This window comes from Actinokineospora spheciospongiae (assembly GCF_000564855.1).
Taxonomy (GTDB): Bacteria; Actinomycetota; Actinomycetes; order Mycobacteriales; family Pseudonocardiaceae; genus Actinokineospora; species Actinokineospora spheciospongiae.
Genome location: NZ_AYXG01000206.1, coordinates 57,672 through 115,342, shown reverse-complemented (window position 1 = coordinate 115,342; position 57,671 = coordinate 57,672). Strand labels below are relative to the sequence as shown.

The 57,671-nt window shown below is 72.9% G+C and carries 32 protein-coding genes and 1 riboswitch (2 of these 33 cut by a window edge); of the genes, 18 read left to right on the top strand and 14 right to left on the bottom strand.

Annotation, left to right across the window (positions count from 1 at the left end):
- The 4 genes in view from UO65_RS26220 to UO65_RS26205 are tightly spaced (at most 19 nt apart) and all read right to left on the bottom strand, a layout consistent with a single transcriptional unit that may run on beyond the window.
- Window positions 1-414 carry the 5' portion of an anchored repeat-type ABC transporter permease subunit gene (locus UO65_RS26220; protein WP_035287566.1) on the bottom strand. Its footprint begins 456 nt before the window's first position, so 414 of the gene's 870 nt are visible here — the first part of the coding sequence; it begins with the start codon at window positions 412-414; the stop codon falls past the left edge of the window.
- Window positions 414-1,133 carry an anchored repeat-type ABC transporter ATP-binding subunit gene (locus UO65_RS26215; RefSeq protein ID WP_035287565.1) on the bottom strand — a complete coding sequence of 240 codons (720 nt, stop codon included), beginning with the start codon at window positions 1,131-1,133 and terminating at the stop codon, window positions 414-416. The genes UO65_RS26220 and UO65_RS26215 overlap by 1 nt, the downstream gene beginning before the upstream one ends.
- Complete coding sequence (locus UO65_RS26210) at window positions 1,130-2,029, bottom strand: choice-of-anchor M domain-containing protein (RefSeq protein ID WP_035287563.1); 900 nt, start codon at window positions 2,027-2,029, stop codon at window positions 1,130-1,132. Before UO65_RS26210 ends, UO65_RS26215 begins: the two co-directional genes overlap by 4 nt.
- A gap of 19 nt (window positions 2,030-2,048) precedes the next feature.
- Complete coding sequence (locus UO65_RS26205; protein ID WP_035287562.1) at window positions 2,049-3,608, bottom strand: anchored repeat ABC transporter, substrate-binding protein; 1,560 nt, start codon at window positions 3,606-3,608, stop codon at window positions 2,049-2,051.
- 1,236 nt (window positions 3,609-4,844) lie between these two features.
- On the opposite strand from UO65_RS26205, the gene UO65_RS26200 reads away from it, so the two are divergent.
- Both UO65_RS26200 and UO65_RS26195 read left to right on the top strand, forming a co-directional pair.
- Entirely contained in the window at window positions 4,845-12,095 is a 7,251-nt protein-coding gene (locus UO65_RS26200) for a type I polyketide synthase (RefSeq protein WP_152552281.1), read from the top strand.
- On the top strand, window positions 12,092-13,690 hold the full coding sequence (locus UO65_RS26195; RefSeq protein ID WP_035287560.1) for an aldehyde dehydrogenase family protein: 1,599 nt from the start codon (window positions 12,092-12,094) through the stop codon (window positions 13,688-13,690). The genes UO65_RS26200 and UO65_RS26195 overlap by 4 nt, the downstream gene beginning before the upstream one ends.
- Window positions 13,691-13,693: 3 nt before the next feature.
- On the opposite strand, the gene UO65_RS26190 is transcribed toward UO65_RS26195, so the two are convergent.
- Window positions 13,694-14,362 carry a hypothetical protein gene (locus UO65_RS26190; protein ID WP_152552280.1) on the bottom strand — a complete coding sequence of 223 codons (669 nt, stop codon included), beginning with the start codon at window positions 14,360-14,362 and terminating at the stop codon, window positions 13,694-13,696.
- A 117-nt stretch (window positions 14,363-14,479) separates the two neighbouring features.
- The gene (locus tag UO65_RS26185; protein ID WP_035287558.1) at window positions 14,480-15,172 is read right to left on the bottom strand and encodes a TetR/AcrR family transcriptional regulator; all 693 of its coding nucleotides are present in this window, start codon (window positions 15,170-15,172) and stop codon (window positions 14,480-14,482) included.
- Between the two features lie 102 nt (window positions 15,173-15,274).
- Here UO65_RS26185 and UO65_RS26180 point away from each other — a divergent pair, with 102 nt between their 5' ends.
- From UO65_RS26180 to UO65_RS33705, 9 genes are all read left to right on the top strand, one after another.
- Window positions 15,275-16,465 carry a lipid-transfer protein gene (locus tag UO65_RS26180; protein ID WP_035287557.1) on the top strand — a complete coding sequence of 397 codons (1,191 nt, stop codon included), beginning with the start codon at window positions 15,275-15,277 and terminating at the stop codon, window positions 16,463-16,465.
- 35 nt (window positions 16,466-16,500) lie between these two features.
- Window positions 16,501-16,932 (top strand): type II toxin-antitoxin system Rv0910 family toxin, encoded by a 432-nt coding sequence (locus UO65_RS26175; protein ID WP_035287556.1) that lies wholly within the window; start codon window positions 16,501-16,503, stop codon window positions 16,930-16,932.
- A 2-nt stretch (window positions 16,933-16,934) separates the two neighbouring features.
- Entirely contained in the window at window positions 16,935-17,780 is an 846-nt protein-coding gene (locus UO65_RS26170) for a MaoC/PaaZ C-terminal domain-containing protein (protein ID WP_035287555.1), read from the top strand.
- A 34-nt stretch (window positions 17,781-17,814) separates the two neighbouring features.
- On the top strand, window positions 17,815-18,693 hold the full coding sequence (locus UO65_RS26165; RefSeq protein WP_035287554.1) for an SDR family oxidoreductase: 879 nt from the start codon (window positions 17,815-17,817) through the stop codon (window positions 18,691-18,693).
- Window positions 18,694-18,703: 10 nt separating this feature from the next.
- The gene (locus tag UO65_RS26160; RefSeq protein ID WP_035287553.1) at window positions 18,704-20,905 is read left to right on the top strand and encodes an acyl-CoA dehydrogenase; all 2,202 of its coding nucleotides are present in this window, start codon (window positions 18,704-18,706) and stop codon (window positions 20,903-20,905) included.
- A 111-nt stretch (window positions 20,906-21,016) separates the two neighbouring features.
- Window positions 21,017-21,138, top strand: a riboswitch (cobalamin riboswitch).
- A 67-nt stretch (window positions 21,139-21,205) separates the two neighbouring features.
- Window positions 21,206-22,231, top strand: coding sequence for a FecCD family ABC transporter permease (locus tag UO65_RS26155; RefSeq protein WP_200873470.1), 1,026 nt, complete (start codon window positions 21,206-21,208; stop codon window positions 22,229-22,231).
- Entirely contained in the window at window positions 22,228-22,998 is a 771-nt protein-coding gene (locus UO65_RS26150) for an ABC transporter ATP-binding protein (RefSeq protein WP_035287552.1), read from the top strand. The genes UO65_RS26155 and UO65_RS26150 overlap by 4 nt, the downstream gene beginning before the upstream one ends.
- Complete coding sequence (locus UO65_RS26145; RefSeq protein WP_035287551.1) at window positions 22,995-24,026, top strand: ABC transporter substrate-binding protein; 1,032 nt, start codon at window positions 22,995-22,997, stop codon at window positions 24,024-24,026. The genes UO65_RS26150 and UO65_RS26145 overlap by 4 nt, the downstream gene beginning before the upstream one ends.
- A gap of 114 nt (window positions 24,027-24,140) precedes the next feature.
- Window positions 24,141-27,956, top strand: coding sequence for an HD domain-containing protein (locus tag UO65_RS33705; protein WP_052021794.1), 3,816 nt, complete (start codon window positions 24,141-24,143; stop codon window positions 27,954-27,956).
- A gap of 145 nt (window positions 27,957-28,101) precedes the next feature.
- Here the strand turns inward: UO65_RS33705 and UO65_RS26135 are convergent, their stop codons facing one another.
- Complete coding sequence (locus UO65_RS26135) at window positions 28,102-28,641, bottom strand: hypothetical protein (RefSeq protein WP_233427845.1); 540 nt, start codon at window positions 28,639-28,641, stop codon at window positions 28,102-28,104.
- A 234-nt stretch (window positions 28,642-28,875) separates the two neighbouring features.
- Here UO65_RS26135 and UO65_RS26130 point away from each other — a divergent pair, with 234 nt between their 5' ends.
- The 4 genes from UO65_RS26130 to UO65_RS26115 all read left to right on the top strand — a co-directional run bounded on the left by UO65_RS26130 (window position 28,876) and on the right by UO65_RS26115 (window position 43,414).
- On the top strand, window positions 28,876-39,921 hold the full coding sequence (locus tag UO65_RS26130) for a non-ribosomal peptide synthetase (RefSeq protein WP_052021793.1): 11,046 nt from the start codon (window positions 28,876-28,878) through the stop codon (window positions 39,919-39,921).
- Window positions 39,918-41,657 carry a class I adenylate-forming enzyme family protein gene (locus UO65_RS26125; protein WP_035287549.1) on the top strand — a complete coding sequence of 580 codons (1,740 nt, stop codon included), beginning with the start codon at window positions 39,918-39,920 and terminating at the stop codon, window positions 41,655-41,657. The genes UO65_RS26130 and UO65_RS26125 overlap by 4 nt, the downstream gene beginning before the upstream one ends.
- Window positions 41,658-41,667: 10 nt before the next feature.
- Window positions 41,668-42,381, top strand: coding sequence for a hypothetical protein (locus UO65_RS26120; protein ID WP_200873469.1), 714 nt, complete (start codon window positions 41,668-41,670; stop codon window positions 42,379-42,381).
- Window positions 42,382-42,472: 91 nt separating this feature from the next.
- Window positions 42,473-43,414 (top strand): Leg1-related protein, encoded by a 942-nt coding sequence (locus UO65_RS26115; protein ID WP_035287548.1) that lies wholly within the window; start codon window positions 42,473-42,475, stop codon window positions 43,412-43,414.
- Window positions 43,415-43,463: 49 nt separating this feature from the next.
- Here the strand turns inward: UO65_RS26115 and UO65_RS26110 are convergent, their stop codons facing one another.
- Window positions 43,464-43,940, bottom strand: a complete 477-nt coding sequence (locus tag UO65_RS26110) for a hypothetical protein (RefSeq protein WP_035287546.1) — start codon at window positions 43,938-43,940, stop codon at window positions 43,464-43,466.
- A 142-nt stretch (window positions 43,941-44,082) separates the two neighbouring features.
- Between UO65_RS26110 and UO65_RS26105 the strand changes: the two genes are divergently transcribed.
- On the top strand, window positions 44,083-46,839 hold the full coding sequence (locus tag UO65_RS26105) for a M48 family metalloprotease (protein ID WP_152552279.1): 2,757 nt from the start codon (window positions 44,083-44,085) through the stop codon (window positions 46,837-46,839).
- A 153-nt stretch (window positions 46,840-46,992) separates the two neighbouring features.
- On the opposite strand, the gene UO65_RS26100 is transcribed toward UO65_RS26105, so the two are convergent.
- Window positions 46,993-47,682 (bottom strand): type 1 glutamine amidotransferase domain-containing protein, encoded by a 690-nt coding sequence (locus tag UO65_RS26100; protein ID WP_035287542.1) that lies wholly within the window; start codon window positions 47,680-47,682, stop codon window positions 46,993-46,995.
- A gap of 58 nt (window positions 47,683-47,740) precedes the next feature.
- Between UO65_RS26100 and UO65_RS26095 the strand changes: the two genes are divergently transcribed.
- The gene (locus UO65_RS26095) at window positions 47,741-48,157 is read left to right on the top strand and encodes a TetR family transcriptional regulator C-terminal domain-containing protein (RefSeq protein WP_052021792.1); all 417 of its coding nucleotides are present in this window, start codon (window positions 47,741-47,743) and stop codon (window positions 48,155-48,157) included.
- Window positions 48,158-48,501: 344 nt separating this feature from the next.
- Here UO65_RS26095 and UO65_RS26090 read toward each other — a convergent pair whose 3' ends face one another.
- From UO65_RS26090 to UO65_RS26070, 5 genes are all read right to left on the bottom strand, one after another.
- On the bottom strand, window positions 48,502-49,464 hold the full coding sequence (locus tag UO65_RS26090; RefSeq protein WP_152552278.1) for a trypsin-like serine peptidase: 963 nt from the start codon (window positions 49,462-49,464) through the stop codon (window positions 48,502-48,504).
- A gap of 274 nt (window positions 49,465-49,738) precedes the next feature.
- A complete protein-coding gene (locus tag UO65_RS26085) occupies window positions 49,739-50,920 on the bottom strand; it encodes a cytochrome P450 (RefSeq protein ID WP_035287537.1) in 1,182 nt (393 codons plus the stop codon).
- Window positions 50,921-50,949: 29 nt separating this feature from the next.
- Window positions 50,950-52,125, bottom strand: a complete 1,176-nt coding sequence (locus UO65_RS26080; protein ID WP_152552277.1) for a cytochrome P450 — start codon at window positions 52,123-52,125, stop codon at window positions 50,950-50,952.
- Between the two features lie 86 nt (window positions 52,126-52,211).
- Window positions 52,212-54,089, bottom strand: a complete 1,878-nt coding sequence (locus UO65_RS26075; protein ID WP_035287535.1) for an ABC transporter ATP-binding protein — start codon at window positions 54,087-54,089, stop codon at window positions 52,212-52,214.
- On the bottom strand, window positions 54,086-55,822 hold the full coding sequence (locus UO65_RS26070) for an ABC transporter ATP-binding protein (protein WP_035287533.1): 1,737 nt from the start codon (window positions 55,820-55,822) through the stop codon (window positions 54,086-54,088). Before UO65_RS26070 ends, UO65_RS26075 begins: the two co-directional genes overlap by 4 nt.
- A 224-nt stretch (window positions 55,823-56,046) precedes the next feature.
- Between UO65_RS26070 and UO65_RS26065 the strand changes: the two genes are divergently transcribed.
- Window positions 56,047-57,671 carry the 5' end (the start) of a type I polyketide synthase gene (locus UO65_RS26065; RefSeq protein WP_035287531.1) on the top strand. 26,281 nt of this gene lie beyond the right edge of the window, so only the first 1,625 of its 27,906 coding nucleotides appear in the window; it begins with the start codon at window positions 56,047-56,049; its stop codon lies off the right edge, out of view.

Sequence of the window (57,671 nt, the reverse complement as noted above, 5' to 3'; positions counted from 1 at the left end):
CTCGTCCGGGATGCCGGTGATGGAACCGAACAGGAACTGCTGCAACGACCCGGCGTAGCCCGGTGTCCGGGAGATGACCACGATGCCGAGGGCGAACGCGGCCACGAAGAACACCCCGATCACCGAGTCCTCCCGCAGCCGCCTGTTCTGCGAGAACACCGCGACGAGCACCGCGGTCAGCACCCCGGCCAGCGTGCCGCCGAGGATCAGGTTGCCCGACACCGCGAACGCCACGGCCAGGCCGGGGAACACCGCGTGCGCGACCGCGTCGCCGATGAACGCCATGCCGCGCAGGACCACGTAGCAGCCCACCACCCCGCACACGATCGAGGACATGACCGCGACCAGCAGCGCCTTCGGCAGGAACGCCAGGTCGGGGTTGAGCAGGTCGTGCAGGAAGTCCGGGGGTGACATCAGCCCGCCTTCAGGATCTTGAGCAGCGGGCTGCCCGCGCCGACGCCGAAGGTGTCCACCCACGGCCGCTCGTCGCGCAGCTCGTCCGGCGTGCCCGCGGCGACGACCGTCCGGTTGAGCAGGACGAGCCGGTCGCAGGTGTGCAGCGCGCCGGGCAGGTCGTGGGTCGTCGTCAGCACCGCGTGCTCCCCGGCCAGCGACAGCAGCAGGTCTGACAGCAGTTCCTGGGTGGGCATGTCCAGCCCGGTGAACGGCTCGTCGAGCAGCAGCACCGACGGTCGCAGGGCCAGTGCGCGGGCGAGCAGCACGCGCTGGCGCTGCCCACCGGACAGCTCACCGACCGGGCGGGTGCGCAGGTCGGTCATCCGCACCCGCTCCAGCGCCTCGGAAACCGCCCGCCAGTCGCCCGCCCCGGGGCGGCGGAGCAGCCCGAGCCTGCCGGTGCGACCGGTCATCACCACGTTCTCCACCGATATCGGGAAGTCCCAGGCGAACTCGTGCCGCTGCGGCACGTACCCCGGCTGCCCGCCCTCGACGACCACCACGCCCGCCCGCGGCCGCACCAGGCCCATCAACCCGCGCAGCAGCGTGGTCTTGCCCGCCCCGTTCGGTCCGATCAGCCCGACCAGCTCGCCCCGGTCCACGGTGAGGTCCACGTCGGTCAGGACCCGCCGCCCGCCGAGGTCCACCGCCAGGCCGGAGACCCGCAGCGCGCTCACCCCGCGCTCCCGCGGCGCTTCGCGGCACGGCCCCGGACGACGACGACCACCACACCGGCCGCCAAGGCCAGTGCGACCGCGGCGACCCCGAGCGCGACCGCCGGTCCCGAACCGCTCTCCGGCTCCGCGGCGGTGCCTGCAACGGGCTCCCGGCTCGCCGGGGGCGCCTGCGGTGTCGCGGCGAAGGCGGCCTCGGCGTCGGTGGCGTCGCCGACGGCGAACCGCAGCGTCGCCGGGTCGCCGACCCGGCTGCCGTCGACCAGGTCGGCGTGCACCTCGACCCGGACCAGGTAGACGCCAGGGGCGGTGAACACCCAGTTGGCGTGAGTGTGGGTGTTGGTGTCGACCCAGATGTCCTGCCGCTCGGCCTTGGTGGAGTCCCACAGCACATCGGCCCCGGCGAAGTTGCCCGCCTGGAGGTAGACGAACACCTCGCCGGGCCCCTCGACACCGGTCAGCGTCAGGGTGACACCGCGGTCGACGCTGTCGATGACCCGCGGGTCCTGGGTGTTCCACCCGATCCACGGCACGTCCGGGTCCTGCGTCTGCGGCAGCACGTGCACCGGCCTGCCCGGCTCGCCCAGGAACGAGTACGCCGGGTCGTCCGGCACCGGCAGCACCGCCTGGTCGGGCACCCGCAGCACCGTCCGGTCCAGCGCCCGCCACACGGCAGGGGCAGCCGAGTCGTCGTGCACCATCAACCGCCACGCACCGTCGTCGTGGCGGGGCCCGAGGTCGACGTGCCCCCGCGCGAGCACGGCCCGCTCGGGTGCCACCGGCTGGTCGGGGGCGATCGTCTGCTCCAGGTCGTCGGGCGGCGGCTGCGCCGCGGCAGCCGGTGTCAGCAGCACCGCCGCCAGCACGGCCGCGCCCGGCAGCGCGAGGACGGATCTCATTTCGGTTTCCTCTTCTCCCTCAGCGCAGGCAGTCGCGCAACGAGTCGGCGTTGAACCGCATCATCTGGACGTAGGTGGTGACCGCCCCGGTGAAGGTGTCGCCGTGGATCGGACAGACCCGCACGCCAAGCTGCGCGGCGACCTCGGTCAGCGTCGAGGACCGACCGGCCAGGTTCGGCTCCAGGAACACCGCGGGCACCGCCAGGTTGCGGATCGTGTCGGTCAACTTCCGGCGGTCGGCGAGCGAGGGCTCGGCGGCGGGGTTGGGCGTGACGAACCCGGCCACCGACATCCCGTAGGCCCGCGCGAGGTAGCCGAACGCGTCGTGCGTCGTCACCAGGTGCCTGCGCGCCTCGGGGATCTCGGAGACCCGCTGCCGCACGTACCGGTCGAGCGCGTCGAGTTCGTCGAGGTACACCTCGGCGTTGCGCCGGTAGTCCACCGCCCCCGCCGGGTCCTCGGCGGTCAGGGTGTCGCGGATGACGTGCACGTAGGCCATGGCGTTGCGCACGTCCTGCCACAGGTGCGGGTCGATCTCACCGTGCACGTGCTTGCCCAGCACCGCCTGGGCCAACTGGAAGACCCGATCACCGGGGCGGCCGAGGAACCCGAACCCCGACCCGGCGGGCACCTCGGCCAACGCCTTGTTCGGCACCACGATGACGGCCTCGTCCGCCGGGACGACCCGCTGCGCCGCCTCCCCGCCCCCCTGGGGGTCGTACAGCGCGTAGACCTCCCCCCGGTCCAGGTCGACGGTGAGGTCGGCGTGCCCGCGGTCCAGCACCACCGCCCCCGAGGGCGCGGGCACCCCGACCGCGACGGTGAACGTCGACCCACCCATCGGCACCGGCCGCGACCGCCGGTCCACGCGCAGGCTCGCCGACAGGGTCAACTCGTACACCCCGGGCTCGGTGAACGCCCACGACATGTGCGTGTGCGCGTCGGCGGGCAGCGTCGCGGTGTCCTCGCCGTACCCGTCACCCGCGTCGAACCCGTCACTGGAGTCGAAGTGGACGTCGGTGTCGCCGAAGGACCCGGTGAGGTACCCGAAGACGTTCCCGGGACCGCGCGCGCCGGTCATGCTCAGCAGCACCTCCGAGGACCGATCGGCACCGTGGCCCGCCCCGTCGCCCGCGGCCCGCAGCCCGAGCCAGACCGCGTCCAGCGAGACGTCTTCGACCAGCGGGATCACCTCGGCGGCGTACTTGACCGCCGCCTCGGCCAGGGAGACGTTCGCCGCACCCCGGCGCAGGTTGGCGTCCAGCGCCTTGATGACGTTGTGCTCCTCCAGCATCACGTAGTTGCTGAACGCCACGTCCGCGTAGACCACGTTCCGCACGTCCCGCAGGCTCGGCTCGTAGGAGTGCGGGTCACCGCCGTCGCGCACCAGCGAGGTGGCGTTCACCCGCGCACCGCCCACGTTCCGCACCAGGTCGCGCAGCAGTCCCGTCGTGGTCACCACCTGCACCCGACCGTCCCGGTCGCTCAACGCGGGCGGCGCGGCGCACCCGGCCGCCACGACCGAGGCGGCCAGGACGGCGAACAGGGACCGCCATCGACCAGGGGGGAGGAGAGGCACAGCGGCCCTGCCAATCTGCGGGGACAATTTACCTGACAATGATTATCATGACCGACAAGTTCGGCGAAAGGTGCGGGTGGCGGAGCCCTCACCCGGCCAACCGCGCACGAGGCCGTCGACGTCACGGCTCGGACGGTTGACCCGGTGGTGGATCGTGGAGATGGTCGGCCGGGTTGGTCCCGCGCATGCGGGAGGCGGCTGCGGCTCATCGGCTGGGCGTGCTCGTGGCCCTCGTGGAGGGAGGAGGGCGCCCGAGGGGGATCGGTGAAAGGCTCCGAGAGCGGGTTCGGCTGTTCGTCGCCCCCGACCTGGCCACCGGATGACCTGCTTGCCGAACGGCTCCCGGTACCGCAGCGGTTGACAGGCACACCTACCGCGAGCGGTCCCGACGGATGGGGGCTCCCGTGCTTGTGCTCGAACCGGCTTCAAGCAACAACCCCGCTCATGCGGGGAGAACCCGCAGTCGGTCCCCTACGGCGCGACCACCTCGGGAACAGCCCCGCTCGCGCGGGGAGAACGGTGCTGTTGGAGACGCCGGGCAAAGGGGTTCTTGGGAACGGCCCCACTCGCGCAGGGAGGACGGCCTCGGGCGTGGAGTCGGCGGGGAAGGCCAGGGAACAGCCCCGCTCGCGCGGGGAGGAGGCCGACATCGAGGAACGGGGCACCCTGTGGCAGGGAACAGCCCCGCTCGCGCGGGGAAGACGCGTGCCGCGGCGGACCTCTCAACCTGCACTGGGGAACAGCCCCGCTCGCGCGGGGAGGACGACCGGCGCCCCGGGGCCGGACTGGTACCGCAGGGAACAGCCCCACTCGCGCGGGGAGGACACCACCCAGTCCCACGCGGCCTTCGCGGCGGTCGGAACAGCCCCACTCGCGCGGGGAGGACACTTGTTGACCTGGGCGTTTAGGTGACTGAAGCAGGTTTTAGCATCACTTCCTGCCCAGGTTCGAACTTGTGTAGTGGCATAGCCACTCTCCGTGTATAGCACGTTTCTTGTGGTCTCGGCGGTGCCCGCCGACTACTGAGGAACACGCCACGCGAGTGCGCTCACTTGGCCCCATCGCGTGAAGCGGGCACGACCTGCCCCCGGCTCACATCGGCGTCGGAGGCATCCAACGACCTTGCCCGATCCCGCATGGCTCCGGCGGGAAGTGTCACTCGATCGGTTGGTCATCCGGGTGAGCCGTTGTGGCGGCGTGGATGGGGGCGTCGGGTTCCGGAACTATCGGCGTGTGGTGGACAAGATTGCGGTCGTGGGTGTGTCGTGTCGTTTTCCCGGTGGGGTTGATGGGCTGGAGGGGTTGTGGTCGCTGCTGTCCGAGGGGCGGGAGGCGGTGGGGGCGCCGCCGTCGGGGCGGTTCGACGTGGGGCAGTACTGGGATTCGAACCAGGTGCGGCCGGGGAAGTCCTACACGTTCGCGGGTGGTTACCTCGACGACATCGCCGGGTTCGACGCGGACTTCTTCGGGATCAGTCCGCGTGAGGCGGTGTGCATCGATCCGCAGCAGCGGCTGTTGCTCGAACTGGCCGTGGAGGCGCTCGACGACGCCGGGATCGACCCGCGGGCGTTGTCGGGTACGGATGCCGCCGTGTTCGTCGGGGTGTCCGCCCTGGACTACGGCGCGCAGCAGATGGTGTTGCGGACCTCGATCGGGCCGTACACGAACTCCGGTTCCGCGCTGTCCAACACCGCGAACCGGTTGTCCTACCACCTGGACGTGCACGGGCCGAGCTTGAAGGTGGACACCGCCTGTGCCTCCTCCCTGAACGCGGTCCACCTTGCCTGCGAGCACCTGCGCCACGGTGGTGGGCGGGTGGCGTTCGCGGCGGGGGTGAACCTGTTGCTCAACCCCATGACCTACGTCGGGTTCGCCAAGGCCGGTTTCCTCTCGCCCACGGGGCACTGCCGCCCGTTCTCCGCTGACGCGGACGGGTACGTGCGCGCCGAGGGCGGGGGCGTTCTCGTGCTCAAGCGGTTGGCGGACGCGGTCGCGGACGGGGATCGGGTGCACGCGGTGGTCGCCGGGTCGGGGACGAACAGCGACGGGCGCACCAGTGGGTTGGTGTTGCCGAGCGGTGACGCGCAGGAGGCGTTGCTGCGCCAGGTCTACGACGGTTTCGGGTTGGACCCGGACGACCTCGCTTACCTGGAGGCGCACGGGACCGGCACCCCGGTGGGCGATCCGGTGGAGTGCCGGGCGATCGGGCGGGCGCTCGGGGTCCGCCGCCGCGGTGGGCCGTTGCCGATCGGGTCCGTCAAGGGCAACCTGGGGCATCTCGAACCGGCGTCGGGCATGGCGGGGTTGTGCAAGGCGATCCTGGTGCTGCGGCACGACGTCGTCCCGGCCACCCCGTACGCCGAGCCGCGCAGCACCGGGATCGACTTCGACGGCCTCGCCCTGACCCCGGTGGAGCAGTCGAGGCCCGCGACCGGTCGCCTGGTGGGGGTCAACTCGTTCGGGTTCGGCGGCGCGAACGTGCACGTGGTCTTGGAAAAGCCCCCCGCACCCCCGCAGCCCACGCCGAACCCCGGTTCCGCGGTGCCGGTCGTCGTCTCCGCGCACACCGAAGCGGCCCTGGCCGAGGCGTTGTCCCGCATGGACGAGCGGCTGGCGGACTGTTCCGACTTCACCGACGTCGCCTACACCTCCCACCAGCGGCGCGGGCAGCACACCCACCGCCGCGTGGTGCTCGCCGCCAGCGCGGGGGAGGCGCGGCAGCGGCTGGCCCAGCAGGTCAGGCCGCAGCGGGGCACCGAGCGGGGGCGGGTGGCCTTCGCCTTCTCCGGGCACGGCGCCCAGTGGCCGGGCATGGCCGTCGACCTCCTGGACAGCGATCCGGTGTTCGCCAGGGTCGTCGCCGAGGTCGACGCCGCCCTGGCTCCCCGCGTCGGTTGGGCGGTCGCCGACGAGTTGCGCTCGGCCGAGCCGAGGCTGCACGACACCGCCGTGATCCAGCCGCTGCTGTTCGCCGTCCAGGTGGGGATCGCGGCGGTGCTGGCCGAGGCCGGTCTGCACCCGGAGGCGGTGTACGGGCACAGCGTCGGCGAGGTCGCCGCCGCGTTCGCCGCCGGGGTCTTCGACCTGGACCAGGCCGTGGAGCTGGTGGTGGCGCGCAGCGCCGCCCAGGCGGGCACCGCGGGCTCGGGCGGCATGGCGGCCGTCAACCTCGCACCGGAGGACGCGGAGGGGGTCCTCGCGCGCTACGGCGGGCGGGTCGAGGTCGCCGGGATCAACAGCGCCGGTGACGTCACGGTGGCCGGACCCAAGCCGGACCTGCTTGACCTCGCGGACCGGTTGGCCGAGGACGAGGTCTTCTGCCGCGTGCTGGACCTCGACTACCCGTTCCACAGTTCGGCCATGGACCCGCTGCGCGCGTCGCTGTCGGCGGCGCTGGCGGACCTCGCGCCCAAACCGGCCACGGTCGAGTTCGTCTCCACCGTCACCGGTGAGCCGCTGGCGGGTGAAGAACTCGACGCGGAGTACTGGTGGCGCAACGTCCGCGAGCCGGTGCTGTTCGCCGCCGCGACCGACCACCTCGTGGCGGCGGGCTTCGACACGGTCATCGAGATCGGGCCGAAGCCGGTGCTCCAGACCTACCTCAAGCGGGCCGCGAAGGACGGCGTGCTCGCCGTGCTGCCCACCTTGACCAGGTCCGAACCCGGGTCGGCCGCCCTGCGGGCGACGGTGGAGTCCGCGCTGGCCGCCGGGGTGCGCATCGACGGTTACTTCCCTCAGCCCGGCGCGGTCGTGCCGCTGCCCGCGTACCCGTGGCAGCGCGAGCGGTTCTGGATGGGCAGCCAGTACACCTGGAGCGACACCGGGGCACCGCCGGACCACGTGCTGCTCGGTGGCCGGGCCCCGGTCGCCGACCCCACGTGGCAGTCCACGGTGGACCCGGCGAGGCTGCCGTGGCTCGCCGGGCACCGCGCGGACGGGATGCCGATCATGCCCGCGGCCGGGTACCTGGAAATGGGCTGGGCGGCCGGGCAGTTGGTTTTCGACGGGCCAGCGGAGGTGTGCGAACTGCACATCACCAAGCCGATGATCGCCCCCGACGACGAGTCCGCGCTGCCGCGCACGCAGGTCTCGCTGTCCGAAGAGGACGGTGTCTTCCGGGTGGCGACCCGCTCGGTCGACGGTCAACCGTGGCTCACCCACGCGCGGGGCCGGGTGCGGCGCAGGGTGGCCGCGCCCCCGCCGCCGCTGGACCTCGCGGCGCTGCGGGACCGGTTCACCGGGCGCGGTGAGCACGTCGACCGCGACGCGCTCTACGCGGACGGCGAACGCCTCGGGCTGGGCTACGGCGCGGACTTCCTCGTCCTGTCGGGGCTGTGGGTGGACGGCATGGAGGTCCTGGGGGACTACGACTGCACCCACCTCGACACCACCGGGTTCCACGCGCACCCGGCGTGGACCGACGTGGCGCTGCAGGTCGGCATCGAACTGGGCCGAATCCGCCACGGCCACGTCACCGATGAGGACTCCTACATGCCGGTGGCCATCGGCGCCGCGCGCCTGTGGGGATCACCGACCGGGACGGGCGCGGTGCACTTGCGTTGCCGCACGGTCTCGGAGAGCTGGGCGTCGGCCGACATCGTGCTCACCGACGAGGCCGGGGCGGTGCTGCTGGAGCTGGTCGACTGCCGGTTCCTCCGCGTCAAGCTGCCCAGCCGCCGCCCGGTCCTGCGCCAGCACACCGAACTCCGCGCCGCACCGCGCGAACTACCACCCGCCGCGGAGGTGGTGTGGGAGCCGCCTGCGGTCGACGCGCCCCCGGCCACCGGCCACGCGGAGTTCCGGCGGCGGCGGCTCGCGACCACGGCCGCCTACGCGGTGCGGGCCTTCACCACCCTGCTCGACGGCGCGGAGGTGTTCTTCACCGAGGACCTGTCGGCCGCAGGGGTGCGGCCGGAGTTCTCCCGCCTGCTCGACCTGCTCGCCGGGCTGGCCGCCGACCACGGGCACCTGGACTGGCTCGGCGAGTTCCAGGGCCGGACCCGCTGGCGGTCGCGCGCAGCGGACGCCGACCCCGGGTTCGCCGAGCTGGTCGCCGACTTCCCCGAGCACACACCGGAACTGACCCTGCTCGGCCGCTGCGGGATGCACCTGGTCGAGTTGCTGCGCGGTGACCGGGACGCGCTCGACATCCTCTCGCCCGCACACGGCAGCGACACGCTCGCCCACTACCACGACCTGTCACCGGGGCTGCTCGCGGCCAACCAGGCAGCCGCCGAGGTGCTGCGGTCCCTGGTCGAGGCGTGGCCCGCCGACCGCCCGCTGCGGGTCCTCGAGGTCGGCGGCGGCACCGGCGCCCTGACCGCGGCGCTGCTGCCTGTTCTCCCACCGGACCGCACCCGCTACGTGTTCACCGACGTCTCGGAGGTCTTCCTCGCCCCGGCCGAGGCGCGGTTCGCCCGCCACGACTTCGTCGAGTACCGGACCCTGGACCTCGACGCCCCCGAGGTGGAGCCCGGTGCCTTCGACGTCGTGGTCGCCGGGCACGCCCTGCGCGAGGCCACGGACCTGCGTTCGGCGCTGCGCGCGGTGTCGGGGGTGCTGGCCGACCACGGTCGGCTGGTGTTCACCGAGGTGCACGACCCGCTGCTGCTCGCGCTGCCGTTCGGGCTGGTGCCGGGGTTCTGGTCGATGTCCGACTTCGACCTGCGCCCCACCTCGCCCGTGCTGCCCGCGCGGCAGTGGCGGGAACTGTTGCGGGAGGGCGGTTTCCGCGATGTGCGGACCGTCGTGGAAGGCGACCTGTGCTCGGTGACGGTGGCGAGCGCGGCACCGCGCGGCGCGGCGCTGCCGGAGAGCCCGGGCGTCGAAGCCACCACGCGCGTCGTGGTCGTCACCGAGGACGGCGCGAAGGCGGACCTGGCCGCCGCGCTCGCCGCGAGCCTGGCGGGACTGGGCGCGAGCGCGATGACGACGACGACCGGGGCGGACCCGGTCACCTGGTTCGCCCCACCTCGGACCGACGTCGTGTTCGTGCTCGACGAGTCCGACCCGAACCCCGCGGCTGCCGTCGAAGCCGCCGCCAGGCGGTTCGGGTTCGTGCGCGGGCTGCTGCTCGCCGCGGCCGAGCTGCCCGCGGGCGCGGAGATCCGGCTGTGGCTGGTCAGCGGTTCCCCGGGGGTGAACCCCGCGCCGGAACGGGCGGACGACCCGGCCGCCGCCGCCCTCTGGGGCGCCACCCGCGCGGTCGCCGCCGAGGACAGCCTGGTGCAGGTCCGGCGCGTCTCGGTCGGACGGGACGTGGCGGTCGACCGCGTCGCCCGGGAACTGCTCGACCCCACCGACGAGGACGAGGTGGTGCTCACCGGGGCCGGTCGGTTCGTGCCCCGCCTGCGCGACCTGCCCCCGCCCCCGGCCGGGGACGGCTCGGCGCCCTACCGGCTCATCGCCCGCGACGCGGGACCGTCCTACGAGCTGGCGTGGGTGGCGATGGACATGCCGGAACCCGCCGCGGGCGAAGTGCTGATCGAGGTGCGCGCGGCGGGCATCAACTACCGCGACGCGCTGCTCGCGGTCGGGATGCTGCCCGGCTGGGTGGTCGAGGCGGGGATGACCGGCATGCGGCTGGGCGGCGAGTGCGCGGGTGTGGTCACCGCGGTCGGCCCCGGCGTGGCCCGGGTCCGCCCGGGTGACGAGGTCTTCGGGTCGGCCCCGGGTGCGTTCGCCTCGCACGTGCTGACCCACGAAACCCTGGTCACCCGGGTGCCGCCCACGATCGGCATGGCCGCCGCCGCGACGATGCCGGTGGCGCTGCTGAGCGCGAGCCACGGCCTGCTGGGCCTGGCCGGGCTCGGCGAGGGGGAGACGGTGCTCGTGCACGGCGCCGCCGGGGGAGTGGGCCTGGCCGCGCTCCAGTGCGCCCGGCACGCGGGTGCGACGGTGATCGCCACCGCCGGCACCGAGGAGAAGCGGGACTTCCTGCGGCTGCTCGGCGTCGAGCACGTCTTCGACTCGCGCAGCCTCAGCTTCGTCACCGACGTGCTCGCCGCCACCGGCGGGCAGGGCGTCGACGTCGTGCTCAACTCCCTCGGCGGGGAGTTCATCGGCCGCAGCATGGAGTTGCTGCGGGTCGGCGGGCGGTTCGTCGAACTGGGCAAGCGCGACCTCTACAGCGACCGCAACGTCTCCCTGTTCCCGCTGCGCAACAACATCAGCTACTTCGCCGTCGACGTCGACCAGCTCAGCGGCCTGCGCCGCCGGGACATGGCCGAGTGGCACGACAAGGACGCCGAACACCTCGCGGCGGGGGCGGTGCGCCCCATCCCGTACCGGGCGTTCCCGGCGACCAGGGTGGCGGAGGCGTTCCGGTCGTTGCAGCACTCCCGCCACATCGGCAAGCTGGTCCTCACCTTCGACCGACGGCCCCCGGTCGAGCAGGTCGCGCCGGAGAGCGGGTTCGCACCCGACCCGGCGGGCACCTACCTCATCACCGGCGGTGCGAGTGGGCTCGGCGCGGAGGTGGCGCGCTGGCTGGCCGACCACGGCGCCCGGCACCTGGCCCTGGTCAACCGGCGGGGTATGGCCGCGCCGGAGGCGCACGACCTCGTCGCCGAGCTGACCGCGCGGGGTGTGCGGGTGTCGGTCCACGCCGCCGACGTCACGGACGAGGCCGCGCTGCGCGGGATCGTCGAGTCCACCGACGCGCCGCTGCGCGGGGTCGTGCACGCGGCGATGGTGCTCGACGACGTGATGACCGCAGACCTGACCGCCGACCGGTTCCGCGCCGTGCTCGCGCCGAAGCTGGCCGGGGCGATGGTCCTCGACCGCGTCACCGACGGCCACGACCTCGACCTGTTCCTGGTGTTCTCCTCGGCGGCGGCCGTGGTGGGCAACGCCGGGCAGGCGGCCTACTGCGCGGGGAACCTGTTCCTGGAGGCCCTGGCCCGGGCCCGGCGGCAGCGGGGGCTGGTCGGGCAGGCGATCGCCTGGGGTGCCCTCGGCGAGGTCGGCTACGTGGCCCGCAACGAGGCCACCGCCCGGACCGTCACCCGCGCGGGCCTGGGCCTGCTGTCGCTGCGCCACGTGCGGCGGGCGCTGGACGACCTGGTCGGCGGGCCGGAGGTCGCGGTGGTGTGGCGGCACGACGGGGAGTTCCTGGGCAGGCTGTACCCGCACCTGAGCACGCCGCGCCTGGGGCAGCTCAGCGCGGGTGGGCACGCGGCCACCGCCGAGGACGACGACCTGCGCGAGCGGGTCCGGGAGGCGTCCGTGGAGGAGGCGGCCGCCCTGGTCGCCGACAACATCGTGAAGACGCTCGCCGAGGTCCTGGGCGTCGCGCCGGAGCGCATCGACCGCAACCGCCCGCTCGACCAGTTGGGCGTGGACTCGCTGATGGCCGCGGAGCTGGTCACCAAGATGCGGCGCCGGTTCGGCAGCGAGATCTCGATCATGCGCTTCGCCGCCAGCAGCGGGATCGACGACCTGTCCCGCTCGCTCGTCACCCACTTCAAGGCCGAGGACGACAAGTGACCCGGGCAGCGGTCCGGCACTTCCCGCTCTACATCGGCGGCGAACGGGTCGACACCGACGAACGCGCGTACGGCATGAGCGTCCGCACCGTCCTGGACCCGGGCGGGAGCGACGCGGCGACGCTGTTCCGGCTGCTGCGCGAGGGCACCGAGGAGGAACTGCACGCCCACCCGCACGTCCTCTGCTCCGTGGCGCTGTCCACCCCCGAACAGGGGCGGGCCGCGCTGCGGGCGGCGGCCGACGCCGCGCCACGGGTGCGCGCGGTGCCCCTGGCCGACTGGATCACCTGCGTCGGTGACCTGTTCGCGGCCTTCCAGGAGCACCGCGAGGAACTGTCCCGGGTCCTGCGCATGGAGGGGTGCCCGCGCGCGCTGGCCGAGGCGCAGCTCAACGTGGTGCTCGACCTGGTCCGGCCGGAGAGCCTGGAGCTGGCGCGGTCCCTGCTGCGGCAGGAGATCACCACGCCCCACCACCGGATCGTGCTCCAGCGCAGGCCCGACGGGGTGGTCTGCATCGACCCGCCCGCCAACGCGCCGCTGTTCGGGTTGATCGCCTCGCTCGTGCTGCTGGCGGGCAACAGCGTGGTGATCCGCGTTCCCCGTAGCTGCGCCAGTTCGCTGAGCTACGCCCTGCACACCATCGTCATCCCCGTGCTCGAAGCCCACGGGGCACCCGCCGGGACGTTCAACGTGGTGTGCGCCGACTACGAGGTCACCATGCGGCAGTGGCTGGACAGCCCGCTGGTCGACACCGTCTACTACTTCGGCTCCAGCGAGAACGGGCTGGACCTGGAACGCCGGTGCGTGGAGCGGGGCAAGCGGGCCATCCTGGAACTGTCCGGCAAGGACGGGGTGCTCGTGTGGTCCGACGCCGACCTCCCGCACGCCACCGCCGCGCTGCTGGAGGCGTTCTACGCGTCGGGCCAGACCTGCTTCAGCCCCAAGTACGCCATCGTCCACCCGGCCGTCGCCGAGCAACTGCTGACGCGGCTGCGCGCGGCGGCGTCCGCCCTGCGGCCGGGCGACCCGGAGGACACCGACACGGTGCTCAGCCCCGTCCTGCGCGCCACCGCCTTCCGGCGCACCCTCGACAGCGCACTGCGCGCGGGCGCCACGAAGGTCTGCGGCGGCACGCAGATCGACCTGCGCGGCGAACCGGACCCCCACGGCGTGTTCCTCGAACCGACCGTGCTGCGCGTCGACGGGTTCGAGCTGGCCGAGACCATCGCCGCCGTGCGCGAGGAGTCCTTCTTCCCGCTGCTGACGGTCGTCGTGCCCGAGGACGGCCCGGACCTGCTCGACCGCTGCGTGGCCTTCCTCAACGGCAACCGGTTCGGCCTGCGCAACTCCCTGTGGGCGGAGGACCCGCAGGTCATCGAGCGGTTCACCGGCGCGGTGACCAACGGGGGAGTGCTCAAGGTCAACGACTCGCACATGGCGCACGCCCCGCACCTGCCCGGCCTCGGCGGCACGGGCCACAGCGGCGGCACCCACGGCGAGGCCGCCTACCCCTTCCTGCGGGCCAGCCGCCTGCAGTCCGTGGCCATCGCCACGACCAGGAGGCACCCCGGGGAGGCGGTCCTCGGCGCGGGCTGAGGGTCAGACGGGCAGGTTCGGCAACGGCCACGCCCGGCCGGTGCCCGACGCCGTGAACACCCGGTCCGTCACGGCGAACAGCGCGACCCCGAAGGCCTCGGTGAAGGCGTCCACGCCCTCCTGGGTCGGGGTGATCGGGATGCCGCTGCCCTTGAGCGTAGTCGGCTGGCCCGGCGCCCCCGGCTGCACGGACAACCGCACCGCGCTGGGGTCGGCGGCGTACAGCGGCTGCTCACCGATCCACTCGTCGTCCACCTTCAGGAAGGCGGAGATCCGACCCTCCGGCATCGAACCCCGGATGCTGGTGATCTCCATCCGCGCCTTCGAGTTCTGCAACGCCACCCCGCCCGACACCCGCGCGGAGCCCTTCGCGGGCTGACCGAGCGGGTTGACGGTCCCGGTGGCGTACTCGGGCGGCAGCGTCACGCCCACGACGGTCGTCCCGTCGGCTCCCAGCAGCGCGGTGGCCGGGGCGACCGCCTGGACCTCGATCTCCTCCGCCGCCAACCGGCTCAGCGCCAACTCGGTCAACCGGATCTCGCCCAACCCGTCGAGCAGGCTGAACGTCGTGTCGAGGGGGGCGCTCGCGGTCGCGGGCGCCGCGCCACCGAGCTGCGCGAGGAACGGTGCCGCCATGGCACCGCTGACAAAAACACGTCGGGTGACCGTCATGGGCCCAGTCTCGCGTACCCCGCTGAGGACCCGACGGCAATTAACTCGAAGGAGGGAAAGTCGCAAGGGGACACCGGGTCGGGCGCCACCGGTTCACCGCCGCACTGCTTCCCCGGTTCAGGCGTCGAGCAGTTCGGCCACCGTCTGGTCCGGGTCGATCGCCACGCCCAGTGCGGCCAGGTTGCCGCTCATCAGCGACCAGATGGAGACCGTCAGGAACTCGGCCAGCCGGGCGCTGCTCAGCGGGCGGCGCTTGTCGGCGAGCCAGCGGTTGACCGTGGCGTCGACGAAGCCGACCACGCCGACCGCGAGTGAGGGGGCGAGGTCGGGGTCCTTGCCGAACCGGGTCAGGACGGCGGCGAACAGCTTGCCCGCCTCGACCGCGATCGCCGTCTTGGTGCTGGCCACGACCCGGGAGCCGCCGGTCGCCTCGCGGGTGTGCGCGCCGAGGAAGGCGTGCAGGCGGGGGTGCCGGTCGATCCAGCCGAGGTAGGTGTCGACGGCCCGGCGGATGGCCTCGGTGACCGTGCCGCCCGGGCGCAGGGTGGGTGCCAGCTCGGCCATGAGCGATCCGATGACGTGCGCCCGGATCTGTTCGTCGAGGTCGGCGCGGTCCTGGAAGTGCCGGTAGATGACCGGGCGCGGCACGCCGACGCGGTCGGCGATCTGCTTGACGCCGATGTCGGGGCCGTGCTGCTCGATCACCGCGAGGGCCGCGTCGAGCACCTGGAGGCGGCGCTGGGCCTTGTGCGCGTCCCAGCGGGTCGAGCGCCCGTCGACTTCGGGGGCGGGCTCGTTCGCGGTGGGCATGGCGGGAGTCTACTTCTCGGAAAAGTACCTGATACATCTTGTCACGCGTATCTGTCTGATACACACTGTCTCAGGCAGATGGCGGACGACCGAGGAGGCCCGGTGGGCAGCAAGGCGTATGTGATCGGCGTCGGCATGACGAAGTTCGAGAAGCCCGGCAGCAGGGACTGGGACTACCCCGACATGGCGCGCGAGGCGGGCCGCAACGCGCTCGCCGACGCCGGGATCGAGTACCCGCTGGTCGAGCAGGCCTACGTGGGCTACGTCTACGGCGAATCGACCTCCGGCCAGCGGGCGGTCTACGAGTTGGGCCTCACCGGCATCCCGGTGATCAACGTGAACAACAACTGCTCGACCGGGTCGACGGCGCTGTTCCTGGCCGCGCAGGCCGTGCGCGGCGGGATCGCGGACTGCGCGCTGGCGCTGGGCTTCGAGAAGATGCAGCCGGGCTCGCTCGGCTCCACCTTCGACGACCGCGAGCAGCCGATGATGAAGCACCTGCTCGCCCTGGCGGAGTTGCAGGACTTCGCGATGCCGCCCGCGCCGTACATGTTCGGCGCCGCGGGCCGCGAGCACATGCAGCGCTACGGCACGACCGCCGAGCAGTTCGCCAAGATCGGCGTGAAGAACCACCGGCACTCGGTGAACAACCCATACGCGCAGTTCCGCGACGAGTACACCCTCGACGAGGTCCTGGCCGCCAAGACCGTCTACGACCCGCTGACCAAGTTGCAGTGCTCGCCGACCTCGGACGGCTCCGGCGCGGTGGTCATCGCCAGTGAGGCGTTCGTGGACCGCCACGGGCTGTCCGGGCAGGCGGTCGAGATCGTCGGCCAGGCGATGGTCACCGACCTGGAGAGCACCTTCGCAGACAAGAGCGCGATCAGCCTGGTCGGGGCGGACATGACCCGCACCGCGGCGCGCGCGGTCTACGCGCAGGCCGGGATCGAGCCGTCCGACGTGGACGTGATCGAGCTGCACGACTGCTTCTCCACCAACGAGCTGATCACCTACGAGGCGCTGGGCCTGTGCGCCGAGGGCGAGGGCGGCAAGCTCGTCGACGCGGGGGACACCACCTACGGGGGCCGCTGGGTGGTCAACCCCTCCGGCGGGCTGATCTCCAAGGGGCACCCGCTCGGCGCGACCGGGCTCGCCCAGTGCTCCGAACTGACCTGGCAGCTACGCGGCACGGCCGACAAGCGCCAGGTCGACGGCGCGCGGATCGCCCTGCAGCACAACATCGGGCTCGGCGGCGCGGTCGTGGTGACCGCCTACCGGCCCGCCGAACGCTGAACACCCCTCCACAACGACAACCGAGGAGAACAACCATGACCAAGGTCAACGTCACCGTCGCCCTGCCGAGCACGCCCGAGAAGACCTGGGCCACCATCTCGGACCTGAGCCGGTTCGAGGAGTGGCTGACCATCCACCAGAAGTGGAGCGGCGAGCTGCCCTCGGAGATCGGGGTGGGCTCGAAGGTCACCGAGGTCCTCGCGGTGATGGGGATGGCCAACAAGATCGAGTGGACGGTCGACGAGTACGACGCGCCGCGCTCGCTCAAGATCAGCGGCACCGGCATGGCCGGGGTCAAGGTCTCCTTCACCCTGTCGGTGAAGCCGGAGGGCGCGGGCAGCCGGGCCGACATCGACGCCGAGTTCACCGGTCAGATGATCGTCGGCCCGATCGGCATGGCCGTGGGCAAGAACACCAAGGGCGAGCTGGAGAAGTCCGTCGCCAAGCTCGCCGAACTGGTGGGCTGAGCGTGACCGCGCCCGCCTTCGACGAGGCCGGGATCGGGCAGTGGACCGAGCCGGACACCTTCGAGGTGACCGCCGAGCGGATCGCGCGGTACGCCGAGGCCACCAACGACCCGATCGCCCGGCACCGCGCGGGCGAGGTCGCGCCGCCGGTGTTCGCGGTCGTGCCGGTGTTCAACTCCCTGGTCCCGGCCGCGTTGTCGGTCGCACCGGTGGAACTGCTGTCGAAGCTCGTGCACGGTGAGCAGGACTTCCGGTTCCACCGGCCGATCCGCCCCGGTGACGTGCTGACCTCGCGCGCCCGCCCCACCGGGTTCACCGGCAAGCCGAACGGCACCGCCGTGGTGGTGCGGACCGAGACGGTCGACGCCGGGGGTGCGCTGGTCAACGAGCAGTGGATGACCGCGTTCTTCCGCAGGGCCGACGCAGGCCGCAGCGTCGGCGAACCGGCGCCCCCGCACACCTTCGACGAAACCCTGCGCGCGGGCGACCCGGTGGCACGGGTCGTCGCGCGCGTCGACGAGGACCAGACCTTCCGGTACGCGCCCGCCTCCGGTGACCCGATGCCGATCCACCTCGACGACGAGCTGGCCAGGCTGTCCGGGCTGCCGGGGATCATCGCGCACGGCCTGTGCACGATGGCGTTCACCTCCTGGGCGCTGCTCACCGAGGTGGGCGGGTCGCGGGTGGAGTACCTGCGCCGCCTCGCCGTCCGGTTCGCCAAACCGGTGCTGCCCGGCCAGGAGCTGACCACCCGCGTCTGGCCCGCCGCGCCCGGGACCTACGCCTACGAGACCACGGTCGGTGACGAGCCGGTCATCAGGGACGGTCTGGCCGAGTTCACCCGCTGATCGAACGACCAACCGGCAAGGAGATCCACACACCATGGGAACACTCGACGGGCGGGTTGCCGTCATCACCGGCGCGGGCCGGGGGATCGGCCGCGAGCACGCGCTGCTGTTCGCGGCGGAGGGCGCGTCGGTCGTCGTCAACGACCTCGGCGGGGCGAACGACGGCGCGGGCGCGGACACCGGCCCCGCGCAGGAGGTCGTCGACGAGATCGTCGCGGCGGGCGGCAGGGCCGTGGCCAACACCGACGACGTCGCCGACTGGGCCGGGGCCAAGGCGCTGGTCGAGCAGGCCGTGTCGGAGTTCGGCGGGCTGGACGTCCTGGTGAACAACGCGGGCATCCTGCGCGACGCGTTCATCGCCGGGATGGACGAGGCGCAGTGGGACTCCGTCATCGCCGTGCACCTCAAGGGGCACTTCGCCCCGCTGCGGCACGCGGCGGAGTACTGGAAGGCACGGACCAAGGCGGGGGAGACCGTGCGCGCGTCGGTGATCAACACCGCGTCCGCCTCGGGCACCTTCATGCCCAACGCGGGGCAGTCGAACTACGGCGCCGCGAAAGCGGGCATCGCCGCGCTGACCCTGGTCGCGGCCGACGAACTCGACCGCTACGGGGTCCGGGTCAACGCCATCGCCCCGATCGCCCGCACCCGGCTCACGCTGGCGACCCCGGGCATGGGCGCGCTGTTCGCCCAGGAGGTCGAGGAAGGCGAGTTCGACGCCTTCGACCCGGCCAACATCGCCCCGATGGTGGCCTACCTCGCGACCGAGAAGTGCCCGTTCACCGGCAAGGTGTTCTCGGTCCAGGGCGGCGCGATCTCCGAGCTGCGCGGCTGGCGGGGCGAGCGGACCGTCGAGACCGACGGCCCGTGGACGGTGGCGGGGATCGACGAACAACTGGCCGACTGGGCCTGAGGGGAACACCATGACCACCGCCCACGAGCTGGGCCTCGGCCTGACCGGGGAACACACCGCGCTCGCCGACTCCGTGCGCGGCTTCGCCGCCCGACACCTCGGCGCGGACGTCCTGCGCGCCGCCGTCGACGCCGACCGCGAGAGCCTGCCGCCGTTCTGGGGTGCGCTGGGCGCCCAGGGCCTGCTCGGCCTGCACGTGCCCGAGGAGCACGGCGGCGCGGGCGCCGGGCTGCTGGAACTGGCGGTCGTCCTCGAAGCGCTCGGCCGGGCCGCGCAGCCCGGCCCCCTGCTGCCGACCACGCTCGCCTCCGCGCTGCTGGTCGCCTCCACCGCGAAGGTGCGGGGCGACCTGCTCCCCGGCTTGGCGGACGGCTCGACCACCGCCGCGGTCGGCCTGGCCGAACCGCTGACGGCGACCGCAGGCCCGGACGGTGTGACCGTCACCGGCTCCACCACCGGCGTGCTCGGGGGAGCGGTGGCCGACGTCCTCGTGCTGCCCGCGCGGATCGACGACGGGCTCCGGTGGGTCGTCCTCGACCGGGCGGACCTCGACGTCCGCGAGCGTGACAGCCTCGACGTCATCCGCCGCTCCGCCCTGGTCGCCACGCGGGAACCGGTGCCGGTGCCCGAGGACCGGGTGCTGCGCGACCTGAGCGCCGAGCGGGTCCGCTCCATCGCGGCCGTCGTGCTCGGTGCCGAAGCGGTCGGCGTGGCGTCCTGGTGCACCACGACCGCCGCCGAGTACGCGAAGGTGCGGGTCCAGTTCGGACGCCCGATCGGCCAGTTCCAGGGCGTCAAGCACAAGTGCGCCGCCATGGGCGTCGAACTCGAACGGGCCCGCGCGAGCGTCTGGGACGCCGCCCGGGCGCTGGACGCGGGCGACGACACCGCGGACTTCGCCGCCGCCGTGGCCGCGGTGGTCGCCCCCGACGCGGCCGTGCGCTGCGGGGCCGACTGCGTCCAGGTCCTCGGCGGCATCGGGTTCACCTGGGAACACGACGCCCACCTGTACTACCGGCGCGCGCTGACGCTGCGCGGCCTGCTCGGCGGCAGCGCGCAGTGGTCCGCGGAAGTGGCCCGGCACGCCCTGCGCGGCGACGCCCGCCGGGTCCGCATCGACCTGCCCGACGGCGCCGAGGCGATCCGCGAGGCGGTGCGCGGGGAACTGGCCGCGATCGCCGCACTCGGCCCCGACGAGCAGTTGGTGGCGCTCGGCGACGGCGGCTGGGTCCAACCGCACCTGCCCCGCCCGCACGGCCGCGGCGCGGACCCGCTGGAGCAGGTCGTCATCAGCGAGGAACTGAAGCACGCGGGCATCCCGCTGCCGGAGCTGCTGATGGGCGGCTGGGCGGTCCCGCCGATCGTCGCCTTCGGCACCGAGGAGCAGAAGCAGCGCGTGGTGGTGCCGACCCTGCGCGGTGAAGTCGTGTGGTGCCAGTTGTTCTCCGAGCCCGGCGCCGGTTCCGACCTCGCCTCCCTCACCACCAGGGCCACGCGGGTGGAGGGCGGGTGGAAGGTCAACGGCCAGAAGATCTGGACCACGGTCGCCCAGTTCTCCGACTGGGCCATGCTCATCGCCCGCACCGACCCGGACGCGCCCAAGCACGAGGGCATCACCTACTTCATCCTCGACATGTCCACCCCCGGCATCACCGTGCGGCCGCTGCGCGAGGCGACCGGTTCCCAGCTTTTCAACGAGGTCTTCCTCGACGACGTGTTCATTCCCGACAACTGCGTCGTCGGGGAACCCGGTCAGGGGTGGACGGTCGCCCGCGCGACCCTGTCCAGCGAACGCGTCGCCCTGGGCCGTGGCAACGCCTCCTATCCCACGCTGGCGGACCTGCTCGAGTTCGTCGACGGCCGCGACCTCGACGCGACCGCGCTGCACCGGGTCGGCGAGTTCGCCTGCGAGAACCACGTCCTCGATCTGCTCGGTGCCCGTACGGTGCTCAAGCAGCTCTCCGGGGTGGACGTGAGCACGACGTCGAGCGTCGGCAAGCTGCTCAGCATGCGCTTCGGGCAGCAGATCGCGGAGTTCTGCGTGGCGCAGCTCGGGGTCGCCGGGGTGGTGGCGGTCGCCGGGGAACCCAGCGACCGGTGGATGGACCAGGTCGTGGCCTGCCGCGCCATGACGATCTACGGCGGCACCACCGAGGTCCAGCTCAACGTCATCGGCGAACGCATGCTCGGCCTGCCCCGCGACGCCGCCTGACCGCGGCCCGCACCGGGAACGGGCGGCGTCGAGGGCCGCTCGGGTTCGCGCGTCCTGCCGATGGCGGTGCGCGGCGAACCCGGGCCGGTTCCGGGGGGCACCGGTGGGGGTGCCTAGGCTGTCGGCGACGGGTGCGGGAATCCGGTGGGAATCCGGAGCGGTCGCGCCACTGTGACCGGTCGTCCTCACCGACGACCGGCAGCCAGACCCCTCCCCGTCGCTGGTGTTCCCAGGCCGCGCAAGCCACGAGGAGGTCGCGATGACGGACGACGAGGGGAACCGCACCCGGTCCGGGCGCTGGTGAGGCTCCGCGTCGGCACCACCGCCTCCGTGCTCGTGGTGGTGCTCGGGCTCAGCCTCGTCCTGTCCACGGCGTTCGGCGCCGAGCCGCTGGGGCTGTCCGAGGTGGGTCGCGCGCTGTGGGGGCGGCTGCACGGCGGGATCGCGGTGGACCTCGCCGCCGACACGATCGTCTGGCAGTTCCGGGTGCCCCGGGTGCTGCTCGCCGCCCTGGTGGGTGCCGGGTTGGCCGTGGCGGGCGTCGGGATGCAGACCCTGGTGCGCAACCCGCTGGCCGACCCCTACCTGCTCGGGGTGTCCTCCGGGGCGGGGGTGGGCGCCACGGCGGTGATCACGACGGGGCTGTTCGCCTCGGCCGGGATCTTCGCCCTGACCGCCGGTGCCCTGGTGGGTGCGCTGGCGGCGGCGCTGATCGTGTTCGGGGTCGCCACCGCGCAGGGCGGGTTGACCCCGCTGCGGCTGGTGCTGACCGGGACCGTCCTCGGGTCGATGTTCTCCGCGCTGGCCAGCTACCTGGTCTTCCGCAGCCCGGACCCCGCCGCCGCCCAGTCGGTCCTGTTCTGGCTGTTGGGGAGCCTGGCAGGCGCCACCTGGCAGCAGTTGCTGCTGCCCGCCGCGGTGGTGCCCGCAATGGTGGTGCTGTTGCTGCTGGGCAGCCGGTGGTTGGACGCGCTGCTCGTCGGACCGGACACCGCGGCGGCGGTCGGGGTGCCGGTGCGCCGGGTCCGGGTCGGGCTGTTCGTGGCGCTGGGCGTCCTGGTGGGTGTCCTGGTCGCGGTCTCGGGCGGCATCGGGTTCGCCGGGCTCGTCGTCCCGCACGCCGCGCGGCTGCTGGTGGGTCCGAGGCACCGGGCGGTGCTGCCGGTCGCGGCGCTGTGCGGGGCGCTGTTCCTGGTGTGGGTCGACGTGGTCACCCGGGTCGCCGTGCGGCCCACCGAGATCCCGCTGAGCGTCGTGTCTGGCCTCATCGGTGCCCCGGCGTTCCTGGCCCTGCTGGGCAGGCGCCGCTACCGGTTCGGCGCATGAGCGCGCTGAGCGCGGTGGGCCTGACCTGCGCGGTGGGCCGCCGGGCGGTGCTGGTCGACGTGGCGTTCGACATCGCGCCCGGGCAGGTCGTCGGCGTGGTCGGGGCCAACGGCAGCGGCAAGTCGACCCTGCTGCGGGCGCTGGCGGGGATCACCCGACCGCCCCGGGGGCGGGTGCTCGTCGACGGGGAGGACCTGCACCGGCTGCCCGCGCGGGCCCGGGCCCGGCGGGTCGCGTTCGTCGGCCAGGACGAAGACCTCCCCTCGGGGTTGCTGGTGCGCGAAGCGGTCGCCCTCGGCCGCGTGCCCCACGCCGCGCCGTGGGACACCGACGACGCCGACCGGCCGATCGTGCTGGCGGCCCTGGCCGAGGTCGGCCTCGCCGACCTGGCGCGGCGACCGGTCGAGGACCTGTCCGGCGGTGAGCGGCGCCGGGTGTCCCTGGCGCGCGGACTGGCCCAGCGGGCCCCGGTGCTGGTGCTGGACGAACCGACCAACCACCTCGACGTCGGCCACCAACTGCGCCTGGTCGAACTGCTGCGCGGCCTGGACCGCACCGTCGTCGTCGCCATGCACGACCTGTCGCTGGCCGCGGCCACCTGCGACCGCCTGATCGTCGTCCACGGTGGACGGACCGCGCCCGCGCTCCCGCCCGCGGAGGCGCTTGCCTCCGAGGTGGTCCGCACGGCCTTCGGTGTCCGCGCCACCCCGGTGATCGACCCGCACACCGGACGCACCCACCTGCTGATGTCCCTGGAGGATTCGTGAACCGCACTCCCGTCCTGCTCGCCTGCGCGCTCGCGCTCACCGCGTGCGGCAGCGCGCCCGAACAACCGCGGGGCGGCGGCACCGCCACGGTGACCAACTGCGGCACGGCGGGGGAGTTCCCCGCGCCCGCGCAACGCCTTTTCGTCAACGACGGCAACATGATCGCCATGGTGCTGGCCGTCGGTGCCCAGGACCAGGTCGCCGCCGTGTCCAGCCTCCAGCGCGACGCCGCCACCCTGCGCGCGCACTACGGCCCGGCCGTGGACGCGCTCAAGCAGGTCGCCCCGCAGTACCCGTCGAAGGAAACCATCGTCGCCCAACGCCCCGACGTGGTGGTGGCGGGGTGGAACTACGGCTACAGCGAGGAGAAGGGCCTGACCCCCGACTCGCTGCGCGCCCAGGGCATCGCCCCGTACATCCTCACCGAGAGTTGCAGGCAGCAGGACGGCCAACGCGCCCGGGGGATCGTCGACCCGTGGCAGGCACTGCGCGAGGACCTGACCAACCTCGGCACCATCACCGGCCGCGCTCCCCGGGCCGCAGACGTGCTCACCGACCTCGACACCCGCCTGGCCGCACTCCGCGCGGCACCGCAACCGCCCACCCCGCCGACGGTGTTCCTCTTCGACAGCGCAAGCGACACGGTGTTCTCCAGCGGCCGCTTCGGCGCCCCGCAGGCCATCCTCGACGCCGCGGGCGCCCGCAACGCCCTCGCCGACCTCGACGACACCTGGACCGCGGTCTCCTGGGAGCGCGCCGCCGCCGCCGACCCCGCCGCCTTCCTGTTCGTCGACTACCCGCCGCAGACCTTCCAGCAGAAGATCGACCTGCTCACCGCCCGCCCCGGCATCGCCGACCTCCCCGCGGTGAAGCAACGCCGCTTCCTCAACCTCCCCTATGCGCTCTGGACCAGCAGCCCGCTCAACATCGACGCCGCCGAGCAGGTCCGGTCCGCGCTGGAGGAGTGGGGCCTCGCCCCTGCCTCGGGCCTCAAGCCCCGCGCCGACGACGAGGTCGCCGCGGGCTGAGGCGGCCGTGGACAGCGGTGTCGAGGGCACTGCTGAGGCCTGAGACCGGTCCGGAATCGTATTTCCGAGAAAGCGAGCGTGCGTAGACTTCCGGACCAACCAGGGTGCGGAAGGATGAGCGTGGCAGACATCAGCCGGGTCCACGGCAACGGCAACAAGGTGGTGCAGCTCCGTGACCTGCACGGCAACATCATCTTCACCTCCCCACCCACCCCACCTCCGCTGAGTGGCTGGTCCGAAGCCGCGCACAACGCCCCGCCGTGGAACCACGTCCGGGCGGACGCCACCGACCTGCGGAACAAGGTCGCGGTGGCCGCGGGTGTCCTGTCGGATCACCGCGACGCGGCAGCGGCGGCCCTACCCGGTGACCCGTGGTACGAACCGGACTTCCCTCTGCGCGTCCTGGACAACACCGCCTGGTTGCTCGGGGACGCAGGAGAGGTGGAACTCCACCCGGTTGAGGCGGCCTTGTTCACCCTGGTCCCCCTCATCCACCACGTGCACCACCTGCGCGTCGCAGCCGCACTGGTGGGGGTCGAACCCTGGAACCCGCGTTCGACAGCCGGAGTCCGCGCGTCGTTCCAGGAGTCCGCCGACCACCACCCGGCCCTTGTCGACCGCGCCCGCCGCAGTCCGGCGGAGGGCGCGGCCATCGGCTGGTGGCTGTTCCACCGCTGGATCGTCCGCCGCAACCTGACCGGGGGCGCCGCATCCCCAGCCGACTCGGTCACTGTGCCCACGGTTGCGGATCTGTGCGACCCACTGGGCTTGCCATCGGTGGCCGACCCTCGGCGGATCGCCCGAGTGCTGCCCGGCCTGCGCCGGGGCCCCGGCGTGTGCGGCGACGAGTTCCTGTCCGGGCTGCGCGTCCAGGACCAGGTGCGCGGCATGTCCGGGCAGCGGGTCCGCGAACACCTGCTGACCTTGGTGCTCGCCCTCGCCCACGGCATGTCGGTGGAGGCGTTCACGCTCCCCGACGTGGTGGCCGAGCACCTCGCCATCCCCGACCCGGTCGACCTCGATGCCCTCCGCGCCACCCTGCACGAGGCGAGTTGGGGTGGTGCGCCCGCTGTGCCCGTCCTGCGCGCCGCCTGCCCACACGCCGCCGTCATCGAGGCGGTCCGCGACCACGTCGCCCGAACCGATGAACTCCTGCACGCCGTTCACCGCACGGTCGGTGAGCGCGTGCCCTACCGGTTCCCGGTACTACCCGCCCGACTGTCAGCCCACGAGGTGCTCCCCGCTGACGAGGGCCTGGCGGGCTGGGCGGGGTTCCGCCTGGACAGCAACCGGGTCCGGGATCTGCTGGTGGGAGACACGCTCTACAAGGACAGCGAACTGGCCATCCGCGAGCTCTACCAGAACGCCCTCGACGCGTGCCGCTACCGCCGAGCCCGCACCGAATACCTGGAGCGGACCCGGCAGAACACCCACGCCTACGAAGGGCTGATCGAGTTCGAAGAGTCCGAGGACGAAGACGGCCGTGCGTACGTCGAGTGCCGGGACAACGGCATCGGCATGGGGGACGTGGAGCTGCGGGGCGTGTTCTGCAAGGCGGGAAGCAGGTTCGCCGAGCAGCCGGAGTTCCTGGCTGAGCTGGCTGAGTGGTCGCACCTCGACCCGCCTGTCGAACTGCACCCCAACAGCCGCTTCGGTGTGGGCGTTCTGAGCTACTTCATGCTCGCCGAGAGAATTGTGGTCACCACGTGCCGGGTGGGCAGGGACGGTGGGGGCGGTGCCGTGCTGTGGGCGACGATCTTCGGCCCTGGCCACCTGTTCCGAATCCAACACCTGCCCGCGGGCAGTCGGGCGCCCGGCACGACGGTCCGCCTCTACCTGAAGCAGGGAATCCGCTCGCGGTCGGTGGTTCACATCCTGAGACAACTCCTGGGCATGGCAGAGTTCCGCACCACGGCCGTCGACCACAATGAGTCGGAGGTTTGGGAACCGAAGTCCCTGGTGCCCGTGGACGCCAGTGTCATCCGCAGGAACGAGCGGCGCCGGTTCGACGCTCGAATGGTGCAGGTCGCCAACACGCCGCCGGGTATCGACTTCGCGTGGTGTGAGACCGCAGGTGGGGTGCTGGTTGACGGGGTGGTCGTGCGGACCCCGAGCAGTTGGCGACATCAGGATCTTGCCCTAAACCTGCCGTTCGTCGTGAACCTGTCGGGCCGACACGCACCAGAGCGGTTGTCTCTCGATCGAACGCAAATCATGGACGATGAGAAGTATGGGTTCGAGGTGCTGGCCGAATTCACGGGTGACACCATCGACCTGCTGCTGGACTGCGGTCTTTTCGCTTATGAGTGGCTCCTCGCTGTTTTCTCGGCGAGTCCTTTCCTGGCCCACTCGATTGTCGATGCCGCGATGCGGAGGCGGGTGGAACTCCCCAGCCGCTTCGGGGTCGTGGATCTCGTGGAGGTCGGTTTTCACCCGTGCGATGCTGAATGGGGTGTCGGTTTCGCATCCAGCTTCCCCGAAGTCTGGGAGCATCGCATACGCGATAATGATCTGATAAATGCGACGTACCTGTGGCGTGTATTCGCTCACGAGGAGGAGTCGGCATTTGTTGAATTCTTGGAATACCGGGGATACTCGCGAAACCCAGCAACCTTGACCGCCATGCCGATGCATGTCCCGGTGCTTGAATTCTGGAGCGGGAATGGCTTCCGGGAAAAGGTGTCAATATCACGATTGGTTGACTCGATCCGTTCAACGCTGTGTCCGACCGTGTCTGACTTGATTGCGTTGATGGCACTCTTCGGTTTCGAATGCATCCGGATTCCGGAAATTGACGATCAGCCGCTCACGGTCGGCAACTTCGTCCTCTTGCACTCGTCTGGCGGCCGCCCCTTGTGTGCGGGAGATCAAATCAGGGCGGGCGACATACGTTCGGCAGGCCGAAGGACGCATATGTCGACTGACGAAATCGTCTCTTCTTGGCGCGCGGCTGGTGTGGAGATCTCCGATGAGACAGTAGTCAGCGCGTCGTATGTTGGCCAAACGTTGAGTGCTGGAGATCGTAGAAAATTCGGGCTGGTCCGAGGGAAAAGGCTTGGCCGTGTCAGGCGAGTGGTGGCGGAACTGAGGCGAGGTACTTCTGCAAAAAAATTGTGCGAGATGCTGCTCGGACTTGATTTTCAGCCCATCGAGGAAATGTTTCCAGATGACCTCAATCCTTTGGCCGCGCTCTTGTTCGCCATGGAGGACGAGTCCATCGGCTTGTGGCGAAGACGACCTTTGTTGGCTGTGGATGTCCTGGATGCGGCGCTGCGCTTGAATTTCGATTGTGAAGAAATTGCTCTTGCGTTGCGTTTTCTGGGCTTCGAAACACCGGAAGTGCCTCGGGAAACGGATGTGCGCGATCGTCGTATCCTGCAATGGGCAACCCTGTGGAGCGCTGAGGTCGGACTGGGTCTCGACATGCCGAAGCCGCGCAACATTGCAGAGGTTCGGCGTTGGATCGAGCGTATCGGAGAACTGGGCATCCGCAGCCGCGTCCATCTGCCCGAAACTGCGGACAGGATGGATGAAAAGTTGTTCCTGGCAGTCGACGGGTACTTTCGTCTTTCGTGGATTTCAGACGTTCTTCCATTGTTGCTCGTCGCGCCCCAGGCGGGCGTGCTGGATCTCACGGTGGAAGATGTGGTCGCTCGCATCGAGGGGTACGGGTTGGCGGTGTCGGATAGGATTCTGCCGCAAGGGATGACATTCGGTGATGCGACCGAATTGAGCAGGCTGGTGTATCGCGAGACCTCTATCGGTTTTGCCGAGCCTCGGATCGACTTGCGTTCGCTGGATGAGATGGTGCATTCGGTTGGTCGGCCATTGCCGGTCGTCCTGAGTTGGCTGCGAGCAACCGGGGTTCACGTCCCGGATGTCGAGAAGATGATCGACGACGCCCTCAAGCACGTTCCTTTCCTGGGCTGACAGACGTCGACCATCGGTCGCCAGCAGGCTGATCCCCCTCGACGCGCAATGGGTCCTGCCACACGTCGACGTCGAAGGCGTGCAGGCAGCCGTTGTCGGGGGTACGCCTCGCTTGTCGGGTGTGAGTGGTGCGAAACGCGGTGCGCTACGCCGCCGCGCAGGGCGAAGGGGTCGAGGCGGCCAGCGCGACGGCCGTGGTGGTCGGTGCGGGCGCGGTCGTGGTGGTGGTCGGCGGTTCCTCGGTGATCGGCGGCCCCTGCGACGCCAGGCGCGTGCCGGAGCATAGGCCGGTTTCGATGACCCGGTCGCTCGCGTCGCCGGAGGCGAAGACCAGGTACGTTTCCCAGACGTTGAGGGAGATCCCGCACGTGGAGCCCGCCACCGACGTGTCGACGTTCACCAGGATCGGTGGCTGTCCCTTGTGGGTCTGCAACCGCAGGACCCGGTAGCGGAACACGTCGTCCTGCGGGCTGTCGGGGTCGGTGCCCGTCAGGGTTTCCTTGCTCAGGACCAAGCCGGTGAAGACGTGGTCCGCCCGGACGTAGCGCGAGCCCTCGCCGCCGGGGAAGCACGAGCAGGCGCCGGCCGAGGTCACGAACACCCCGACGAGCATCGCCAGGGCCGCCAGGACCACCGCGAGCACACGCCCGAACCGCCGCCTGCGCGTCGTGCGAAAAGGGGACACGTCGTTCCTCCATACCCCGCGCCGCATTCCTGCGGCCAGCCTAGGGAGCCGCCGCACGGCGTAGAACCGCCAATCGCAGCAGCGATCGGGAGCCCCGCTCCGGGGTCGTGCGCGGGGTGGGCATGACGCAGATCACTTTACCAGTGCATTACTTTGCTTTGTGAGAACTTTGTGTAACGTCGAGGTCGCACGGAGTCATGACCAGTCCGCCCGAGTCGAGGGGAACTGATCACCTTGGAGGACCTGCCCGTTCTCGCCGCCCAGGCCAGGGTGTGGTTCGCCGAGCAGGCCGCTCCGGGCTCCTACCTCTGGGGTGAGTACGCCGACATCCGCGGTGACCTCGACGCCGACGTGCTGGGCCGGGCGGTGTCGCACGCCGCCGGGGAGGCCGAGGCGCTCGGGGTGGTCTTCTTCGAGCGCGACGGCGAACTGCGCCAGCGCCGCACCGGCCTGCCGGTGGTCGTCGAGCACGTCGACGTGGACGGCGAAGCCGCTGCCCTGCGGTGGATGCGGGGCCGGTTGGCGCGGCCGGTCGACCTCGAGACCGGGCCCGTGTACGGCGCGGCCATCCTGCGGCTGGGTCCGCGGCGGCACTGGCTCTTCCAGTGGGTGCACCACATCGCGCTGGACGGGGTGGGGATGACCCTGCTCTCGGCCAGGATCGCCCGGGTCCACTCCGACCTCACCCGCGGCGCCGTGCCGCCCCCGGTGGACCACCGGCTGGCGCCGCTGCTGGCCGAGGAGGCCGCCTACGAGTCCGGGCCCGACCGGGCGTGGTGGCTGGGGGTGATGGCCGACCGGCCCGACTTCCTCAGCCTCGCCGAGCGGCCCGCCGCCGCCCAGGGCCGCTCGACCCGGCGCACCAGCACCCTCGACCGCGCCGCGTTCGCCGACCTCACCGCCGCCGCGGACCGGCTGGGGCAGCGGTGGAACCGGCTGGTCATCGCCGCCGCCGCGGTGCACCTGCACGCGGTGACCGGCAACCGCGACGTCGTGCTCAGCCTCCCGGTCACCGGGCGCACCGACGCGGCGGGGCGCGGGGTGCCCGCGATGGCCGCCAACGTGCTGCCGCTGCGGGTGGCGGTCGACCCGGGCGCCACCGTGGCCGACCTGGTCGCCGGTGTCGACGCCGCGATCCGCGGGGTGCGGGAGCACCAGCGCTACCGGGGTGAGCGCCTGCGCCGCGACCTGGGGTACGCCGACGACGGGCGCAAGTTCTTCGGCCCGGTGGTCAACATCCAGCGCTTCGACTACGACCTGCGCTTCGGCGCGGCCACCGCGTCGGTGCACAACGTCGTCGCGCCGCCGTCGGAAGACCTCTCGATCGTCGCCTACGACTTCGGCGACGGGACGCTGCGCCTGGACTTCGACGGCAACCCCGCCAACCACCCCGACGCACTGCTCGACGAGGTGCGCGACCGCTTCGGCCACGTCCTGCGCTCCCTCGCCGGGGCCGAGCCGGGCACGCGGGTCGCCGCGCTGCACCTCACCACCCCCACCGAGCGCGAAACCCTGGCGCGGCTGGGGATCGGCCACCCCTCGCGGCCCGGCGGGACGGTCGTCACCGCGTTCGCCGCCCAGCGCGACCGCACCCCCGACGCCGTCGCGGTCCGGTGCGCGGCCACCGGGGGCACCCTGACCTACCGCGTCCTCGACGAGCGCGCCGCCGCCGTGGCCCACCGCCTGCTCCAGGCGGGCACCACCGCCGAGACGCTCGTCGGTGTGCTCCTCGACCGCTCCCCGGACCTCGTGGTGGCGCTGCTGGGCATCCTCAAGGCGGGTGCGGCCTACCTGCCGCTGCACCGGGCGGACCCGGTGCGCCGCCTGCGGGCGTTCACCGCGGGCGTCGATCACCTCGTCGTCGACGCCACCACCCGGGCCGACCCCGTGGCGACCGGGGTGCGCCACCACATCACCGTCGAACCCGGCCCCACCGCGCCCGACGCGGCGACCGCGCCCGACCAGCTCGCCTGCGTCATGGTCACCTCCGGCTCGACCGGCGTCCCCAAGGGCGTGGCGGTCCCGCACGACGCCGTCGCCCGCCTCGCCACCGACCGCGCCTGGGCCGAGGGCGCCGCCGAGCGGTTCCTCCTGCACTCCCCGCACGCCTTCGACGCGGTCACCCTGGAGGTGTGGGTGCCGCTGCTCACCGGCGGCGAGGTCGTCGTCGCCGCGCCCGGCCGCCTCGACGTCGACGCGCTCGCCGAGGTCGTGACCCGCCACCGCGTCACCGGCCTGTGGCTCACCGCGGGCCTGTTCGCCGCGGTGGCCGAGGAGCGGCCGGAGGTGTTCGAGGGGCTGCGCCAGGTCTGGACCGGTGGCGACGTCGTCTCGCCCGCCGCGGTCCGCCGGGTGCGCGGGGCCGAGGTGGTCAACGGCTACGGCCCCACCGAGACCACCGTCTTCGCCACCCGCCACCGCGTCGCGCCGGGGGCGTCGGCCGTGCCCATCGGCCGCCCGATCGACGGCAGGCGCCTGTCGCTGCTCGACGGCGCGCTGCGCCCGGTGCCGCCCGGGGTGGTGGGGGAGTTGTACGTCGGCGGGGCGGGCCTGGCCCGCGGCTACCGGGACGCGCCGGGGCAGACCGCCACCCGGTTCGTCGCCGACCCGACCGGGCCGCCCGGTGCGCGCATGTACCGCACGGGCGACCTGGCGCGCTGGAACCCCGACGGCACCCTGGACTTCGTCGGCCGGGCCGACGGGCAGGTGAAGCTGCGCGGCTTCCGGGTGGAGACCGGTGAGGTCGACGCCGCCTTGGCCGGGCTCCCCGGGGTCGGGCGGGTGGCGACCGTGGTGCGCGAGGACGCCCCGGGGCGGCGGCGGATCGTCTCCTACGTCGTCCTCGCCGACGGCGCCACCCCGCCCGACCGCGCGGCCCTCACCGACCTGCTGCCCGCGTTCATGGTGCCGGAAGAGGTCGTCGTGCTCGACGCGCTCCCGTTGACCCGCAACGGGAAGCTCGACCGCGCAGCCCTCCCCGCCCCCGGCGCCACGACCGCCCCCGCGCCCGCCGCGCAGCCCGGCACCGCCGCGGAGCAGGAGTTGGCGTCCTTGTTCGCCGAGGTGCTGCGGGTGCCCACCGTCGGCGTCGAGCAGGACTTCTTCCGGCTCGGCGGCGACAGCATCACCGCCATTCAGCTCACCGGCCGCGCCCGCCGCGCCGGGTTCACCTTCGGCGTGCCGGACCTGTTCCGCACGCCGACCGTCCGCGCGCTGGCCGCCACCCGCACCGCGGCGCCCCCGCGCGAGGACTCCCCGGAACCCGACTCCCCGGACACCGACGACCTGCCCCTGACCCCGATCATGCACTGGCTGCGCGGGCTCGGCGGCGCGGTCGCGGGCTTCACCCAGTCCGTAGAGGTCTCCCTCCCGCCCGAGGCCCGGGCAGCCCTGCCCGCCGCGCTGCGCGCGCTCGTCGCCCACCACGCGATGCTCCGCGCCCGGCTCGCGGTGACCGACGGCCTGTGGGACTGGCACCTCACCGCCGAACCGGAGTTCCGCCTCGACCACCACGGCGAGGGGGCCGACGCGGCCGGGCTGACCGAGCGGGCGCGCGCCGCACTCGACCCCACCACCGGGCCCGTCCTGCACGCGCTGTGGTTCGACCCCGGCACCCTCGTCCTCGTCGTGCACCACCTCGCCGTCGACGGCGTGAGCTGGCGAATCTTGCTGGAGGACCTGCACACCGCCCTCGACGGCGACCCGCTGCCCCCGGTCGGCACCTCCTTCGCCCGCTGGTCGCGGCTGCTGACCCGGCACAGCGCCCGGGCCCAGTTCCGACACTGGAAGGCGCTCCCGCGCCCGGCCGGGCGATTTCCCGCCCCGGACCCGGCCCTGGACACCGAGACCACCCGCCGGTGGCACCCGAGCACGGTCCCCGACCAGGTGACCGCCGCCCTGGACCGGGCCGCCGAGGTCTTCTCGTGCCCGCTGCACCACCTGCTGCTGACCGCGTTCGCCCTCGCGGTGGGGGAGGGCGGTGACGATCCGGCGGTGTTGCTCGACCTGGAGGGGCACGGCCGCGAGGACATCGCCGGGGGCGTCGACACCACCCGCACCGTCGGCTGGTTCACCACCCTGTTCCCCCTGGTCCTCGACCCCGGCACCACCCTGGCCGACGTCGAGGCCGACCCCGCCCGCCTCGACGACGCGGTGCGCCGGGTGCGGGCCGCGGTCGAGGCGGTGCCCGAGAAGGGGCTGGGGTACGGGCTGCTGCGCCACCTCGACCCGCAGACCGCACCCGTGCTGGCCGCGCGGTCGGACCCGGCGGTGGCGTTCAACCACCTCGGCCGCGTCAGCGGGCTCGGCGACGGCGCGATCGGTTCCTCCATGCCGCCCGACCTGGCCCTGGGGCACGCCCTCGAACTCAACACCGTGATCACCGACGGCCCCCGCCTCACCGCGAACTGGACCTGGGCCGGGCGGCTGCTGCCCGAGGACACCGTCGAGGCGCTCGCCGCGCGGTGGGTCGACGCGCTGCGCCTGCTGGTGGCCCGCGCCGAGGCCCGCGCCACCTACCCGCTCACGCCGCTGGCCCAGGGCATCCTCTTCCACTCCCTGCACGACCACGACGGCGTGGACCCGTACCTGGTTCAGTTCACCTTCGACCTCGCGGGCGACCTCGACCGCACCCGGTTGCGCGGCGCGCTGGACGCGCTGCTGCGCCGCCACCCGCACCTGGCCTCCGGGGTGGAGAACGACGAGACCGGCAGGCCGGTGCACCGGGTGCCGGACAACCCGGTCGTCGAGTGGACCGAGAGCGCCGCACCGGTCGGGCGGTTCCTCGCCGAGGACCGCCGCCGCCGGTTCGACCCGGGCAGGCCGCCGCTGGTGCGCGGCGCGCTGCTGCGCCGCGGCCCCGACCGGCACACCCTCGTGCTCACCACCCACCACCTGCTGGTGGACGGCTGGTCGATGCCGGTGCTGGTCTCCGAGCTGTTCACCCTGTACGCGGGCGGCCAACCACCGCCGCCCACCCCGTACCGCACCTTCCTCGACTGGCTGTCCACACGCGACACCGAGGCGGGCGACCGGGTGTGGCGCGGACTGCTGGCGGGCATTGACGAACCCACCCTCCTCGCGGGCGGCGGGCGCGGCGGTGGGCCGCGCGGGGAGGCGCACCTCGACCTGGGGGCCGCGGCCACCGAGCGGATCGGGCGGCTGGCCCGGGAGCGCGGGATCACCACGAGCACCGTGCTGCGCCTGGCCTTCGCCACCGTGCTCGGCGCGCTGACCGGCCGCGACGACGTGGTGTTCGGCGCCACCGTGTCCGGCAGGCCGCCGGAGCTGCCCGGGGTGGAGCGCGTGCTCGGCCTGATGATCAACACCCTGCCGGTGCGCTGCCGCCTGGACCCGGGGGCGAGCGCGGCGGGGGTGCTGGCCGCCCTGCACGCCCAGCACCTGTCCGTGCTGGAGCACCAGCACGCCGACCTGGCCCGGTTGCCGGGGCTGGCCGGGCACCAGGAGCTGTTCGACGCGGTGCTGGTGTTCGAGAACTACCCGGTCGACGGCACCGCCCTCGGCGCACCCGGCCTGGAGGTCACCGACGCCAGGGGCCTCGACGGCACGCACTACCCGGTGACGCTCATCGTCGTCCCCGGCGACTCGCTGCGGCTGCGCCTCGACCACCGCCGCGACGTGCTCGACCCCACTGCGGCCCGGACGTTCCTCGACCGCGTCGCCGCCGTGCTCGACCGCGTGGCGACCGACCCGGACCGCCCGCTGGCGGAGCTGGACCTGCTCCTGCCCGGCGAGCCCCGCCCCGCGCCCCCCGCCGAGCCCGCCCCGGTCAGGGAGTCCCTTGTGGACCTGTTCGCCGCCCAGGTCCGCGCGCACCCGCACGCCCGGGCGCTGACCTGCGGCGACGACCACCTCACCTACGCGGAGCTGGACCGCCGCGCCAATGGGCTCGCCTCCCGCCTCATCGCCGACGGGGCGGGACCGGGAACCCTGGTCGGCGTCTCGCTGACCCCGTCGTTCGAGCTGGTCGTCGCACTCCTCGCGGTCCTCAAGACCGGCGCCGCCTACCTGCCGCTCGACCCCGCCCACCCGGCGGAACGCCTGCGCCGCATCACCGAGGACGCCGGACCCGTCCTCACCGTCACCCCGGAGACCTTCACCGCCGCCCCCGAGGCCGGGCCCGACCCGGGGGTGCGCGTCGACCCGGGTGCTCCGGCGTACGTGATCCACACCTCCGGGTCCACCGGCACCCCCAAGGGCGTCGTGGTCACCCACCGGAACGTGGTGCGGCTGCTGGCGGTCACCGACCGCCACTTCCGCCACGGTCCCGACGACGTGCACACCCTGTTCCACTCCTTCGCCTTCGACGTGTCGGTGTGGGAGCTGTGGTCGGCGCTGGGGCGGGGTGGGCGGCTGGTGCTGGTGCCGCGCGAGCTGGTCCGCTCCCCGCGCGAATTCCTCGACCTGCTGCGCCGCGAGCGGGTCACCTCGCTGAGCCAGACCCCGTCCGCGTTCGACCAGTTGCTGCGCGCGGAGGCCGAAGACCCCGAGGAGCCCACCGCGTTGTCCGTGCGGCACGTGGTGCTCGCCGGTGAAGCCCTCGACCCGACCCGGGTCCGCCGGTGGCACGGCCCCGGCCGCCCGCTGCTGGTGAACATGTACGGCATCACCGAAACCACCGTGCACACCACCTTCCACGCCCTGCGCGACCCGGACGAGACCCGCGGCGTGGTCGGCGAAGCACTCGACGATCTGCGCGTGCACCTGCTCGACCACGCGCTGCGACCGGTGCCGCCGGGCTGCCCGGGGGAGGTGTACGTGGCCGGTCCCGGTGTCGCGCTGGGCTACCTCGGCAGGCCGGGGCTCACCGCGACCCGGTTCGTCGCCGACCCGTGGGGGCCGCCGGGCGCCCGGATGTACCGCTCCGGTGACCGCGCCCGGCGCCTGCCCGACGGCACGCTGGAGTACCTGGGCCGCACCGACGCGCAGGTGAAGGTGCGCGGCTTCCGGATCGAACCGGCCGAGGTGGAACGGGTCCTCGCCGAGTCGCCCGACGTGGGGCGGGCGGTGGTGCTGCCGCGCGCCGACGCGCTCGTGGCGTACGTGACCGGCACCGCCGACCCGGCCGCGCTGCGCGCGCACGCCGCCCGGGTGCTGCCCGCCCACCTGGTCCCGGCCTTCGTCGTGCCGCTGCCGGAGATCCCGCTGACGGTCAACGGCAAGGTCGACCGGGCCGCCCTGCCCGCGCCCGAGTCCACCGTGCGCCCCGGCCGGGCACCGGAGACCGACGCGGAGCGCCTGGTGTGCCGGGTCTTCGCGGACGCGCTGGGCCTGGCGGCGGTCGGCGCCGACGACAGCTTCTTCGACCTCGGCGGGCACTCGCTGCTGGCGACCAGGGTGGTCAACCTGCTGCGCGACCGCGCGGGCGCCGACCTGCGGCTGCGGACCCTGTTCGACGCGCCCACCCCCGCCGAACTGGCGCGCAGGCTCACCGGCGGCACCGAACGGGTGGCCTTCACCGCGCAGGTGCGCCCCGACCGCGTCCCGCTGTCGACCGCGCAGCGCCGGTTCTGGTTCTTCGACCGGTTCGCCGGACCCAATCCCGTCTACAACATGGCGTTCGCCACCGAACTCGTCGGGCCGCTCGACGCGGGCGCGCTCGCCGCCGCCCTGCGCGACGTCGTCGACCGGCACGAGGTGCTGCGCACCACCGTCTCCGAGGTCACCGACACCGACCCCGAGCCGCACCAGGTGCTCGGCGAAGCCGCCGCCGTGCCGTTCACCGTGCTGGACTCGACCGGGACCGGGTGGCGCGACCTGCTGCGCGCCGAAGCCACGCACTGCTTCGACCTCGTCGCCGAACCGCCCGTGCGGGCCACGCTCGCCCGCACCGCCCCCGACCGGCACGTGCTGCTGCTGCTCCTGCACCACATCGCCGCCGACGGCTGGTCGCTGGCACCCCTCGCCCGCGACCTGTCCACCGCCTACGCCGCCCGGGCCGAAGGCCGGGCACCGCGGTGGCCGGACGAGCCGGTGCAGTACGCGGACTACGCCCTGTGGCAGCGCGGCCTCGACCTCGACGCGGAGCTGGCGCACTGGACCGCGGCGCTGCGCGGGGCACCGGACGCGATCACCCTGCCCACCGACCGGACCAGGCCCGCGCAGTCCGCGCACCGGGGCGAGAGCGTCGCCTTCCACCTCGACGCCGGGCTGCACACCGCGCTCACCGACCTCGCCGCGGCGCACCGGGCCAGCCCGTTCATGGTAGTGCACGCCGCCATCGGGGTCCTGCTGGCCCGGCTCGGGGCGGGCGAGGACATCCCCGTCGGCACGCCCGTGGCGGGCAGGCACGACAGCGCGCTGCACGACGCGGTCGGCTGCTTCGTCAACACCGTCGTGCTGCGCACCGACCTCTCCGGTGACCCCACCTTCGCCGAACTGCTCGGCCGGGTCCGCGAAGCCGACCTGGCCGCCCTGGCCCACCAGCAACTGCCCTTCGAACGGCTCGTCGAGGTGCTGAACCCGCCCCGCTCCGCCGCGCACCACCCGGTCTTCCAGGTGATGCTGGCCTTCCAGGACACCCCGCCGCCGTTGTTCGACCTGCCCGGGATCACCGCCGAACCGGTGGCCCTGCACGGCGGCGCGTCCCGGCTCGACCTGCTGTGGAGCCTGACCCCGCGCAGGGGCGGGGCGGTCGAGGGCATCCTGGAGTACAACACCGAGCTGTTCAGCCCCGCCGCCGCGCGCACGCTCAACACCCGCCTGGAGGTCCTGCTCCGCGCAGCCGTGGCCGAACCGCACACCCGCGTCGGCGACCTGCCGCTGCTCCTCGACGGCGAGGCGCACCGCCTGCTGGGCGGCCGGGACCCGGTCGAGGTCCCCGCCGCCGACGTGCCCGAACTCGTCGCCGAGTGGGTCACCCGCACCCCGGACGCACCCGCCGTGGTGCACGGCGACCGGGTGCTCAGCTACGCCGAACTGGACACGCGCGCTCGGAAGATCGCGGCGGAGTTGGACGGGGTCGGACCCGGTGACCTGGTGGCGCTGTGCCTGCCGCGCGATCCCGACCTGATCGCGGCCATGCTCGCGGTGCTCGCCCTGGGGGCCGCCTACCTGCCGGTGGACCCCGACCAACCGGCCGCCCGGATCGAGTCGCTGCTCGCCGACGCCCGACCCCGGGTCGTGGTCGGCGGCGACCGGGCGGGTGCGGCGGACCCGTCGGTGCTGCCCACGGGCACGGCCTACGTCCTGCACACCTCCGGGTCGACCGGGGCACCCAAGGGCGTGGTGGTGCCCAGGACCGCGCTGGTGAACCTGCTGCTGTCGCTGCGGGCCGAACTCAGCGTGACCGCCGAGGACCGGGTGCTGGCCGCGGCACCGGCGGGGTTCGACATGTCCGTCCCGGAGTTCCTGCTGCCGCTGGTCACCGGGGCGGCCGCGGTGCTCGTCGACGCGGGCACCGTGCGCGACCCGGACGCCCTGCTCGACGTCGTCGAGGAACGGGGTGTCACGGTCATGCAGGCCACGCCGTCGCTGTGGCAGATCCTCGTCGCCCGGCGCCCCGCGGCGCTGCGCGGCCTGCGGGGCGTGGTGGGCGGCGAGGCCGTGCCCGGCGCGCTGGTCGACGAGCTGACCGGGCTCGGCGTCGACACCCTGGCCTGCTACGGGCCCACCGAGACCACCGTCTGGTCGACCACCCGGCGCGGCAGCGCCCCCGGGACAGTCCCGCTGGGACGTCCACTGTGGAACACGGCGTGCCGCGTGCTGGACCGGCGGCTGCGCCCGGTGCCGCCGGGCGTGGTCGGCGAGCTGCACATCGCAGGCGCCGGGGTCGCCACCGGCTACCTGCACCGGCCCGGGCAGACCGCGCAGCGGTTCGTCGCCGACCCGTTCGGCCCGCCCGGCACCCGGATGTACCGCACCGGCGACCTCGCGTCCTGGACGGCGGACGGCGAACTGCGGTTCCACGGCCGCGAGGACGACCAGGTGAAGCTGCGCGGGCACCGCATCGAACTCGGCGAGGTGGAGGCGGTGCTTGGCGCGCACCCCGGGGTCGGCGCCGCCGCGGTCGCGCTGCGCGAGCACGGCCCCGACGACCGCAGGCTGGTCGGGTACGCGGTCCTCACCGGCACGACCACCCCGGACGCCGTGCTCGCCCACGCCGCCGCGCACCTGCCGGAGTACATGGTCCCGGCGCGGGTCGTGGCGCTCGACCGGCTGCCGCTCACCGCCAACGGCAAGCTCGCCAGGGCCGCGCTGCCCGCCCCGGACTGGGCGGCCACCCGGGTCGTGACCCCGCCGTCGACCCTGCGCGAGCAGGTGTTGTGCGGGTTGTTCGCCGAGGTGCTCGGGCTGCCCGCGGTCGGGGCGACGGACAACTTCTTCGCCCTGGGCGGGCACTCGCTGCTGGTGGCACGCCTGGTCGAGCGGATCGGGGCGGTGCTCGGGCAGCGCCCGCGTACCCGGGACGTGTTCGCCGCGGGCACCCCGGCGGGCCTGGCCGCGGCCCTCGGGCGGCCCGAGGAACCCGCCGGGCGGTTCATCCCGTTCCGGGCCGGTGGCACGGGCGCGCCGGTGTTCTGCGTGCACTCCCTGTCCGGCATCAGTTGGCTCTACGCCGGGCTGCTCGGGCACATCGACAGCACCCACCCGGTGTACGGCATCGACGCCGACGACTCCCGCACCCACACCGGCCCCGACTCCATCGAGGAACTGGCGGAGTCCTACGTGGAGGAACTGCTGGCCCGCTTCCCGGACGGGCCCTACCACCTGCTCGGCTGGTCCTTCGGCGGGCTCGTGTCGCACGCCATGGCCATCCGGCTGCGCGCCCGCGGCGCGGAGGTCGGGGTGTCGTTCCTGATCGACCCGCCCGCCCGGTCGGGTGCGGACCTGTCCGACTCCGTCGACGAGCAGCGCGTCTACCGGGTGCTGCTCACCGCCGTGGGCCACCGCGACGACGAGTACCCGCCGGAGCGGCTGACCCACCCCGAGGTGTCCGCGCTGCTGCGGCGCGAGGGCAGCCTGCTCGCCACGTTCACCGAGGACGACGTCGACCGCCTGGTGGCCATGTCCCGCCGCCACGCCCGGCTGATGTCCGGGCACCGGCCCGCGCCCTACCCCGGCGACGCCGTCTACCTGGCCACCACCGGCCCGAGCGCGGTGCCGGGCTGGGTCGACTGGCGCCCGCTCATCGGCGGCCACCTCACCGAACACCTCCTCGACACCGCCCACCACCGCGCCATGCAACCGGTCAACACCCCCGCCGTCGGAGCCTGGCTCAACGCCGCCCTGGCCGCCCACCGCGGGAGGGGAAACCGATGACCGACGACACCTTCCCGCCGGTGCTCGCCGACCTCCCCCCGGGTTCGCGGGTCCTGGTCCGGCTGCCGAACAGCCCGGAACTGGCCCGCACCCTGCTCGGCTGCTTCGACCGCGGGCTCGTCGCGGTGCCGCTGCACCCGCGCGCACCGGACGCGCAGGTCGCCGCGCTGGTGACCCGGGTCGACGCCGCCGCGCTGGTCGACACCGCGGGCGCGCGTCGGGTCGGCGGACCGGACCCGGACGCAGGCCGGGGCGCGGGACGGGCGTTCATCATGTTCACCTCCGGGTCCACCGGGCCGCAGAAGGGCGCGGTGCTCAGCCGGGCCGCCGTGCTGGGCAACACCGCCAAGACCGCCGAGCTGCACGGCATCACCCCGGACCGCCCGCACGGCACGTGCCTGCCGCTGTACCACTGCAACGCACTGGTGCTGTCGCTGCTCGGCACGCACACCACCGGCAGCCCGCTGGTCCTGCACACCGCGTTCGACCCCGCCGGCTACCTCGCCGCCCTCGACCGCGGCGGGGCGCGCACCGCCTCGATGGTGCCCGCCCTGCTCGCCGACCTGGTCGAGGCGGCCCCGCCGTGGCCGGACGCGCTGGACTACCTGGTCACCGCCGCCGCCCCGCTCCCGCGCGCCCTCGCCGCCCGCTTCCACCGGCTCTACGGCGACCGCCTGCGGCAGGGGTACGGGCTCACCGAGGCGGTCAACTTCAGCCTCACCACGCCCCGCCTCACCGGGGCCGACTTCCGCGCCGCCTACCTCGACGCCCACCCACCGGTCGGCGTCCCGCTGCCGGGGACGGAGGTGCGGATCGAGGCCGGGAAGGTGTGGCTGCGCACCCCCGACCTGATGGACGGGTACTGGGACGACCCGGCCGCCACCGCCGCCGCGGTCACCGAGGACGGCTGGCTGCGCACCGGCGACCTCGGCGAATGGCGCGACGGGCTCCTGGTGCTGCGCGGCAGGCGCACCGAGCGGATCGACCGCGGCGGGGAGAAGCACCACCCGGTCGACCTGGAACGCGACTGGGCGCTGCCCGGGGTGTACGCCGCGGTCGCCGTGCCCGAACCCACCCTCGGCCACGACGTCGGCCTCGTGGCCACCGACCAGGCGGTCGACGCCGTCCGCGCGGTCGTCGAGGGGGCCGCGGTCCGACCATCGGTGGTGGCCTTCGGCGGGTACAGGACCACCGCCACCGGCAAGCCGATGCGCACCGCGATGGGCCGCGCGCTGGTGGCCAGGCGCATCTCCCCGAGCCGCTACGAACGGCTCCTCGGCCACGCCGCCGCCTGCGCGGAGGGGATCGACACCGGCACGGACATCGGCAGGCTGGCCGCCCTGGTCCCGCGCTGCCCACCCGTGCGGGCCGACGACGACGACCCGGTGTTCGCCGCGTTCGACCTGCTCCGTGCCCCCCGACCCGACGCCGCGGAGTGCGAGACCTGGCGGCGCCGGGTGCTCGACGCCTGGCCGTTCACCGCCTACCGGGACCTGGCGGGCGCCCCGGTCGAACCGGGCCGGGAAACCACCGTCGACGGGCGGCGGGTGCTCGCCCACACCGGGTCGGCGCTCGACCTGCTGTGGGCCTTCCTCACCGGCGAGTCCGCCGCCGTCGACCGGTGGGCGTGGCTGGCGGCGCGCACCGGCCCGCGCGGCGCCGCCGTCCTGCGGGCCGGGCGGCACGACCTCGGCGGTCTGCTGTGGACCGACCGGACGACCACCCCAGCGAGGTGAGGTGCACCCGATGACCAGGATGAAGCGCTCCCCGGACCACGAGGACGAACACATCGACCTCGCCACGCACACCGACCCCGACCGCAACCGGCTCACCCCGCTGCTGCGGCTGCCGCCGGAACCGGCGCTGGCCGTGGTGACCGCGCTGGCCGCGGTGGTGCGCGAGGCGCACGTCCGCGAACGCGAGTTCCCGACCCCACCAGGAACCCTCAAGCGCGCCCAGGAGTTCGAAGAGGGCGACGTGTACATGGCGGAGGCCCCCTTCGAGGGCTTCTTCGCCGACCGCTACCTGATGGACTTCTACGACGTGCGCGAACGCGGCGTCTGCTCCCGGATGCACCTGCACACCGGCCTGCGGTTCGTGCGGATGATGACCGGCCCCGCCACCACCATCCGCGTCTCCAGCCTGGTCCCCATCACCGTCCTCGACGCCCACTGGCCCGGCACCCCCCTCCTGACCGTTGTCGACGCCCTGCCCGACGCCCCGGTGCCCAGGGAGCGGCACACCGTGGTGGTGCCGGAGAACTCCTGGGTGGACATGCAGATCCCCCGCGGGGTCTCCCACCAGTTCAACGCCGTCGGCCCGCACGCGGTGATCGACTCGGTGCACCCGGAGGAGTCGATCGAAACCCTGCGCGAGGGCATGTCCGGCTACCGGATGATGGCCCAGACGATCTTCCTCGCCGAACAGCGCAGCACCGCGGACCCCTGCACTGAACCGTGACCACGCCGAACGCGGGGGAGCGGACCCCGATGGGTGACCACCCGGCCGCGTGCCCCCCGGCGGCGTCGCGGGCCGTGCGAGAATCCCGACCATGGCCCACCCCGAGGAACTCGCGACCCTGGACCTGCACTCGGTCTGGACCACGGCGGAGGACCTGGGGGCGGTGCTCGACCCGTTCCGCTTCGAGCAGCGGATGGCCGCCTACCGGCTGATGATCCAGAACACCAACCCGGCGGACGCGTTCGGTGCCGACAACCGGCACAACCCCCTGTGGGGCCTGATGTTCCAGCACCAGTGGCAGTTCCGCACCGGCAGGCTCGGCGCGGACACCCAGCGGGACGGGCGGATCGACCCGGATTCGCCGTGGGGCTACGGCAACTACACGCTCAGCGTCATCCCGTGGCTGGGGGCCGCGGCCGCCGGGGTGGTGCCCGCCCTGCCGGTGGCCGACCCGCCGACCCGCTCGCGGTTCCGGTACGTCACCGGCGGGGTCGTACCGGAGGAGTTGGCCGCCGGGGTGGCCGACTGGAGCGCCTACTTCACCCTGGTGCGCGAGGGCGGGGCGGCGGACCCGGAACCGGCGCGCATGGCCCTGTGGAAGGCGCACAAGACGTGCCTGGACGTGGTGGTCGGCGCGCTCGCCGACGTCGACACCACCCCGTGGCCCGATCAGGAGGTCGCGTTCCTGCGCGGTTGGTGCCGGATGGTCGACTACCTGTGGGCGGCGGCCTGGCCGACCGACTTCGCCTTCATGACCGCGCACGGCCTCGACGTGCTGCCCGAGACGCTGCTCGCCGCGCCCGAGGACGTCCGCGCGCTGCCGGGCAAGGCCCGGGGCAACGTCGCCAACATCCTCCGGCTGGCGACCATGCCGAAGTGGCGCTACGACCTCAACCTGTGGCTCTGGAAGCGGGTCATGCGGACCCGCGAGGCCCGCGCCCGGGTGCTGCCACTGCTCGACGCGGTGTTCAACCCGCGGCCGGAGAACGCCGCCGAGCGCCGCAGGCTGCTCGGCCACCTGCTGCGCCCTTGATCCCGGCCGCTGCCCCGGACCCCGGACAGCGGTCTTGCGGCGGCGCGGGTCAGCCGTTGTCCCGGAGGAAGCCGATCAACGCGTCGGCCATCAGGGTCGCCTCTTCGACCGACAGGCCGAGGGTGGTGCCGTGGGCGACGCACTTGCGGTGGAACTCGTCGAGCTTGGCCGCGGGAACCTCGAGGACCGCCGACTTCAGTTGGCCCTTGGGCTTGCGGCGCCACCACCTGCGGCGTTGCAGGCCCACGAAGCCCGCCGCGCCGACGACCTGGGCGACGGTGCTGGTCAGCAGGGGGTACACGACATCGCTGAGGACCTGGGGGTCGATGTTCGAGCCGACCGAGCCGCCGGTCCAGGCCGCCGAGCCGCGGCCAGGGAGGACGCCCTCGTCCCAGGCGTCGGTGACCTGCTCGAAGTGGGGCAGTTGGGTTCGGGCGGCCGCGGTGACCATCGCGCGGGCGGCGTCGACCGCGGGGACCCGCAGGACGTCCGCGCCGCGTCCGCCGGTGGTTCCCGGTCGCGCCATGCCTGTCATCCGACCATCCGATCGTGGTTGCGGGTCTCGCCTGGTCATCGTCGTTCGACCAGGGGGTATTACGGTTCCGGACGATCACGTTCGTCACTGCGGTCACCCGTAACGCGACGCGACCTCGGGTCGACCCCGGGGCATGGTGACTTTGCGCCGGGCGAGTCGGCCGCGGCGGTTGTGGTGGGTCCACCTGCTCGTCCTGCTGATGCTCGCCAGTGCGGGTGCCGGGGCCGCGCAGGCGTTCTTCGAGGTCAACAACCTCGGGGACAACGCCGCCGCCCTGGCCTGCCTGACGGGGACCGGGTTCACGCCGGGGGACAACCCGGTGGGGTGGCAGACCACGGTCGTGCACCTGAAGGACGTGCTCGCGGCGTGCACGGCGGACTACACCGCGCAGCACGGAACGGCCGCGCTGGTCGGCGCGCTGGTGCTCCCCGCGGTGGCCCTGCTCCTCATGCTGGTCGGTGGGTTCGCCGACCGCCGCAGGCTCCACCGCCGGGAGGTCGCGGTGGCGTCCCTGGCCGAGCGGTTCGGAGTCCTGTGCGACAGCCAGGGGCTGGTGGGGCGCTCCCGGCCCAGGCTGGTGCTCGTGCCACCGGCCTCCGGTGTGCGCACCGCCTACACCACGGGTCTGCCGTTGCGGCCGCCGTGGGTGGTGGTGCCCTCGGGGTACGAGCACGCGTCGACCACCGCGTTCGACGTGGTGGTCCTGCACGAACTCGGGCACATCCGGTCTCGGGACCTGCTGTGGGCCTCGGCGGTCTGGTGGACGGGGTGGCTGCTCGTGCCCTCGTTCGTCCTGAGCGTGGCGTCGAGCCTGAAGTTCTCCCTGGTCCTGCGGTACTACAACGGGTCCGTGGTCACGGCGGTCGTCGCGGCGGTTGCCGCCCTGGTGTTGCGGGCCGCCTTGCTCCGGCGTCGCGAGCTGGTGGCGGACGGGTACGCGGCGGAGGCCCTGGGCGATCGCGAAGCCGTCCGGGCGGCTGTTTCCCCGGCCGGGCGGCCGGTTCCCCGGCTGCGCCGGGTCTTCGCCGTGCACCCGACCCCGGAGGAACGGCGGGACATCGGCAAGGCCCGGTTGTGGGAGAGCGGGTTCCTGTTCAGCGCGGCGGCGGGGTTGGCGGCCATGTTCGCCTACCAGTTCGCCCTCCGGCTGTCGCAGGACACCTTCGGCTCGCTGTTCGACGACCAGCGGTGGCCGCTCACGATCTCGGCCGCTCTGGGCGCACTGGTCTGGGCGGTCATCGTGGTGCCCGCCTGGACGCGCCGCGCCGCGGGGCAGGCGGGGTGGGCGGCGCCGTGGGTGGGGTCGATGTGCGGGCTGGTGCTGGGGTTCCTGGCGCACCCGCCCGGTGCGGACTCCAGGATCGCGAGCATCGCGGGGGAGCGCTGGCCGGCCCTGCTGCTGTTCCTGGTCGTCGTGAGCTTCGCGGCCACCGCGTTCGCGATCGGCTGCGCCCGGGTGCCGGGCACCCGCGCCCCACGGCTCGCCCGGGTGGGCGCGGTGGTCGCCGTGGCCGCGGTGCTCGGGGGCGCGATCACCGCCGTGGTTCACAGCACGATCGGTCACGCCATGTTCGAGGACCTCGCCGCGGTGCGGTTCCACCTGGCGTCGACGGGGTTCGACCTCTGGGGCCACACCCCGTGGGTGGTGTTGGCGGGTGCGCTCCTGATCGCGTCGGGGAAGCGGCCCGCGGAGTGGTCGGTCGTGCGCCAGTGCTCGGGAGTCGTCCTGCTCACCGGCACGGTGGGTGGTGTGGTCGCGGGCCTGTCACTGGTGCTGCGCTACAGCGACGACGTGGACCGGCGGACGTTCCTCGTCTCCCAGATGTGGTGGGTCAGCGCGCTGGTCGGGGTCGTGGCCCTGCTCGCCGCGCTGGTGGTGGGCAGGTCGGTGCCGACCGCGGTGGCCACCTCGGTGCTGGCTGTGCTGTGGGCGGGTCTGGTGCAGTACGCGGTGACCTTCGCCGACGGCATCGGTCGCAACGGGAACATGCTGTGGGCTTCTGTGCGGAACCCCGCCTGGTCGTCGTTCGTGGCGCTCCTGGTGTGCGCGCCGGTCGCGCTCGTCGTGAGCGCTTTGACCAGGCGCTCCCACCGCGGGCCCCGCGCGTTCGCGTGGGGCCCGCTCGCGGGCCTGGCCACCGCCGGTCTGGCTCTGCTCCTGGTCGGTGGGTTCCTGGCCCCGGTGACCGTGCGGGAAGACGACACCCGGTTCAGCCTGGCCGCCTTGGCCCAGCAGTCCCCGGAGCCGCTTCCCGCCGTCCCGGGGACGGCCGATCCCGGTCGGCCGCTGGACGGCGCGACAGCGACCGCGGCGCTCTCCGGCCTCCCGGCGCTGATGCCCCGACCGTTCGAGGCGGAGGAGCCGTCGCAGCCCACCACGAGGGTGACCTTCCAACCGGAGTCGTGCGACGACGTGATCGCGGAGGGGGCGGCGGAGGAGGCGGCCTCAGCGCCAGCGGTGAGGCTGGAGAAGGCGTACAGCGTGACCGCCCAAGGCACGGTCGGTGACATGGACGTCAACGTGGTCTTGGAGTCCCACACCGATCCCCAGGACCTCTCCGGCATCGACCGGGAGGTCGCGGCCTGCTCGGAGTACCGGCTCCCGGCGGTGGGCTTCGACACCCCGTACTGGGACGGGACCATGCGGCTCCTGCCGAGCACCGGACAGCCCCACCCGAGCAGGGCCGTGTCCCTCACCCAGACCGCCGTCAAGAGCGGCCGGACGGCGGTCTTCGTGTTCCGGCAGAACGCCGTCGCGGTCGGGCACAACGTCCTCCGGATCGCCATCGGCTACGGGTATGTCGAGACCCCACCCACCGCCACTGTCCGGACCGCGGAGGCGCTGATGACTTCGATCACCGCCGACGTTGTGCGGCGATTGGGGCGCTGAGCCCCCGGAGGTTGCGGGTTCGGCCAAGCCCGATCCCGCCGGTCGGCGGAGTGACGGGCGGCTGATCGCCGTCGCGGGGGCGAGACGAGCGTCCCGGGCCGGATCGGGGGAGTCCCGGCCCGGGCTGTCACACGATGGTGCGGCGGTGTGCGCTCACGCACTCGCCTCGTTGACCAGTTCGATCAGGGCGTCGGCCGCCGGGCCCGAGGAGGCGGGGTTCTGCCCGGTGATCAGCAGGCCGTCCCGGACCACGTGGGGTGCCCAGTCGTCGGTCTTGGAGTAGGTGCCGCCGAGGCGCTTGAGTTCGTCCTCGACGAGGAAGGGGACGATGTCGGTGAGGGCGACGCCGTCCTCTTCGGAGTTGGCGAACCCCGTGACGTCCCTGCCCCGCACCAGGGGGGTGCCGTTCTCGTCGACGGTGTGGCGCAGGACGCCGGGGGCGTGGCAGACCAGGGCGAGCGGCTTGCCCTGGCGCAGGGTGGTCTCGATCAGGCGGGCGGAGTCGGCGTCCTCGGCCAGGTCCCACAGCGGGCCGTGGCCGCCGGGGTAGAAGACCGCGTCGAAGTCGTCGACGGAGATCGAGTCGAGGCGCGCGGTGTTCGAGAGGGCCGCGGTCGCCTCCGCGTCGGTCTCGAACCGGCGGGTCTGCTCCGTCTGGAAGTCCGGCTCGTTGCTCTTGGGGTCCAGTGGCGGCTTGCCGCCCTCGGGGGAGGCGAGCGTGATCTCCCAGCCCGCTTCCGCGAAGCGGTAGTACGGCGCGGCGAGTTCCTCCAGCCAGAACCCGGTCTTGCGGCCGGTGTCGCCGAGTTCGTCGTGCGAGGTCAAGACGATGAGAACGCACATGTCCTGTTTCTCCTGGTGATGTCGAGTGGCGTGAGACCGCGTCCGAACCGCGAGGCGCGTGCCGCTGGCCTACTTCGACGAATACCTCGCGACCATGGACGCGATCGTCGCCGACACGGGCAAGAGCGCCGCGGAGCGCCTGATGGGGTACTGGCGCAACTTCCACGACACCCAGGCCGTGGGGGACTGCCAGGGCGGTTGCCTGGTCGTCAAGCTCGCCGCGGAGATCGCCGACCTCTCCGAGGTGATGCGGGTGGCGACGAAGGTCGGGACGACGGCGGTCCTCGACCGGCTGGAGCGGATGATCGCCGACGGTGTCGCGGACGGTTCCGTGTCCATCGACGGCACTCCCCGCGCGACGGCTGAAACCCTCTACGACCTGTGGATCGGAGCGAGCGTGATGGCGAAGATCCACCGCGGTCCGGACCACCTCGACCGCGCCACGGCTGTCACGCGCCAGGTCCTCCACATCTGAACGACCCTGCCGCCCGCGGTGCCCCTGCCCGGCATGCCGTCGAACCGATCGGCGACCAGCACCCCGCCTGCTGACAGCCGCGAGGAGCCACACCCGGGCGCTTCGAGGGGCGGGACAACTTCCGGCTCCTCGAACGCCGGTGGTGGTGGAGTAGAAGGCCACCCACGAACGCCTCGACGGTCGCCCGGCCTCGCAGACCACTGTGGACACCGGGCTGTCGAGCGCGGCGACCTCCAGCCCCGGGTGGTCGTCGAGCCGTGCCCGCACCTGTTCGGCGGACAGCGCCACGACCGCCATCGTGCCGGTGCCCGCCGGCGCGGCGAGCGCCCGCGGGCAGCAGCCGGTCAGGTCGTCTTGTTCTTCGCCGTGTTGAACACGTCCAGGACGTAGCTGTCGAAGTAGGGGCTGTAGTTCTTGTCGTTCCACAGGTACGCGACCACGCCGTTGACGTTGCCGAACTTCACCGCGTTGCTGTACTGGTGGATCATCGGGGCACCGCTGGCGCCCCCGGGCAGCCCGCAGTAGACCTTCACCTGCGCGGCCGCGGCCCAGTGCATGTCCGCCTGGCAGTAGATCTGGTCCTTGCCGTTGTACTGGCCCGTCCCGGGGTAGGCCAGCACGGTGACCGCGTTCTGCTTGCTGGAGTTGACCAGGAGGCCGTTGCCGCCGGTCTTGTGCACGAGGTTCTCACCGTCGAGCTTGCGGACGTTGACGAAGGCGAAGTCCCACCAGTTGTAGCTGTGCGAGGTCCAGCCCTTGGTGGCGTGGAAGTACTTCGCCGAGAACTTGCCGAGGTGGGCGATGCCGTCCTGGAACCCGGGCGCGTACATCCAGTTGTCGTACTGGTGGCCGTTCTTGCCGCCGTGGACGCAGTGCGCGGCGGTGGACACGACGTTCTTCGCGGTGCTGTTGATCGTGCTGCCGGAGCACACGTAGTCGTCGAGGGTCACCGGGTCGCGGAAGAAGACCTTGCCCGCGCCGGGGGAGAGCACCACCGACCGCGTGCCTGCGGACCGAACGGCCGCGAGGGGGCCGACCGGCGCGGACGCGGTCTCCTCCGGGCCCGTGTTCTCCGGGTGGTCCAGGCGTTCCAGTTCCGGGTCGTCGACGACCCCCGGGTCCGCGACCGGCTTCGCCGCGCGCATCCGCTCGGGCGTCCAGTAGGCGTCGATCAGCCGCTGCGCGACGGCGTCGTCCTCGACGACCTGGCCGTTGATGAGCGCTGCCGTCTCGACCACGGTGCTCGAGGGGACGTCCACCGCGGCGTGGGCGGGTGCCGCCGCGAGGCACACCGCGAGCAGCGCCACGACCGGCACTGTGTGGAATCTGGGAATCACCGTTCACTCCTCAGTCAGGGTCGGTGCGCGCTCGGGACGGCCGCGCACCCAGGGGCGGAGTCGGTCATCCGCTCACCTCCCCAGTCGTGGGAGAACCCGCCGGGGTGAGGGGGTCGGGTGGAAAATGCCCCGAAAGGCCCAGCGGTGGTGGCGACCGCCGCGGTCCGACGGTGGTTCCGAGGAGGGGTGCCGCCGGAACGACGTGGGTCAGCGGGTGCGGACACCGTTCCGGCGGCACGACCGCCTACCAGGCCACCGGGAGTTCGGCGATGCCGCCGCCCAACTGGAGGTCGCTGATCATGGGGATGTCGTCGATCGGGACCGCGAGGCGGTAGTCGGGGATGCGGGTGAACAGCGCGGACAGGACCTCGCGGATCTCCAGGCGGGCCAGCGGGGCGCCGATGCAGTACCAGCTCCCGTAGCTGAAGGCCATGTGCGGGTTGGGGGAGCGGGTGACGTCGAAGCGCTCCGGGAACTCGAAGACCAGGTCGTCGAAGCCCGCCGCGTAGTGGTCGGACAGGACGAGGTCGCCGGTGCGGATGGTGACCCCGGCGATGTCGATGTCGGCGCTGGCGTAGCGGGGCTGGCAGGACTCGCTGGTCTTGCTCATCCGGACCACCTCCTCGACCGCGCCCGCCATCAGGTCGGGGTCGGCGATCACCAGCTCGCGCTGCTCGGGGTGCTCGGCGAACAGCGCGATGCCCGCGCTGAGGTTCTTGGGCGTCACCAGGTAGGAGAAGCTGGTGATGGCGATCAGCTTGGTGACGAAGTCGTCGTCGATCCCGGCCTCGCACAGTGCGGAGATCAGGTCGTCGCCCGGTGTGGCCTTCTTGTACCGCACCAGCTCCAGGAGGTAGTCGAACAGGACGAGCTGGCCGCCCTCGGCCTTGTCGCTGTCGGCGACGTCGCCCGCGGTGGACAGCATCACCATGAACCGCTCCGGGTCCGGCAGCCCCAGCAGGTCGCAGAGGACGAGGAACGACACCGGCACCGACAACTGCCGGTGCAGGTCGGCGGGCGAGCCGGTGGCGAGGATGCCGTCGAGCAGTTCGTTGACGCGCTCGACGATGCCCGCCTGCAACGCCTTCATCCGCTTCGCCGAGAAGTGCGGGGTCAGCGAGGTCCGCATCCGGGTGTGGATCTGCGCGGCGACGGCCGGGTCGTTGCTCAGGACACCCATGTCGAACAGGGGGTTGTCCAGGTAGCGCGGCCGGTTCGCCGTGTCCTTGTGCGACGCGCCGAGGCGGTCGTCGAGCAGCAACTGCCGCAGTTCCGCGTAGCGGGTCACCAGCCAGGCCTCGTCACCGGCGAGCGTGCGCACCTTGACGACCGGGCCGAGGTCGCGGGCCTCGCGGATCATCGAGTTCAGCCTGCCGATGACCGGCCGCTGGGCGCCGAGCCAAGGCAGGTCCTTCGTCGTGGTCATCCGTGCCTCCGAGCGGGGTTGTGGGACGTTCACCAGGTGATGACGAGTCGGTCCATCGTGGAGCTGAGCCGGGCCTGGTCCTTGCCGCCCGCGCGCTCGGCCACGTCGGGCAGGCGCAGCGTGGGGAACCGGGCCAGCAGCGCCCGGACCGCGATGGCCAGCTCCATCCGGGCCAGCGGCGCGCCGAGGCAGTGCCAGACGCCGTGCGCGAACGCCAGGTGCGGGTTGGACTCCCTGGTGAAGTCGATCTCGTCGGGGTTGTCGAAGGCCCGTTCGTCGAAGTTCGCCAGCGCGAAGTCGGGCAGCACGAGGTCCCCGGCGCGGATGGTCACCCCGGCGATCTCGATGTCCTCCGCGGCGTAGTGCGGGTGCGCGCCGCCGCCGTAGGTGGCGGTGCGCAGCAGTTCCTCCACGGCGGCCGGGACGAGGTCGGTGTCCTCGATCAGCGCGTCCCGCAGGTGCGGGTTCGCCGCCAGCCTGCCGAGGCCGTAGCCGACGCTGTTGGACACGCTGTCGCCGCCCGCGAAGATGAGCATGGTGCCCAGCCGCGCCACCTCGTCGTCGGACAGGCCCGCCCCGATCAACCCGGACAGCACGTCCTCACCCGGCTCCGCGCGCTTGCCGACGAGCAGTTCCCGCAGGTACTGGCCCACCTTGGTGGTGTACCGCGCGGCGTGGTCCCCCTCGGCGTCGATGGTGGCCATCTCGTAGAGCATGCCGTGCAGCGCCGCCCAGTCCTCGTCCGGGACGCCGACGAACGCGCACAGCACCCGCATCCCCATCGGCACGGAGAACTGCTGCTGCAACTCCACCGGGGGCGTGCGGGCGGCCATCGCCTCCACGAGTTCGTCCACGATCGACACCACGACCGGTTCCATCCGCCGCATCGAGGAGCGGGAGAAGAACGGGGTGAGCGCGGCCCGGAAGCTGGCGTGGTCGATCGGCTCGGACCGGACCATGTCGAAGATGGGGCTCTGCACGTACTGCGCCGCGTTGTCCGGGTCGGGGTGCGACCGCACGAGCTTGCGGTCCACCAGCAGCGCGCGGATCTCCGCGTGCTGCACCACCAGCCACGCCTCGTCACCCGCGGGGGTGCGGACCTTCCAGATCGGTCTGCCCGCCTGGAGTTCCCGGAGGTAGTCGTTGCGCCCGAACAGGGGCGAGAACATCTCGGTCATCCTCGGCAGTTCATCGGCTGAGGTCACGGTCGTTCCTCTCGGCGGTCGTGGGACGAGGGCCAGTGTCGAGGGGCGACCGACCGAAAATCCCTAGTGCTGGGGTGGGCACGCCGTCACGGCGCGGCGGCGAACTGGGAGTTGACCAGGGCGGTGTAGTCCCCGCCCGCGGCGAGCAGTTCCTCGTGGGTGCCGCGTTCGACGATGCTGCCGCCGCGCATCACCAGGATCAGGTCGGCGTCGCGGACGGTGGAGAGGCGGTGCGCGATCACGAAGCTGGTCCGGCCGCGGCGCAGGTCGGCCATGGCCCGCTGCACCAGCAGTTCGCTGCGGGTGTCCACGGAACTGGTCGCCTCGTCCAGGACCAGCACCGTCGGGGTGGCCAGGAAGGCCCGCGCCACGGTGATGAGCTGCTTCTCGCCCGCGCTGATGCCCGTCGTCTCGTCGAGCACCGTGTCGTAGCCGGAGGGCAGCGTCCGGACGAAGTGGTCCACGCGCATGGCCTTCGCCGCGGCCACGACCTCCTCCCTGCTCGCTCCGGGGCGGCCGTAGGCGATGTTCTCGGCGACGGTCCCCTCGAACAGCCAGGTGTCCTGCGGAACCAGGCCCATCCGGGACCGCAGGTCCGCCCGCCGCATCGTCGCGATGTCCACGCCGTCGAGCAGGATTCGCCCGGAGTCGGGTTCGCAGAAGCGCATCAGCAGGTTGCCCAGGGTGGTCTTGCCCGCGCCGGTGGGCCCCACGATCGCCACTGTCGCACCCGGGGGCACCGACAGCGTCAGGCCCTCGATCAGCGGGCGGTCCTGGGTGTACCGGAAGCACACGTCCGCGAACTCCACCCGGCCGGTGCCGGTGGCGGGCGTCGCGGGCGCGGTCGGGTCGGCGGGTTCCTCCTCGGCGTCGAGCAGCGCGAACACGCGCTCGGCCGAGACCAGGCCGGACTGGAACTTCCCCACGGCGGCGCCGACCTGGCCCACCTGGTTGCTGAAGATGTTGGCGTACTGCATGAACGCCTGCACGTCGCCGACCGACAGGGCCCCCGCGGTCACCCGCAGCGCGCCGACGACCGCGACGACGACGTAGTTCAGGTTCGTCACGAACAGCAGCGCGGGTTCGATCGTCTCGGCCAGGAACTGCGCCGAGGAGCCCGCCCGGTGCGCCCGGTCGTTGTGCGCGTCGAACTCCGCCTCGCCGCGGGCCCGCCGCCCGAACGCCCGCACCAGCGCGTGCCCGGTGTAGGTGTCCTCGACGTGCGCGGCCAAGGCGCCGGTGGCGGCCCACTGCTCGTCGAAGCGCGGTCGGGCCCGTGCGCTGAGCAGCGTGGCCACCACCGTGCACACCGGCACGCTCACCAGCAGCGAGACCGCCAGGATCGGGGAGATGACGAACATCAGCGCGATCAGGGAGACCGAGTACAGCACGGCCGAGAAGAGCTGGCCCAGGGTCTGCTGGAGCACCTGCTGGAGGTTGTCCACGTCGTTGGTGATCCGGCCGAGCAATTCGCCGCGGGAGTGCGCGTCGAAGTAGGACAGCGGCAGCCGCGACAGCTTCGCCTCCACCCGTTCCCGCAGGTCCCTGGCCACCTCCTGCACCACGTTCGCCGCGACCCGCTCCTGCACGAAGCCGCACGCGGAGCCGATCGAGAACAGCAGCAGCGCGAGCAGCAGCACCGACCCCACCGCGTCGAAGTCGATCCCGGTGCCGGGCACCACGTCCACTGTCGCGTACACCGAGGCGAGCGTGTCGTTGCCGTCCGCGCGCAACTGGGCCAGCGCCTGGTCTTTGGACAGACCCGCGGGCAGCCCGGCGCCCGCCACCCCGGCCAGCACGAGGTCGGTGGCGCGCCCGAGCACCAGCGGGGCGGTGGTGTTCACCACGATCCCGGCCAGGCTGATCAGCAGCCCGGTGGTGAGCACCAGGCGGTGCGGGCGCAGCAGCCGCGCGACCGCGCGCAGCGTGCCCCCTCGGTCGGTCACCTCCTCCTGCCCGCTCACGCGACCTCCTCCTGGCGGGTGAGCTGGGAGCGCACGATCTCCTGGTAGGTGCGGTTGCCCGCCACCAGTTCCCCGTGCGTGCCGCGGCCCACGACGCGGCCCTCCTCCAGCACCACGATCTCGTCGGCGTCGCGGATGGTGCTCACCCGTTGGGCGACGACCACCACCGCGGCGTCGGCCACCTCCGGTGCCAGTGCCGCCCGCAGCCTGGCCTCGGTGCCGTAGTCGAGACCGGAGAAGCAGTCGTCGAACAGGTAGACCCCGGGGCGGCGCACCAGGGCCCGCGCCAGGGCCAACCGCTGCCGCTGCCCGCCGGAGACGTTGGTGCCGCCCTGGGTGATCCCCGCGCGCAGCCCGCCCGGCATCGCGGCGACGAAGTCGCGCGCCTGCGCCACCTCCAGGGCGTGCCAGAGTTCGGCCTCGGTGGCGTCGTCGTCGCCCCAGCGCAGGTTCGACTCGACGGTCCCGGCGAACAGGTACGGCTGCTGCGGCACCAACCCGACCGCGCGGCTGCGCGCCTCGTCGGTCAGGTGGCGCACGTCCACCCCGCCCACCAGCACGGTCCCGGTGGTCGCGTCGAACGCGCGCACCACCAGGTTCAGCAGCGTCGTCTTGCCGCTGCCGGTGCCGCCGATGACGGCCAGGGTCCGGCCCGGCCGGGCGGTGAGGTCGATGTCGCGCAGGAACGCCGCCTCGGCGCCGGGGTAGCGGAAGCCCACCCCGCGCAGGTCGAGGTGGCCCCGCCGCGGCTGCCCGACGGGCGGGTCCGCGGGCCGGGTCAACTCCGGCCGGGTGTCGAGCACCTGGCTGACGCGCCGGGCCGCGGCCCGCGCCCTGGGCACGGTGAGCGTGACGTGGATGGCGATCACCATCGCGGTGAGCACCAGCACGACGTAGCCGATGAAGGCGCTCAGCGCGCCCAGCCGCAGTTCCCCGGACCCGATCCGCCCCGCCCCGATCCACACCACGAGCACGGTGGTCCCGTTGCCCATCAGCAGCACCAGCGGGAAGACGGCGGCGGCGAGCCTGCGCGCCCGGCGGGTGAGCAGGAAGGTCTCGGTGTTGGCCTCGGCGAAGCGCTGCCGCTCGTGCTCGTGCCGGACGAACGCGCGCACCACCCGGACCCCGGTGACCTGCTCGCGCAGCAGCCGGTTCATCCGGTCCACGCCCACCTGGATGCGGCTGTACAGGGAGGTCATCCTGGCCAGCAGCAGCACGACCACCACGGCGGTGGCGGGCACCAGCACGACCAGCACCAGCGCCAGCGGCACGTCCTGCTGCAACGCGAGCACCACGCTCATCACGCACATGATCGGCGCGGCGACGATGCTGTTGAGCCCGTCCGCGGTGACCGCCTGGACCTGCTGCACGTCGTTGAGCGTCCGGGTGCTCAGCGAGGACGTGCCGAACCGGCCGATCTCGTGCGCGGAGAACCGCTGCACCCGGCGGTAGACCGCCGAGCGCAGGTCGCGGCCGACCGCGGCGGCGGTGCGGGCGCCGAAGTACTGCGCCCCCAGCCGGGCCGCGAGCTGCACGGCGGCGACCACCACCATGAGACCGCCCAGCCGCCAGATGGTGGGCACCGAGCCCGCCAGCAGACCCCGGTCGATGATCAGTGCGTTGAGGGTCGGCAGCAGCAGGAACGCCACCGTCTGCACGACCTGCAACGCGACGACCAGCGCGACCGCGCCGCGGTAGGGGCGCAGTGCGGTCCTGAGCAGGCGGAGAAGCACGCGGCACTCCCGGGTCCGGGGATTCGGCGGTCCGGGGATTCGGTGCTGCCGCCCGCGCCGCTGTCCCCGGTGCGGCGCGCCCGCGCAGCGTGTCGCGGCCACAGCACGCAATTCCCTAGGTTTCGCCGCGTTTTCCCGGGCCGGTCCTAGGAAATTTTCCGGCGTCCGGGATCAACACTGCTCGGCGGCGTCCACTGGTGAATGGAACCGAAATGGATGGTTCGATGGACAACGAGCAGCGCCTCCGGGACTACCTGAAGCGGGCGACGGTCGACCTCCGGCGCACCCGCCAACGGGTCCAGGAGTTGGAGGACTCGGCGGTCGAGCCGCTGGCCATCGTCGGCATGGGCTGCCGCTACCCCGGCGACGTGCGCGGTCCGGAGGACCTGTGGGCGATGCTGGCGCGCGGCGGGCACGGCATCACCGGTTTCCCCACCGACCGCGGCTGGGACCCCGAGGCCCTGGGCGCCTCCGCCACCCTCTCCGGCGGGTTCCTGCACGACGCGACCACCTTCGACGCCGACTTCTTCGGCATCTCCCCGCGCGAGGCCCTGTCCATGGACCCGCAGCAGCGGGTGCTGCTGGAGACCGCCTGGGACGCGGTCGAGCGGGCGGGCATCGACCCGCTGGCGCTCAAGGGCAGCCGGACCGGGGTGTTCGTCGGGGCGATGCCGCAGGAGTACCGGGTCGGCGCGGGCGACAACGTCGACGGATTCCGGCTGACCGGCAACACCTCCAGCGTGGTGTCCGGGCGGCTGGCGTACTTCCTGGGCCTGGTCGGCCCCGCCATCACCGTGGACACCGCGTGCTCGTCGTCGCTGGTGTCGCTGCACCTGGCCGCGCACGCGCTGCGGGCGGGGGAGTGCGACCTGGCGCTGGTCGGCGGGGTGACCGTGATGGCCAGCCCGATCACGTTCGTGGAGTTCTCCAAGCAGGGCGGGCTGGCCGCCGACGGGCACTGCCGCTCCTTCGCCGACTCCGCCTCGGGCACCGGCTGGGCCGAGGGCGCGGGCGTGCTGGTGCTGGAAAAGCTGTCCGACGCTCGGCGCAACGGCCACCACGTGCTCGCGGTGGTGCGCGGTTCCGCGGTCAACCAGGACGGCGCGAGCAACGGGCTCACCGCGCCCAACGGCCCGTCCCAGGTCCGGGTCATCGAGCAGGCGCTGCTCAACGCCCGCCTGTCGGCCGACCAGGTCGACGTGGTGGAGGCGCACGGCACCGGCACCACCCTGGGCGACCCGGTGGAGGCCGAGGCGCTGCTGGCCACCTACGGCCGCAACCGGCCCGAGGGCCGCCCGCTGCTGCTGGGTTCGGTGAAGTCCAACCTCAGCCACACCCAGGCCGCCGCCGGTGTCGCGGGCGTCATCAAGGTGGTGCTGGCCCTGCGGCACGGGCTGCTGCCCAAGACCCTGCACGCGGACGAGCCGACGTCGCACGTGGACTGGTCGGCCGGGACCGTCGCGCTGGCCACCGAGCACACGCCGTGGCCCGCCGACGCGGACCGCCCGCGCCGCGCCGGTGTGTCGTCGTTCGGCCTCAGCGGAACCAACGCGCACGCCATCATCGAGGAGGCACCCGCGGTCGAGGAGTCGGCGCCTCCCGCTGAGGTCGCCGCGGGCCCGGTGCCGCTGGTGCTCTCCGGCCGCACCCGGGAGGCGCTGGCCGCGCAGGCCGATCAACTTTTGTCCACCGTGGACGAGCACGGCGTGGTGGACACCGCGCTGTCGCTGGCCACCACCCGCTCCGCGTTCGAGCACCGCGCGACCGTGGTGGCCGCCGACGCCGAGCAGGCCAGGGCCGGGCTGGTGGCCTTGGCCACGGGCGAGGCACCGGCGGATCGCCCCACCCG

Coding starts and splice junctions, on each gene's coding strand:
- UO65_RS26125 (WP_035287549.1), top strand. CDS start 39,918: ATGACCGACGACACCTTCCCGCCGGTGCTCGCCGACCTCCCCCCGGGT.
- UO65_RS26175 (WP_035287556.1), top strand. CDS start 16,501: ATGACCAAGGTCAACGTCACCGTCGCCCTGCCGAGCACGCCCGAGAAG.
- UO65_RS26110 (WP_035287546.1), bottom strand. CDS start 43,940: ATGGCGCGACCGGGAACCACCGGCGGACGCGGCGCGGACGTCCTGCGG.
- UO65_RS26190 (WP_152552280.1), bottom strand. CDS start 14,362: ATGACGGTCACCCGACGTGTTTTTGTCAGCGGTGCCATGGCGGCACCG.
- UO65_RS26085 (WP_035287537.1), bottom strand. CDS start 50,920: ATGACCACGACGAAGGACCTGCCTTGGCTCGGCGCCCAGCGGCCGGTC.
- UO65_RS26100 (WP_035287542.1), bottom strand. CDS start 47,682: ATGTGCGTTCTCATCGTCTTGACCTCGCACGACGAACTCGGCGACACC.
- UO65_RS26210 (WP_035287563.1), bottom strand. CDS start 2,029: ATGAGATCCGTCCTCGCGCTGCCGGGCGCGGCCGTGCTGGCGGCGGTG.
- UO65_RS26160 (WP_035287553.1), top strand. CDS start 18,704: ATGACCACCGCCCACGAGCTGGGCCTCGGCCTGACCGGGGAACACACC.
- UO65_RS26185 (WP_035287558.1), bottom strand. CDS start 15,172: ATGCCCACCGCGAACGAGCCCGCCCCCGAAGTCGACGGGCGCTCGACC.
- UO65_RS26115 (WP_035287548.1), top strand. CDS start 42,473: ATGGCCCACCCCGAGGAACTCGCGACCCTGGACCTGCACTCGGTCTGG.
- UO65_RS26120 (WP_200873469.1), top strand. CDS start 41,668: ATGACCAGGATGAAGCGCTCCCCGGACCACGAGGACGAACACATCGAC.
- UO65_RS26165 (WP_035287554.1), top strand. CDS start 17,815: ATGGGAACACTCGACGGGCGGGTTGCCGTCATCACCGGCGCGGGCCGG.
- UO65_RS26150 (WP_035287552.1), top strand. CDS start 22,228: ATGAGCGCGCTGAGCGCGGTGGGCCTGACCTGCGCGGTGGGCCGCCGG.
- UO65_RS33705 (WP_052021794.1), top strand. CDS start 24,141: ATGAGCGTGGCAGACATCAGCCGGGTCCACGGCAACGGCAACAAGGTG.
- UO65_RS26105 (WP_152552279.1), top strand. CDS start 44,083: ATGGTGACTTTGCGCCGGGCGAGTCGGCCGCGGCGGTTGTGGTGGGTC.